The organism is Mucilaginibacter sp. (assembly GCF_965225845.1).
Lineage (GTDB): Bacteria > Bacteroidota > Bacteroidia > Sphingobacteriales > Sphingobacteriaceae > Mucilaginibacter.
In genome coordinates, this window is sequence record NZ_CBDDBL010000002.1 from 346,029 (window position 1) to 403,699 (window position 57,671).

The following is a 57,671-nucleotide window of genomic DNA, read 5'->3' on the forward strand; positions in this document are numbered from 1 at the left end:
TTAAGTTTTTTAGCCCTCTCTACCGGGGGAGGGTTGGGTGGGCTTAAATGCCTTTTAATGTTTGCGATGTAATATAATCAACTACATCAATAAAACTATTGTTTTGGTTATAAACAGCTAATTGCCTGTCGGCGCCGGTGCCATGTTCCAGTATTTTGTGAACGTATTGTAAATCCTCGCGGCAGCCAAGCTCATCAACCACATCATCAACAAAGTCCAGCAACTCCAGTACCAGTGCACGGGTATTTACTTCCATTTCCTTACCGAAATCGATCATTTTGCCGTCGATACCATAACGTGCGGCACGCCATTTATTTTCATTGATCAAAGCGCGGTTATAGGTAATGAAAGCCATGTTTTGCTGGCGAAGTTTATATAGCTTGGCGCACAATGCCTGGAACAGTGCCACAAAAGCCATGGTTTCATCAACAAGCATCGGGCAATCACAAATGCGGAACTCGATAGTCTCAAAAAATGGATGGACACGGATATCCCACCAGATCTTCTTGGCGTTATCAATACAATTCGTTTTTATCAGCAGTTTAATATAACGGTCGTATTCCTCTATACCGCTAAAATAATCGGGGATACCGGTCCTCGGAAATTTATCAAAAACCTTGGTGCGGAACGATTTGAAACCGGTGTTGCGGCCTTCCCAAAAAGGTGAGTTGGTCGATAAGGCAAACACGTGCGGTAAAAAGTAACGAACCTGGTTAGCAATATGCACCGCCAGGTCGCGCGATTGGATGCCTACATGTACGTGTAACCCGAAAATAAGGTTTGAGCGCGCAGCCTCCTGCATTTCATCTACGATCTCAAAATACCTTGGATGATCAGTGATCAACTGGTGCTGCCAATGTGAGAACGGGTGTGTACCGGCAGCGCCGATACGCAAACCCAGGTCGCCGGCTAATTGAGCTACGGTTGTGCGAAGTTTACTTACCTCGGCACGTGCTTCGGTAGTGTTACGGCAGATTTTGGTGCCGACTTCTACAACGGCCTGGTGCATTTCTGCCTTTACCTGGTCTTCGTGGATCTTTTGCGCGCCTTCCACAATTTTTTGCTCATGCGATTTCAGCTCCCGGCTTACAGGGTCAATCACCATAAATTCTTCTTCAACACCCAAGGTAAATTCGTTCATAATTTTAACCTTTTTGTTTTATTTACGTTATTGCGAGGAACTAAACAACCTCTAAACTTTACAGGTCGAACTGCGTAATTAGAGATTGCTTCGTTCCTTACAGCAATGACGATTATTTTATTTTTTTTCTACGGGCTTTTTTGTCGCAGGTTTCTTAGCTATTGGCTTTTTCACCACTTTCTTTTCATCCGCAATCTCATGGTTTATCTCGCCTGTAGTAACTTCCTTTTTTCCAGCCTTCTTTTCTATCTTTTTCTCCGATGACAGTAAATGCTCTTTCGCCGCACTTGTCTTTACAAACTCACCCCAGGTTAGGTTATCAATACCATCTTTTTGTTTTTTTGCCCGTTCAATGGCATAGTCGGCAGCGGTTTCAACTACCCAGTCAAAGTTGTCCTGGCCTACGCTGGTAACCTCGGCATCAGGTGCGGGATTACAGAAATCAATGGCATAAGGTATTCCATCGCGTACAGCAAACTCAACGGTATTAAAATCGTAACCTAAATATTTGTTGAGTTTGATCACATAATCTTTAACAGTCTCCAATAGTTTTTTAGCTGCCGGGGCTTTGCCGTGTTCATAACGCAGGTGATGCGGGTTGCGCGGCTCGTATTGCATAACGCGCACATGCTTGCCGCCAATGCAATAGCAGCGGAAGTAATCATCAAACTTAATTTCCTCCTGCAGCATCATTACATATTGCCTGGTTTGGTCATATTTATCCCAAAGGTCATCCAGGTTGTTGATCTGGTAAACTTCTTTCCATCCCCCACCGTCAAATGGTTTCATGTATGCCGGGAAACCTACGTATTTAAATATCCCGTCCCAATCCAAAGGATAGGCGAGGTTGCGGAATGAGCGGTCTGTAGTATCATCCGGCAGATCTTTTGATGGCAGGATAACCGTTTTGGGCACCGGAACGCCAAGTTTTACAGCAAGCGCGTTATTAAAGAATTTTTCATCGGCGCTCCACCAAAAAGGGTTATTGATCACTGCTGTGCCACATATTGCCGCGTTTTTTAAGGTTGCACGGTAGAATGGCACATCCTGCGAAATACGATCAATAATTACGGAATAATCCAACGGTTCGGCCTGCATTACTTTATCAATGCGCACAAACTCTGCACTTATGTTCTTTTCTGCTTTTTGATTAACACGGTCGACAAATGCCTGCGGGAAAGAATTTTCCTGACCGAATAAGATGCCTATTTTTTTCATGGTAGATGATTATTCTTGGTTCTTAATTCTTGGTTTTAGATAGTTGATAAATAATGCGGGAACATCGCCTTCCATACCGGCCAGTCGTGTGTGGCATTTGGGCGGATATCCACCAATGATTAATATGTTTTTCCTTTAAAATGTTTGACAGCCAGAGGTTATCGCCCAAACAAATATCGTGTTCGGCTGTGCCTAAAATAATGTTCATTTGCCAAAGCTCGTGCTGGTTGCTGCCGGGCAAAAAATCTACCGGGTTGTTAAAATATACATTATCGTCATAATATCCATTGGTAAACCGGCGCATATCAAATGCACCGCTCATGCTAAACAGGTTGCCGGTTTTTTCGGGATGCTTGAACGCGAAATTAGCTGCATGGTAACCACCAAAACTACAGCCCGCCATTGCCACCTTGCCAACGCCGGTTTCGTGCATGGTCCAGGGAACCAGCTCATCGTAAAGCATTTTATCGTACCATGCATAATTACGGGAGCGGTCTACCGGGTGGATACTTTTGTTGTACCAGGTTAGCCAATCCAAGCTATCCGGACAATAAATTTTAACTAATCCCTCATCAATAAACCAGCGCACGCTATCTATCAAACCCTCATCCTTATTTTGAAAATATCGCCCCTGGGAAGTTGGAAATAAAATAACAGGATAACCACGATCGCCGAAAACCAGCATCTCTACATCATGGTTCAAGTTGGGCGAGTACCAGCGGTGATATTGTTCAGTCAAAACGAGCTAAAGTTTATAGCTGTAAGTTAAAAATAAATTGCTGATAAATTCAAAATTAAGCGGTTGAAAAATAACAGAACAGTTTTGCCGCAATGGCCGTACAAGGTTGCTCAATCAAGTTAATCTTTACACCGGTTTGAATTTTAAATTGAGAAGATATTTTACTTTTGCGGCTGTTAAATTTGAAGAAAATGTATTTGGGTTGGAGCGAGATAGAAATGACTATAATCAAAGATACGATAACCATTAATTCGGCATTGCTTAACCGCGGGATTGTTTGCGATTTGCTGATGCCTGATGAGATGGATATGAATCAACCTGTACATTTATTATTATTAAATGACGGACAAGAGATAGAGGCCCTGCAGCTAAAACAAATTTTGCAAACCCTCTATGATAATAATGCTATTGCCCCGGTGGTTATAGTTGCTATACATTCAGGCGAGGAGCGTTTGCAGGAGTATGGCGTTGCTAACCGCCCTGATTTTAAAAAGCGTGGCGCAAAAGCGGATATCTATAGTCAATTTATTACTGCCGAATTATTGCCTGCAATTACTGAGTTGCTGCCTGCGCAAACTTTTGCAAGCACTGCATTTGCCGGTTTTTCCTTAGGTGGATTATCGGCATTGGATATTGCCTGGAACAATCCCGAATTGTTTGATAAGATTGGTGTTTTCTCAGGATCGTTATGGTGGAGGAGTAAGGAAATTGGGAAAGGTTATACAGATGCTGACCGGATTGCTCATGCAATGATAAGGGAAACAAGCAGTAAACCCGAATTAAAATTCTGGCTGCAAACCGGCACCCATGATGAAACAGCCGACCGTAACCAAAACGGTATTATTGATTCAATTGACGATACTATCGATCTGATCAAAGAACTGGAAGTTAAAGGTTACAGCCGCACTGATGATATTAGGTATCTAGAGATGGTCGGCGGTAAACATGATGCACCTACTTGGGCCAAAGCTATGCCTAAGTTTTTATGCTGGGCGTTTGGGAAATAGACTATCAAGTAATTTACTTTTTGTCATTATTACTCAATATGTTGTAAACGCTTGAAATTCTCATATATTAAGCGTACCTTTGCGCCAAATTTAGAGGCGCATTTCAATGCAAAAAATAAGAAACATAGCGATTATCGCACACGTTGACCACGGCAAGACCACCCTGGTTGATAAAATTCTACATGCTTGTTCAATCTTCAGGGACAACGAATCAACAGGCGAACTGATATTGGATAACAATGACCTGGAACGCGAACGTGGTATTACCATCGTTTCAAAAAACGTTTCAGTAATGTACAAGGATGTTAAGATCAACATTATTGATACTCCTGGTCACGCCGACTTTGGCGGCGAGGTTGAGCGTGTATTAAAAATGGCTGATGGCGTTTTGTTACTTTGCGATGCTTTTGAAGGTGCAATGCCTCAAACACGTTTCGTAACACAAAAGGCTTTGGCTTTAGGCTTAAAACCAATTGTGGTTGTAAACAAGGTTGATAAGGAAAACTGCCGCCCTGAAGAAGTTTACGAACAAATATTTGAATTATTCTTCAACCTTGAGGCTACTGAAGAGCAACTGGATTTCCCGGTTATCTACGGTTCATCAAAACAAGGGTGGATGAGCACAGATTACAAAAAACCTACTACTGATATATTCCCTTTAATGGATGCTATCCTGGAAAATATTCCACCGGCACCAATTAATGAAGGTACTTTGCAAATGCAGATTACCTCTTTGGATTATTCATCATTCGTAGGCCGTATCGCTATTGGCCGTGTGGCTCGTGGTACTATTAAAGAAGGTATGCCGGTATCGCTTGTAAAACGCGATGGCAAGATCCAAAAAACAAGAATTAAAGAATTATACACCTTTGAAGGCTTAGGTAAGGTTAAAGCTACCGAAGTTAGCGCTGGTGATATTTGTGCTGTTGTAGGTATTGAAGGTTTTGATATTGGCGATACCATTGCTGATTTTGAGAAACCGGAACAATTAGAAGTGATCCACATTGATGAACCAACAATGAATATGTTGTTCACCATCAATACTTCACCTTTCTTTGGTAAAGAAGGTAAATTTGTTACCTCACGCCACTTACGTGACCGTTTGTACAAAGAGATGGAAAAAAACCTGGCGCTTAAGGTTGTTGAAACCGAATCGCCTGACTCATACTTAGTATACGGCCGTGGTATCCTCCATTTATCAGTATTGATCGAGACCATGCGTCGCGAAGGATATGAGTTACAGGTAGGCCAGCCACAGGTTATCATCAAAGAAATTGATGGTGTTAAGTGTGAGCCGGTTGAAACCCTGATTGTAGACGTACCGGGCGAGGTTGCCGGTAAAGTAATTGAGCTGGTTACACAACGTAAAGGTGATTTATTAGTTATGGAGCCAAAAGGTGACTTACAACATTTAGAGTTTGATATTCCTGCACGTGGTATTATTGGTTTACGTAACAACGTATTAACCGCTACTGGTGGCGAGGCTATCATGGCTCACCGTTTCAAAGCTTACGAGCCTTGGAAAGGCCAGATCCCTGGTCGTTTAAACGGTGTATTGGTATCAATGGATACCGGTAAAACTACCGCTTTCGCAATTGATAAATTACAGGATCGTGGTCGTTTCCACATAGATCCGGGAGTTGATGTTTACGAAGGCCAGGTTTTAGGCGAGCACATCCGCGATAACGATTTGGTTATTAACTTAACCAAAGGGAAGCAGTTAACCAACATGCGTGCATCAGGCAGCGATACCAACGTACGTATTGCTCCGGCTATCAAATTCTCGTTAGAGGAATCAATGGAATATATCCAGGCTGATGAGTACATCGAGGTTACACCGCAAAGCATCCGTTTACGTAAGATCTATCTGAACGAAAACGAACGCAGAATTAACGCTAAAAAATTCCAATCTCAATAATTGGAGTTTGATACGATAATGAAAGGAGCAAATTTATTTGCTCCTTTTTTTGTTCTGGATGCTCAAACGATTATATTTGATCAACATTAAAAATTAACCTTATTACATGAAAAAACTATTACTTATAGCATTTTTATTTGTTGTCGCTTTTTACTCTTGTACCAAAAGTTTCACAAATCCTACCCATAAAGACAGGTTGCAATCAATTATATTAGGTAAAGATACCCTGCAACTTTATGTTGGCCAAAACAAACAATTGCCGGTTACTATTACACCATCAAACTATGGAGCAGATTCGATAAAATGGAAGTCTTCAGATTCAACCATTATATCAATTTCAAATACAGGTTTTTTATCGGCCAAGAAAGTTGGCTCGGCAATAGTTACCGTAAGTAACTTAACCGGAACAATTTCCCTTAATTGCCTGATCAATGTAATTGCTGCTCCAGTTCCGCCACCACCGGTAGATAGCTTAAAAGTGGGATTAATTGCCTATTACGCATTCAATAACAGCGGCGCAGATTCATCAGGTCACGGCCATAATGGTACACTTTATGACATTACTTCAGTGCCCGACAGGTTTGGTAATGCTAATGCGGCATATTATTTTAATGGCAGCAATAGCAGTTATATACAAGTGCCTGATGCACAGGACCTAAGATTAAATAATACTGATTTTACGATTACATTATGGGTGAAATTAGATACCTATAATTATTCTTTTGGTACTAACTTTATCTCGAAAAGAGATATGGGGGCTAATTTAGGTTATACATTCTCAACAAGCGGTTACGAAAATACAGCAGCATTACCCGGCCAATATGGATTTGGCCCTGGTGGCACATTGCCAAGCGGAACAAGCCAATCATCAATCAGTACAGGTCAATGGACCATGGTAACTGTGGTTTACAGCTTAGCTAAAAAACAATTAACATTCTATAAGAATGGTGTATTTGATGGGACTTCTGCAAATAATATTGCATCTCCAAACGGTGCCGCTACAGCTGTTTTATTTATAGGGAAGGATGATCCGGATAATAACACCTCATATTATTTGCAAGGTGCGCTTGATGACATCAGAATATATAGCAGGGCATTATCAGCAGCACAGTTGAAACAGTTGTATAATGTACCTTCATCAAATGTGTCTTACCAATCAAAAGCTAAATAAATGTATCTATTTTTTGTTTCAAAGTTGAAAAGATTAAGCCCTTTTCAACTTTGAAACAAAATTATCTACCACAATATTGATATCATCAGATAGCTTCAGAAAATAAACCGCACCTCCATAAATTATCGTTATGAATGCACTTCGTAAGATGATATCAACAATGTGATTACCCATCTGCGGAATAATAAATTTCGAAGCGAAATATACTGCAATGCCTATTGCCAATGCTATCGGGCTACTGATAGTGAATGGCTGTATTTTGCATGTTTTAAGTATAAAAAAGTACCGGAATACATTAAATATTAAAAGTGTAAGTGCCGTAGCAATTGCCGGGCCTGTAATTCCATAATAAGGGATGAGCAGCAAGTTAAAACCAACGGTTACAGGTATCAGCAATACATAAAAAGTACCATCATACCGGTAATATTTTGAGGTGCTGAGTATAACGCCGTTTATACCCGTAGCCGAGTCTATCAGGTTACCCAGGGCTATAAAAAGTACTACGTATTTACCTAATTGATATTTTTCGGGCAGATAAGTGAACAGATCATCAATACTGGCCCAAATGATAATGAATAAAAACAAGGTTGTTACCAACTGGTTAATACAGCTTTTTTCATAAACCGATTTGATGGTTTTCATGTCATTGGTTTTCCAGGCCTCGGCAATTACTGTGGTTGCAATACTGTAAAGTGACCGTGCCGGCATGGAAATTACTGCGGCAACATAAAATGTTATAGTGTAGATGCCCGCCGCAGCTAACCCAAACTTATTGTTAAGCATGTAATCATCGATACTTTCAAAAATTAACGGTGATGAGCCAACCATCAAGCCCCAAACACTAATGGTGATGAGATTGGTGCGCATTTCCTTATTAAGGAGTGAGAAATCAGGATTTAAAAAGAAATGTTTATCGCGAACAAGGCGAATAAGTAATAGTAACGTTGGGACAGCATTTGCAATAAGCCACAGTACCATAAAGGTTTCAAAGCTTACCCATTTTAAATAAATCAATATGAGGGTTATCAGTATAAATATACGTTTGGTGAACTCCCTCAAAATCTTGCCTGAAATGGCATTGTACATCATCCGTGCATACTGATCAAAAACGTTGAAGTACACCGTGAATATGATGAGTGGTACCAGGTACCAATAATATTTTTCGAACAGGTGCGCATTTTTTTGGTTACGCCCAATTATCTGATCTTTAAATAGGTATATCGCACCTACAAAAATCACAGTGCCAACCAGCGCTACAATGCATGACAGGAAAAGGTAACCATGATGTTTTTTCTCCTCGCTACGGAAATAAGGGAAATATCTTACTGTACCGCCAAAACCGAGTACAGAAAATTGGGAGAATAACAATGAAAATGATAGTAATATACCGATAAGCCCAACCTCATCAGGTGTTAATGCGTGGGGCTGTATAATGATCATAGAAATAAATCCGATGCCAATCCCAATATAAGAGTACAGGGTGCCTTTTATTGTTTGCTGCTTTATAACGCCCATTTAGCTTTGGCCCAAGGCCGGAATTAATAAATAAATGTATTTTTGAAAATCTATGCCAAAAATAGAAAATAAAACTTGTGCAATTACGGTAACTTATGGCAATAGGTGGCACCTGGTTAACCAAATAATTAACAGGTTGCTCCGCCTCGATCACATTAGTAATATAGTTGTTGTAAATAACGGATCGGGCTATAATGTTAAGGAAAAACTGAATGAATTAAATGACGATAGGGTTATTTTGGTTGATTGCGAAGAAAACCTTGGTTCGGCAGGTGGCTACAACAGGGGCATTGCCTATGCGCACCAAAACACGGATGCTGATTTTTTTTGGTTATTGGATGATGATAACCTACCCGAAGAAGATGCTTTGGCTGCTTTGCTAAATTCAAGGTCTGAAATAAACATGCCCAACGATCAATTAGCGTTGTTGAGTTTAAGGACCGACAGGGAGCTCGATCATAAGTTTGCGCATGGTGCCGATCCGTACAAATACTATTTGATCCCGGATGATTTTTTAGGGTTTTCGTTTCTGCGGATAGGGCGTAATAAATTGATGAAACTCGTTCAAAAAAGAAAGCAGCAAAGCACGGTGGTTAACCAAATGCTCGATAAGGTTAAAATGCCCTACGCCCCTTACGGCGGTTTCTTTTTTCACAGGGAGATGGCCGATAAGATCGGTTACCCGGACGAGCGTTTTTATTTATATGTTGATGACGAGGAATATACTTATCGCGTAACCGGGAACGGTGGCTCTATCTGGTTGATACCGGCATCAAAGATCAATGATATTGATACGACAGATGTTCGGGTTGAATATAAACTAAGCCAGTTCTCATCAAAATACCTCGATTTGTGGAATTTCAGGATGTATTACCGGGTGCGGAACAGCATCTATTTTCATAAAAAAACAACGCTGAAGAACCCGGTTATATTTAATATCAACAAAATGCTTTTTTTGGGCAAGTTGAAGGCCTTGAGCATTATCTCATCAAAGCAAAAAGAATACAGTGAATTTGTAGCTGCGGTAACTGACGGGCTACAAGGCAAGTTAGGCAAAGCAACCTGGAAGAATTTTAAATGAGCAAGATCAGCGTATTAACAGTTACTTATGGCGACCGCTGGCAATTTCTGAGTCGGGTTATTGAGCTGATGCTTGGCTACGGGCAGGTGGGTAATATTATTGTTGTTAATAATGCTTCAACTTATAATGTAAGCCAAAAAGTTGCGGAGTTAAACGACAGCCGCATAACTGTAATAAACAGCGAAGAAAACTTAGGCTCGGCAGGCGGTTATAAGGCTGCTATTAAATATGCGTTTGAGCATACAAACAGTGATTTATTTTTTCTGCTGGATGATGATAACCTGCCCCGCGAAAACGTGATCCCTGACCTGCTAAAGAACTGGGAAATCATCGCAGGTGCAAACAATAAAAAGGCGTTTTTTTGCCTGCGCGAAGACAGGGCAAAGCATGTAAAGATCACACAAGGCGAAGATCCTTACCGGTATTATTTAGTGCCGAATAACTTTTTAGGCTTTAGCGTATTTAATATTTTAAAAAATCAGGTAAATAAGTTAAACGATAAATTAAATAAAAGTGATACTCCGCAACAGCCGGCTACAATTCCTTACGCGCCTTATGGCGGTATGTTTATGCACCGGGAGCTAATCGCTGATATCGGTTACCCTAACGAGGATATGTACTTATATGTTGATGATTCGGAATATACATATCGCATTACCCAAAATGGCGGCAAAATTTGGATCATCCCGCAATGCCGTATTGTGGACATTGATAAATCACAAGGCATCGGCTATAAAAAGAAACCTTTCCACTCGGCATTGCTGGATCAGTGGAACTTTAGGATCTATTACCACATTCGCAACCGCATGTACTTTTATTCGCAGGTTGCCGTTAAAAGCAAGTTGCTATTCAGCATTAATAAAGCTTTATATTTAGGTTACTTAAAAGCGGTAAGTTTGATCAGCTCAAAACAAAAGGAATATAAAAAGCTGCTTGGTGCCGTAAACGATGGCTTAAGCGGAAACCTGGGCAAAGCTGATGAAACAAAGTTTTGAAATGCTGCACATATAATTTTACTTTCGCCATAATCAATCTATAATTTCATATCAATGCAAAATCTTGCACCAATTGCATTATTTGTTTACAACCGCCCCGAGCATACCCGTCGCACATTAAATTCGCTACAAAAGAATTTGCTGGCAGATGAATCGCGCCTGTTTATCTATTCTGATGGTGCAAAAACCCCAGCCGACCAGGCCAGGGTTGATGAAGTAAGACAATTGATAAGCGATGTTAGCGGGTTTAAATCGGTAAAGGTGATTAAGGGCAAGGGGAATAAGGGGCTGGCGAATTCTATCATAGCTGGCGTAACCCAACTGGTAAATGAGTATGGCAAAGTGATCGTTTTTGAGGATGACATGCTCTCATCCAAATCCACCCTGCAATATTTTAATGAGGCGCTAACGCGATATGCTAACGAGGAACAAGTAATGCATATAGGTGCTTACATGTTCGAGCTGGATGATAAAAAACTGCCTGAAACTTTCTTTTACCGTATAGCTACAAGCTGGGGCTGGGCAACCTGGTCGCGTGCCTGGAAAGATTTTGAGCCGGATATTGATAAGCTGATTGGCCAATTCGACAAGCAAAAGATAAACCGCTTCTCCATCGACGGTACCATGAACTTTTGGAAACAGATGCAGGAATTTAAAACCGGTAGAAATAATTCCTGGGCCATTAGGTGGTATGCCTCTATATTTTTAAAAGGCGGTTTAACGTTGAACCCGTCGCACTCACTGGTGCACAATATCGGGCATGATGGTACGGGTGTACACTCTAATATTGAAGACACCTACAAAGTCAAGATCTCCCAAAAACAGATCAAAAAATTCCCTACAGAAATAAAAGAAAGTGAAGAAGCGCACATAGCCATCCGCAACTTCCTTAAAAACCGCAAGGGCAGTTTAGTTAAACGCGGAATTGTGTTTATCCGGCAGATCAGGATGAAATATTTTGCAAAAACTAAATAATTACATAGTCGCCTTGACTACAATATAAGGCGATAAAGCCTTACTCTCTATTGGAACAATCTTCGTAAAAACCTTTCCCGCAACCCATATCGCTTTTACGATTGATTTAGCAACAGCGCTTTGCTCCGATTTATTCTCCAGCCAAACAGTAAATTTGCCGTGGTAGTAAGATTCCACTTCTTTTAAACCTAATTGCTTGCAGGTTTCAGCCAGGAAAGCCGGGTTCATACAATCGATGTAATGTTTGTTGTAATTATCTTTGTCGAAACTTTTTTGTACCCAACCGTTAACGCCCGTAAAATTGGGGAGAGTGATAAACAAAGTGCCACCCGGTTTTAAAAATTGCAGGTGTGTTTTGATGATGGAAGCGGTATCGCTAAAATGCTCTATCAAGCCGAAGGAAGTTACGAGGTCGTATTTCTCTTTTGGAATGTAGTTGAACAGATCAGATTCAATGATGTTGATATCGCCCTCCTTTAAGCCATTTTTAACTAACAGTTCCTTGATCAGGCCATCGTGGATGTAATAATCAAAAAGGGTGGTATGCAGCCCCTGGTATTTTTTTAGGTAGATGGAATAATAACCCGGGAAACCGCCCAGTTCAATGGCATTTTTAATGCCTTTTTCTTTAATCAATCCGGCTAAAATATCGCCGAAAACATAATCAGGTTTTATATAAAATAGCAGGTTTTTTCTTGATTCCCAAAACGATTTCCAAAACCCGCGGTCGGTTAAATTTTGCTCCATTAATTGTTATTAGCTATCTCCTGTTTCTTTTCCAATATTCTTGCCGGGTTGCCCACAGCTATACTATTTGCCGGTATGCTTTTAACCACTACCGAACCTGCACCAATCACCACATTATCGCCGATCTCCACATCGCCTATAATGCAAACGTTGGCACCAATATCCACATTATTCCCAATCCGCGGACAAGCGCTGAACGAACCATCCGCCAATTGTTTGTGGCCGATTGTAGTAGAATTACGCAGCGCGCAATTATCGCCAATAACAACCCCCTGATTTATTACCAAAGCATGCCCGTGATACAATGATAAGCCTTTACCTACGGTTAATTTGCGTGGCAGCTCAATCCCCCAAACCCAATCCACCAAATAGCGGTAAAGCAGCAGGTAAGGGTAAAGTATCACTTTGAATATCATCGAGCGGTTGATGAGCTGCGCCAGCCTGAACATAAAAAGAACGAGTTGCGCTTTAAAATTCTGCCGGTTTGCCTGCCGGTCCTGGAATAAGTAAGCGAATGCGTTCATTTTTAAGTGGTCGTTTTTGATATTGCAATCAAAAGTAAAATTTTTCGGCATAAATTGGCTAATGGTTGATAGGCAATCTATATATTAAATAGCCCCCTCTAAATCTTCCCCGGTAGGGGAGACTTTATTTTATTCTATTAAGCCTCCCTTCAGGGAAGGGTTGGGTGGGGCTGTTAGGCGAATAACTTAAATAGTATTATACTTGCGTAGATGAAAGTTACCTTGATCAATACTGCCGATTCGGGTGGCGGGGCTCCCGCGGCTTGCCTGCGCCTCTTAAAGGCATTGCAGGGGCAACCGATTGATGCACAGTTGCTGGTACAATACAAAAAGACCAGCGAACCGGGGGTAACCGGCATTACAACCAATGCCTGGCAAAAATTTAAGGCGAAGCTTAATTTTTTTTATGAGCGCCTGCCTTTCATGTTTTTTCATGAGCGGGATAAATCAGTGCGCTTTGCCTTTTCAACTGCTAACGCGGGGGTAAGCATAAAGGATGAGCCCTTGATCAGGGACGCAGATATTTTGCACCTGCACTGGATAAATTCCGGCTTTTTATCCATCAATGATTTGAAGGAACTCGTCGACCTGGGCAAACCCATAGTTTGGACCATGCATGATATGTGGGCCTTTACCGGTGGTTGCCATTATTCAGGTGCCTGTAACCACTTCATCAACAAATGCGGAGATTGTTATTTTTTGAAGGATGAAAATCCGGATGATATTTCGTACGAGGGCTGGTTGCGTAAAGCGGACATGTTTGCCGGTAATAAAAATATAACCTTTGTGGCTTGCAGCAGCTGGCTTGCCGGAGTTGCGAAGAAAAGTTCTTTGTTGGAGAATTTTAACATTAAATCTATTCCCAACCCTATTGATACCAAAGTTTATTTGCCGAAAGGTAAACTGGAGATGCGGCAAAACTGGGGCATTAACCCATTTGCCAAAGTGATATTATTTGGTGCTGCCAATATAAATGACAGGCGCAAGGGGATTTCTTTTTTAGTGGAAGCTTTGAATCATTTGGTGGTAAGCTGCCCGGATAAAGGTTTGGTTGAGGTAGTGATCTTCGGAAAGAATAATCACTTCGATATACATACTTTACCTTTTAAAGTGGTTCAGCTTAATTTAATCAAGTCGCAAACTGAATTGGCAGAGGTATACAGCCTTGCGGATGTATTTGTGACACCATCTATTGAAGATAACCTGCCCAATACCGTGATGGAAGCTCTATCCTGCGGAACGCCGGTGGTGGCCTTTAACGTAGGCGGCATTCCTGAAATGGTTGACCATTTGCAGAACGGTTATTTGGCGGAATTTGAATCTTCGGATGATATGGCTAAAGGTATTTTCACCATGCTTTATGCCGATAATAAAGTCGAACTTTCAGCCAATGCACGCGCGAAGGTGTTAGCCACCTTTAATAACGAAAAGGTGTCAGCGCAATATCTTGAAATCTATCAATCCATTTTAAAATAATGGCTGCTGCAAAACCCATATTGTCGGTTATTACAATTGTTTACAATAATGTAAGAGATATTGAGCGCACTATGCTTTCGGTGTTAAATCAAACTTATCCGGTTATTGAATATATTGTTGTTGATGGCTTGTCGAACGACGGCACGCTGGATATCATTAAAAAATATGAAACCCCTATAGCCAAATTTACCAGTGAAAAGGATGAGGGTATTTATGATGCCATGAACAAAGGCTTGGCTTTAGCTACCGGAGATTATGTGATCTTTATGAACTCCGGTGATGAGTTTTATGATGCCGAGACGGTGACCGCTGTATTCGCTAGTGCCGATGATGCTGATATCTACTACGGCGAAACAGAAATGATCAGCGATGCCGGTGAAAGCCTTGGCCAGCGCAGGCATAAAGCGCCTAAGCAATTTACCTGGAAAGGTTTTAATTTGGGTATGAGCATCAGTCACCAGGCTATTTATATCAAACGCTCACTCATTGAGCCCTACGATCGCCACTACCAGTTAAGCGCCGATATCGACTGGATCATCCGCGCAGCGAAAAAAGCAAAAAAAATTGTGAATGTGAACCGTTATGTAGCCAAATATTTAGTAGGCGGCATGTCCAAAACCAAGCACCGCCAAAGCTTGCTTGAGCGTTTTGATATTATGAAGCGCCATTATGGTTTGGTGCCAACGGTGTTAAATCACGTTGTTATCGCGTTTAACTTGGGCTGGTATTGGTTGAGGAATAGAAGGACTAATGATTGATTCTCTACTGCTGCAACACGGTTCCGAGATCGAAAACTCGAAATCCCAGATATAATATTCCCACTACTGACATACCCTTGTCACTCCCCTTTATTTACTTTGTTTCAATCAAACGGAACATTCCAATTTCCAAATCGTTATCGTAATGTAAACTAATACCGATTGGCTGTTTAACTAAGCAGTATTTCGTATCTTTATAAGTCTATGGATTTCAATTTAACGTCGATATATAAACCCACCGGCGACCAGCCCGAAGCAATTCGCCAACTGGTTGAGGGTGTAAATAATAACGAAACATACCAAACCTTGCTGGGTGTTACCGGCTCAGGAAAAACTTTTTCCATTGCCAATGTTATCCAGCAAACGCAACGGCCTACGCTGATACTAAGCCATAATAAAACCCTGGCGGCACAGCTTTATGGCGAGTTTAAGCAGTTCTTCCCGGAGAACGCCGTAAACTACTTCGTATCTTATTACGATTACTACCAGCCGGAGGCTTTTATACCATCATCCAATACGTACATCGAGAAGGACCTGCAAATAAACGAGGAGATCGAAAAATTACGTTTGCGCACTACCTCGGCATTGATGTCGGGCAGGAGGGATGTGATCGTGGTATCGTCTATTTCCTGCATTTATGGTATGGGTAACCCCCAGGATTTTGCCAATTCGGTATTCAAATTTGCGGTGGGTACGCGAATAAGCCGTAATGCATTCCTGCATCGGATGGTGGAGATCTTATATTCCCGTACCACTGCCGATTTTAAACGAGGGACATTCCGGGTTAAGGGCGATGTGGTTGATATTTTCCCTGCTTATATGGATCATGCCTACCGGGTATCTTTCTTTGGTGATGATATTGAAGAATTGAGCACATTTGATGTCACCACCGGTAAAACCATCGAAAAAATGACGCACATGGTGGTTTATCCCGCCAATTTATATGTTGCCCCGCGCGAGCGTTTTACCCAATCCATCTGGGCTATACAAGCCGAGCTGGAAACGCGTAAGAAACAATTTATTGACGATGGGCGCTTTTTAGAAGCTAAGCGTTTGGAAGAAAGGGTTAATTACGATCTGGAAATGATCCGCGAATTGGGTTATTGTTCAGGGATCGAGAATTATTCCCGCTTTTTTGATGGACGCGAACCGGGGGCAAGGCCTTTCTGTTTACTGGATTATTTCCCGGATGATTACCTGATGGTGATCGACGAGAGCCACGTAACCGTACCGCAGATCAGGGCAATGTATGGCGGCGACAGGTCGCGCAAGATCTCTTTGGTTGATTATGGTTTCCGCTTGCCGGCAGCTTTGGATAACCGCCCGCTCAATTTTCAGGAGTTTGAACGCCTGGCACCGCAAACCATTTATGTGAGCGCTACGCCCGGAGATTTCGAACTGGAAAAGTCAGGTGGCGTGGTAGTTGAACAAGTGATCCGCCCGACAGGCTTGCTTGACCCGATGATCGAGGTTCGTCCGGTAATTAACCAGGTGGATGATCTTTTGGATGAGGTAGATAAAACCGTTAAAATGGGAGATAGGGTGCTGGTTACTACATTAACCAAACGCATGTCCGAAGAATTAGCGAAATACATGGACCGTTTGGGCATCAAATGCCGCTACATCCACTCCGAAGTAAAAACATTACAGCGAGTAGAGATTTTGCGTGGGCTGCGTTTAGGCGAGTTTGATGTGTTGATCGGTATCAACTTACTGCGTGAGGGATTGGATCTGCCCGAAGTATCGTTGGTAGCCATTTTAGATGCTGATAAGGAAGGTTTCCTGCGTTCGGAACGCTCATTGATACAAACCATAGGTCGTGCGGCACGTAACGACCGCGGGCGTGTAATTATGTATGCAGATAAAATAACCGACTCGATGCAGGTAACAATGGACGAAACCGACCGCCGCCGTGATAAGCAGATCGCTTATAATTTGGAGCATGGCATTACGCCGACAACGGTAGGCAAATCCCGCGAGGAAATTATTGAGCAAACATCCGTAATGGACTTTAAGGGCGGCGTACAAAAAGCTTATGTAGAAGACGAAATGGTTACCCTGGCTGCAGACCCTATCGTTCAATATATGACCAAGCCTGATTTGAAGAAATCTATCGACAATACCAAAAAGGATATGCTCGCGGCAGCCAAAAATATGGACTTCCTGCTTGCAGCCAAGCTGCGTGATGAAATGTTCGCGCTTGAAAAAATGATGGAGGAAAAATTTAGTTAGCATTAAAATGAAAAAGATAAAACCTTTACATGTTATGCAAATAGGCCTTGGTGTTGATATGCTGATGCACGGATTAGTTCGCATACCTAACTTGCCGGCATTTGTTGCGCATAGTACCGCAAGCTTTAAAACTTCGTTTTTGCCTGATTCGCTGGTAACTACTTTTTTATATGTACTGCCATTTATTGAGTTTATTATTGGCATATTAATATTGGTTGGCGGTAAAACAAGGCGTTTAGGTTTTGTTGCAGGCGGCTTTATTATTACTGTATTATTGTTTGGTACAGCAACACACCAGGCATGGGATCTGGCAAGCCAGCAATTAATTTACCTGGTGGCATTCTCGGTAGCTTTAATGTTTCATGATAGTGAAAGTACCGGCAATACCAGCTTGCCTGCGCAACTGTAACAATAACATCAATCTAACGTCATATAAACAACGTAGATCATAACAAAACAATTGTTGCGTTATAATCTTATATTTGTAAGCTTAATATTAACATAATGGAATTTTTAGATTTCATATTCGCCGTAATTTTTATACTATGGATCGTCAGGATGATTATCCGTATAGTAATGCCGATGCTTTTGCAAAAAGTAATGAACAAAGCGCAACAACATCAGCAAAATTACCAGCAGAATTATAACCGCACTAACCAGCGCGCCGAAGGTGTAAAGGTTGACTATATACCGCAAACTCCAAAAAGTAAGATCCCGGACTCTGAAGGTGATTTTATTGACTACGAAGAGATAAAATAACATGCTGCCCGAAGAGGTTTATAAACGCAGGCATTACGGTACCCCGCAATCTGTTCAGCTTATCATTGCCAATTTTACCGTATTGACCGTTGCCATATCTATTTTCGCGGGCGGAAAACATGTTAACTGGTTTTTTTGGGTGTTGATGGGCCTGTTAGTGATATACAATGTTTTAAATATTAGAAAGGACCGCGAAGAATATAACCGCGCCCGTATCATTGCTTACGTCTTCAGTGTTTTATTGATGATCGCATTGTTTTTAGCCATCCGTTTAAAGGTATAAAGCAACGCATTCATGATAATGGATATACTGAGTGCGCTATTGTATTAAATCGTTACCACCAAACGTTTCCCGCCGGGAATCTTCATGTTCCATAATTCGGCAATGTCTTCAATTTTAACAATAATGGTTTCAACTTTAAGCTTGCCCTCTGCCGCCAGCTGAAACATTTCAGGCAATATTTCCGATATTAATATCCCAACCTGCTCTCGTGACCAAGCTCCAAGTCCGGAGCCGGTTAACTGTAAATCAGCGCTTCGCATATTTGCGGCGGATAACTGAATTGTGTCGCCGGTTATGCTTCCTACAGAAACATATCTTATCCTGTTGGTAAAATTGCCTTTTCCCTTCAAACAACCTAATATCATTTCCGCGGTATGTCCCCACAAATAATCTATGATCACATCTATCGGTCCTTCGGCGTGGATGGCTTTTAACTGCGCGATAAAATGCTCATCATCCTGCACTACCGAAATAATTTCATCCGCTCCCAGATCCAATAATTCTTTAAGAGACTCCTCGTTCCTGCCGGTTACGATCACTTTTTTAGCGCCATAATGCTTGGCGATCTGCACGGCAACACGCCCTGTAAAGCTTGTAGCGCCATTTACCAGCACCACATCCCCGGCTTGAATATCAGCTTTAAAACGTAAACCCATTGCCGCGCCGATAATTGCATTCGGCAGGGCTGCCGCCGATACATCATCTAACCCATCAGGTATTTTTACTATGCGGTCTTTACTTATCAATGCTTTTTCAGATAGCATACCGGTAACCGCCATGCCATATACCCTTGTGCCGTCCTCAAGCAGGCAAACCCCATCGCCGCCTACAACCCGGCCGCCCTCTTTTGGCGCATCGCTTGAGTAGTGTGTGCCGCTGGCGCGGCCTTTGTCTAAGTTTTTAATAGCTACCGCCTTTACGGTTACTAATATTTCATCATCATTTTGCGCTATCGGTTCAGGAAAATCAACATATTCAGGTAATTCTCCTTTTTTATACATTACTGCTGCTTTCATCATCATTTGTTTTTGTTGGAACAAAGTTAGGCCGACTGCTATCCATGTAACGATAACATATGTTATCAAGTGAAAACGGCGTATATTGTTAAAATCATATTAGAATCTAAAACTTAACTTAACCCACCATCTTTTATAATTCCTTTTCTCATTCAAATTTCTATTTTTGAAGAATATATCATTTTAACAATTTCAAATGAATAACTGGTTCAAGCGCAATAGTGTACACTTCATTATTGTAATAATTTTAATTATCATTTCTTTCGCCTACGTGTTTACGCCCATTATGCAGGGCAAAACGTTATTTCAAAGCGATGTAACGCAAGCACAGGGCACCCAAAAAGAAATAATGGATGTACGCGCCAAAACCGGCCATGCACCGCTTTGGACCAATAGTATGTTTGGCGGTATGCCAACCTACCAGATCTGGACATCGTACCCTAACAGTGTTGCATCTTATGTGATAGAAGGGATGAAGGGATTGTTCCCAAACCCGGTTGATACCATTTTGCTTTGCTTATTAGGTGCTTACATATTATTTTGTGTATTAAAACTTAACCCATGGCTTGCCTTGGCCGGCGCTATTGCTTTTACATTTTCATCCTATAATTTTATTTTGATAGATGCCGGGCACGCCAACCAGGTTTACGCCATCGCGTTTTTTTGCCCGATAGTTGCCGGTGTGATCCTGACCTTCCGGGGTAAGTATTTGTTAGGCGCGTCATTAACTGCGCTTGCTCTGGCAATGGAAATACGTTCTAACCACGTACAAATGACCTATTACCTGTTAATAGCCTTATTAATATATGGTATTGTTGAATTGGTTAATGCAATTAAAACCAAGCAATACAAGCCTTTTGGTTTATCAGTTTTATATGTTGCCATCGCGGTGATGTTAGGTGTTGCAGTAAATGCATCCATGCTTTGGACCACTGCTGAATATGCAAAAGAGTCCACCCGCGGGCAATCAAACTTAACACAGCATACTACCGAGGCAAGCAATGGTTTAACCAAAGAATATGCCTATGGCTGGAGCCAGGGTGTTGGTGAATCCATTACTTTTCTTATTCCTAATGCTTATGGCGGCCCGTCAGGAATGGAAGCTTTGAATATACCAAACTCAAACCTCGTCAAAGCCTTTGAAGCCAAAGGCGCTTCGGAAGAGCAGGCCGAAGGTACTGTACAACAGTTAGGAAGCATGGGCGTATCTACTTATTGGGGAGATAAACCAGGCACCAGTGGTCCGTTTTACTTTGGCGCCACAATTTGCTTCCTGTTTGTATTAGGCTTATTGATTATACGCAGCAGGTTAAAATGGTGGTTATTAGCTACAGTAATATTGGTAATGCTGCTGTCATTTGGCGGTAATTGGCCGGTAGTATCCGACTTGTTCTTTAATTACTTCCCAATGTACAACAAGTTCCGTACGGTGGAGTCTATTTTGGCTATTGCAGGATTATGCTTCCCGATCATGGCTTTCTTAGCTATCAGCGAAGTGATAACATCAACGGATAAAGCGTACATTTTAAAGAAAACGTTTCTTGCATTATACATTACAGGTGGTATTGTTTTAGTGTTACTTGCTATACCTGATGTATTCTTTAGCTTTAAAAACAGTCAGCACCAAAATTTAATTAACGGTTTAACACAAGCTCTGCAAGGCGACTCCGGTTACGCTAACAGTATTGTAAACGCGTTAGTGCAGGACCGTATCTCCTTGTTCCGTGCTGATGCCTTACGTTCATTAATCTTTATTTTAATTACGTTTGGTATACTTTGGGCTTTCCTGAAAGAGAAGATCAGTGTTACCATTACCTCAATAGCATTTATAGCCCTTGTGCTGATCGATCTTTGGGGAGTTGATAAACGTTACCTGAATGATGGTAAATTTGTTGACAAGGAAGAGGCTGCGCAGGAAATTCAACCAAGGCAGATAGATCAAATCATATTACGCGATCCGGACCCGGATTACAGGGTGTTGGATATGAGTGACAGGAGCCAGGATCCATTTGCTAACGCAAAACCATCATTCTTTTACAAAAGCATCGGTGGCTATCATGCAGCTAAGTTAAAACGTTATGAAGAATTGGTTGATAACCAATTGCGAAAAACGCTAAACCCAGATGTTTTGGATATGCTGAATACCAAATACATTATTACCGCTGACCCAAAAACACAGCAACCAAGCATGCAAGCCAATAATACAGCTTGCGGCCATGCCTGGTTTGTAAAGAGTGTTAAATATGTTGATAATGCCGACCAGGAAATGCAGGCGATAAGCTCATTTGACCCTAAAGGTGAAGCTATTGTTGATAAGCAATATAAACCATTGATGGATGGTAAAAACCTGGCTACAGATCCTGCATCAACCATCACCTTGACCAGTTATGAACCGGAACATTTGGTTTATCAAACAGGTTCTACAACTTCTCAAATCGCAGTTTTCTCTGAGATCTACTATAAAGAAGGCTGGAAAATGCTGATCGACGGGCAGGAGCAACCTTATTTCCGCGCTGATTACTTGTTGCGTGCCGCAGTTATCCCGGTAGGTAACCATAAGGTTGAATTTATATTCCACCCGGCATCTTATTATGTGGGTGAGGATATTTCTTTAGCCGGATCAATATTATTGATAGCTGCATTGGGCGGAGCCGCTTATGTAGAGAACAAAAAAAGAAAGCCCGAAGTAAAAGGCGATAAAAAGAAAAAGGCTTAGCTCAAATAATTTCTTAAATCCTAATTGCGAGTAACGAAGCAATCTCTATGCTATACAGGTCAATCTTGTAAAACTAAAGATCGCTTCGTTTCTTTTTTATAAATATTTTATCTGCCCGTTTATGAAACAATACAAGCACATTTTTTTCGACCTTGACCATACCATTTGGGATTTTGATAAGAACGCCGAAGAAACGCTGAATGAATTATATGCCATTCATCAATTGGCAGATTTGGGCCTGCCATCTGCTGAATTGTTCATTGAAACTTATACGCGCAATAATCATAAACTTTGGGCGCAGTACCATGTTGGGGCTATAACCAAAGATTACCTGCGCGAGGCACGGTTCAGGACCACGTTTTTAGAGTTAGGTATGCAGCCCGAACTGATACCGGTTAGCTTTGAAGATGAGTATGTTAAATTATGCCCAACTAAAACCAACCTCTTTCCGGATGCGCATGAAGTGCTTACTTATTTAAAATCGAAATATATTTTACACCTTATATCAAACGGGTTTAAAGAATCTACCGAAATTAAAATAGCAGGCAGCAATATCAGCCATTATTTTGATCAGATCATCATATCAGAAACAGTAGGCGTAAACAAGCCCGACAAGGCTATATTTGAGCATGCGCTGAATTTGGCCGGGGCTGTAAAAGACGAAAGTATCATGATTGGCGATAGCATTGAAGCCGATATCAGAGGGGCGTTAAATTTTGGTATAGACGCTATTTATTTTAATCCCATGCAATTAGCAAAGCCCGAAGACGTGCCGGCACAAATTACCACATTAAAAGAATTAACAGGAATATTATAGGCAATTACATAGCCACCATATATTGGTTTAAGTCGATTTGTAATTTATCGGCCCTGTTTATTAATGGTTTGTTCGCAATAAAAGAATCTGCACTAATGTGGTTACTGATCAGTGCATCTTTAAATACATCCTTAAATTTAAAATAATTAAGCGACAGGTTCCATTTATCTCTTAGAAACGAACAAATACGATCATCGCTATCATTCAATAAAGAATAGTTGATCATTACGTAAGTATTCTCAGGCAGTGTTTTAACGTTTTTCAGGATTTCCTCATTATAGGCTATCCATACCTTTAAATAATCTTCGGCTTTCTCGTTATAAAATCTTTGTAACCTGCGTGTTCTGCGGAACGTTTTCCAGATAAACCTATCGAAAGGCCCCCTGGCAAGGTATTTATTTTCTATAGATTTAAAATCCCGTTGTAATAACGAGCTCACTACAGCATTGTAGTCGCGAACTACGATAAGGTAGCGGGCATCAGGGATCAATTCTTTATAAGTATCTAAGAATAAGCAGGTACGCGGGTCTTTCCAACCCCATTGTGGGTACAATTTATTTTTAACCCGGATCACACTTTTTAATTTTTCACGATGGTATAATGAAACCGGGATATTATGTTCATCCGTAAGTCCTGTTTCGGGCAAATGATTATCATGCAATATTTCTTCATGTAATTTTAGGAACTCAATATCTTCGTAATGACCATCAGTATTACCGATGCTGGCCGGTAAAAAATTTTCACCCAATTGTAAACCACATTCGTTTAACCAATGGGTAATTAACGATGTACCTGAACGATGCATTCCTGCGATAATTAAAGTTCTGTTTTGCATAGGTTAAAATTGAAAACGTTAAATAAATTTTTACAGGCCTGGGATAAATGTCATTTTTTTGACATATTAAAATCTGAATAGTTTAAATCAAATTTTAAAATATTATCAAATAATAATGTTAAATCAAAACTAACTTATATAATACAATAGCAGTGTAACGTGTTGATTACAAATTGGTTTGTAACTCTTTCATTACAATTTAGAAGTGGCTTAGTGTATCCGGAGTGAAATTAATTGGAGGGAATGCACTGATTATCAATTAAAAAAGCCAACCTCATGAATTAATCATGGTGGTTGGCTTTTTTAATTTAAAGATACTAAAGCGAGTTTCTAATTTTGTTCTAATTCTCCTCTAATCCTGTTCTAATCAAATTTAATTTATAGTTTATTTTTTTCTTATTTTTTAAGGCCGATCTCGCGTAAACGCTCATCTAAATATTCTCCGGCAGTTATATCATCATATTTTTTAGGGTGTTGTTCGTCAATACATGATGGCAAGCAAGCCAGGTCCATATCAGGTACCGGATGCAAAAAGAATGGTACCGAGTAACGTGAATTTTTCATTTGCTCACGAGGTGGGTTTACAACCCTGTGCGTGGTTGATTTTAATTTATTATTGGTTAAACGTTGCAGCATATCGCCAACATTCACAACCAGGTCTTCGCCATAAGCTTTAACAGGGAACCACGTATTGTCGCGGGTTAACAATTCCAGTCCATCCGCGCTGGCGCCAATAAGTAAAGTGATCAGGTTAATATCTTCATGCGCCCCTGCACGTACCGCATCATCAGGCAATACATCCGGGTTGGTTATCGGGAAGTAGTGCAATGTGCGTAATATGGAGTTGCCATCGGTAACCTTTCCATCAAAATAATCTTCAGGTAAGTCTAAATAAACAGCTATCGCGCGTAACAGGTATTTGCCGGCTTGTTCCAATTTCTGGTAAACTTCTTTTGTGGTTGGGTTAAAATCAGGTAGCTCATTTACAATTATGTTATCCGGATAGTCCGCTTTTAATGGCGAGCCTTCCGAAATAAACTGTCCTATCTGCCAAAACTCCTTTAAATCAGGTGTTGTAAATCCTTTAGCGGTTTCTTTATTTTTGCCGGTATACCCGCGCTGGCCTGCAAGTTCAGGTATTTCATAGCTTTGTTTTACTTCCTCTGGTAAAGCAAATAACTCTTTAACATCTGTATAAAGCTTATCAATTAAGGTCTTGCTCAATCCATGGTTTGTTATAGTTACAAATCCGGTTTCGTTAAAAGCTTTACCTATTTGATCCGAGAATTCTTTGCGGTCTTGTTCAGTACCGTTAATATATTTATTAAGGTCGAGCCTTGGGATGTTTACTGTATTCATAACTACAAATATTGTGTGTGTTATTGTTATTTGATGAGGTTAATTAAGTGCAATTATAGAGAATATTGGCTTAAAAGAGGATAAATATGCCAACATTTAAAACAATTTAAAATTTTAGCGTTTAGTATTCATTAATCAATATAACAATATTGTTACAATTTATATTTCTATGAGAACCTTAAAAAATGCCATTACAATAAGCTTATTCGCATTGTCACTCGTGCTGGTTATGCCCAATAAAAGCAAAGCACAGGACGGCTATATTTCAGACCAGGAATTTTACGATCAGTTAGCGCCATACGGTACCTGGGTACAGGATAATTATTATGGAGATGTATGGGTGCCAAACGTTGACGAAGACTTTAGGCCCTACGCAACTAACGGTTACTGGGCACAAACCGATTATGGTACCACATGGGTATCTGATTACCCATGGGGATGGGCAACTTTCCACTATGGCAGATGGCATTATGATGATTATTATGGATGGGAATGGATCCCGGGGCATGAGTGGTCTCCTGCATGGGTAAGCTGGCGACATGGCGGCGGTTACTACGGCTGGGCGCCTTTAGATGCAGGCATAAGCATTAGTATTTCCTTTGGCGGTGGTTACCACGTACCCGATAATTACTGGGTTTGCGCACCGGAGCGTTATATGAACAGCCCGCGTATATATAACTATTATGCGCCGCATACCCGGGTAATCAACATTATACATAATACCACAATAATTAATAACACCTATGTACATAATAATCATACGTACATTGCCGGCCCGCGCCCTGCAGATATACAGCGAGCTACGCATGAAAGGGTTAACGTATATAAAATAAATAATGCCGGCAGGCCGGGTGCGCCAAGTATTGCCCATAATGCTATAAATATTTATAGGCCCGCGGTAAAAGTAGTTCCTAATGCCCGCCCGGCAAGAGTAGTTAATGCCCAGGCATATAGGCAGGCCAATCCAAATGCCGGGATAGGCAGGAGCGGCGGCGTAGCGAATAACCATACTAATGCCCAAAGGCTGGCAGCAGTTGTACATAGTGCCAGGCCAAATACGCATTTTGTAAATGTGCACCCAACAGCTGCGCCGGGCAGGGTAGCGCCAGCTAACCATGCAAGCGGTGCAAGGCCATTGTTACCAACTAATACCAGTGCCCCGGGCAGGCCGCAGGCAGAAGGCCACACGCCGGTTCAGCCGCAAGTTCGGGAACAAAAACAGCAACAACCGGTTCATCCACAGGCTCAACAACATGCGGTTCAGCAACAGCCGCAAGTTCGGGAACAAAAACAGCAACAACCGGTTCATCCACAGGCTCAACAACATGCGGTTCAGCAACAGCCGCAAGTTCGGGAACAAAAACAGCAACAACCGGTTCATCCACAGGCTCAACAACATGCGGTTCAGCAACAGCCGCAAGTTCGTGAACAACAACAGCAACAACCGGTTCATCCGCAAGCTCAACAACATGCGGTTCAGCAACAGCCGCAAAAGGTTCAGCAGCAGCAAGCCCAGTCTCACCAACGCGATCAGCAGGCTCACCAGCAGCAAAGGGCTCAGCAGCAAGAAGCCCAGGCGCAACAACATCAGCAGCAGGCACAGCAACAGCAGCAAAGGGCTCAACAGCAACAACAGCAGGCGCAACAACGCCAGCAGCAGGCACAGCAGCAGCAGCAAAGGGCTCAACAACAGCAACAGCAGGCGCAACAACGCCAGCAGCAGGCACAGCAGCAGCAGCAAAGGGCTCAACAACAGCAACAGCAGGCGCAACAACGCCAGCAGCAGGCACAGCAGCAGCAGCAAAGGGCTCAACAGCAGCAACAGCAGCGTGCTCAACAACAGCATCCGCAGCCAAGGCCAAGACCTCAGCCACAACCTCAACCGGAGCAGCATTAAGCACTGCCTAAAATAAATGATCCCAAACCTGTACATTATTTATAGGTTTGGGTTTTTTATTGATATGAAGCGGATCAATTTTTATAAATGGCTTTTAATTTTCGGGCTGATCATGCCAGTGTTTTGTAACGCGCAAAGCGTTAAGGATGCAGATAGCAAAAACGCCAAGGGAATTGTTTTTATTGAAAACTCCTGGAGCGAAGCACTGCACCAGGCACATATAAAAAATAAATACATTTTTGTGGATTGTTATGCTACCTGGTGCGGCCCGTGCACTTTGTTAAGGAATGCTACATTTAAAAATAATAAGGCAGCTGATTTTTATAACCAAAATTTTATTAATGTATCTATTGATATGGAGCGCGGAGAAGGGCCTGCACTTGCCCAACAGTGGGGAATAACGGCTTACCCCACTTTAATTGTGTTTGATTCAAACGGCAAACCGGTGTTTGGTACTTTGGGCTATATAGGAGCGAAGGATTTAATTAAATTTGGTAAGCAGGCACTGGAGAAAACGGCGGATTAGGTTTGTTAGGAGCGAAGTACTTAGAACAAGGGGGGAATTGGTTGCGATATGTAAAATTTTGGGCATAAAAAAAGACCGAAACACTCTCGCAGTTTTTCGGCCTTACATCTACCTATGAAAACAACCCTTTTTTGGGAAGGGTATTAACATTAATTCAAAAGCAATGCCAATTGCTAAGTAGCTGTATTTTAGCTTTAAAAACTTGTTTAAAAGTAAAGTTTAATATTGTTGTGGAAATTACGCCTACGCAAAATGGGGAATATTTACACAAAATGGGAATGTGCTTACAGCAGGATCAAGTTAAATATACCGCATCTTCATGGTCGTTTTCTGTTAAAAAAACGTCAACACGCTCTTTTAATACAGTTGATAAAGCCATCCCCGCGTAATCGGTAGTGATCGGGAAGTTTTTGTGGTTTCGGTCAATCAAAACCGCTGTACGCAATTTTTTAAGGCGAACATCAATAAATACCCCAAAGCCATAAGCCAGTGTTTTACCCGAGTTAAGTACATCATCTACCAAAATAACAGCCTTATCCTCGCAATCCTCAACCTTAAAATTAATATTCGATTTTAGGCTGCTGCTTTGTTTTTCCAGTTCAATGGTGAGCAGTTTGCTTTTAAACGGGGCAATTTTATCCAGTATTTTTTTAAGGCGCTCTGCTATATGGTTACCACGGGGTAAGATGCCGGCTATCAGTATTTCTTCCTCGTCAAAATTATCTTCCAGTATCTGGTAAGCAATGCGGTCAATCTTTTGCTGCATTTGCTGCTGGTTGAGTATAAGGAGTTTTTTATCTGACATAGCACTTAGTTATAAGTTTAATGTTAAAAGTTGAAAGTGCATTACGCATTTAATACAATTATTTACGGCTAAGGTAGAAATTAAGTTTTAAAGCGAAAAGATTGAATTTATGGATTGGCGTAATTGTTGCAAATGTATTTAATGAATCAATATCTATTAAATATCATCAACATGGAATATGTACTTTTTTTTGCTGGAATCGCGTTAATTTTCCTTGCTTACCTGATCTATAAAGTGTTTAAATGGTCCAATTTGGCACCTAATGATCAATATTTAAAAACTGCTTTAAGACTAAACAGCCTTGCTATGGTAATGATGAGTGTAAGCGCAGGAATGTTTTTTTTAGTTGAAGGTTTAGTGGCATAACAAATTTCCACATTAATTGGGGTATTAACCGCCCATGGTGGGGAATTAAGAATAGTAGCTTAATCCTTTACGTAAGGGAAAAATACAAAGTTGGCACCTTCGGGTGTTACCACAAATACACACATAAAATCCTCGGGTTTTTTGTAGGTATCAATAAAGCGCTGCTTTAATTCTTTTTTGACGATACCACGCTCGATAAATTCTTCGAGTGTTGAAGCATTTATACTCCAATCGCTGTTTACATCTTCTTTATCCAATATCATTTCGCCAACGGCAACCTCGTGCTGGTGGGCAATGAAGATAGGGTACAGCGACAAGCCCTCTACCATTATTTCGATTGCTATCTCACGTATCGACTCGTTAAAAAGTTTCAAATCAACCTCAAGGCTTAGTAATGGGCTTTCTTTATCTTTTCCGTTATTTTCGTTTAGCAGTTCTTCGGGTTCCATAGTATTTTGTCTGAACCATGATTTATGGGATTCATGGATTTTCTTGATTATAAATCTAACTTATTTGAGTTTAAGCAACACCACATTCTCCACGTGCTGCGTATGAGGAAACATATCAACCGGTTGAATTTTAACAGTATCGTATTTTTCTTTCAGTACAAGTAAGTCGCGGGCCTGAGTGGCGGCATTGCAGCTTACATATACAATTTTTGGTGCTTCAATGTCCATCAGGCGGGCAATTACATCGGGGTGCATGCCTGCACGCGGCGGATCGGTAATAATCACATCCGGTTTACCATGTTCGGCGATGAAATCGGGCACCAAAACATCCTTCATATCACCCGCGTAAAATTTAGTGTTGATAATGTTGTTTATCGCGGAGTTTATCTTCGCGTCTTCTATCGCCGTAGGCACATACTCAACCCCAACAACCTGCTTTACCTGCCCGGCTATAAAGTTGGCAATGGTTCCGGCACCGGTATATAAGTCATAAACCAGCTCATCGCCGGTAAAGCCTGCAAAATCACGTGTTATCTCATACAGCTTTTTCGCTTGAATTGAATTTGTTTGATAGAACGACTTAGCACCGATCCTGAACCTGATTCCGTCCATCTCCTCATGAATATACTCCGGCCCTCGGAAGGCTACAACATGCTGGTCGAAAATAGTATCATTTTTCTTTTGGTTGACGATGTACAGCAGCGATGTGATCTGCAAGAAAGTATCAGCAACAAAATTCATCAGTTTGCTGATCTCTTCTTCTGTAGGGTAGGCAAACACTACGATCACCATCAGCTCCCCGGTTGACGAGGTGCGGATGATCAGGTTACGCAGTGCTCCTGAATGGCCTTTTAAATCATAGTAAGAATATCCCTCGCGTTTAGCAAACTCATCAATACTGTTTCGTATCGCGTTTGACGGATCGGCCTGTAGGTAGCAATGCTGCACATCCAAAATTTTATCAAACCTGCCGGGGATGTGAAAGCCTAAGGCATCCATATTGATGTTATCCTCTGGTTTAGCCTCGCCATCCATCAGCCAGCGTTTGTTGCTGAAAGTAAATTCCAGCTTGTTACGGTAATACTTATCCTCCGGCGAAGCCACAATAGGCAGTATTCCGCTAATATCAACTTTTCCTAAACGGGTAAGCGCGTTCTCAACCGATTTTTGCTTGAACGTGAGCTGGGCGTCATAAGTCATGTGTTGCCATTTGCAGCCGCCACAGGTGCCAAAATGCTCGCAGAAAGCCTGTACACGGTGTTCCGAAGCTTTTTTAAGGTTCATGATACGGCCTTCGCCAAAATTCTTTTTGCTGCGGTAAACCAGTACATCGGCAATATCGCCGGGGATGGCTTTTTCTACAAAAAGCACAAAATCATCGGATTTGCCAACGCCCTTGCCTTCTTCGGCAATGTCGATTATTTCAACGCCCTCAAAAATCTTATCCGGTTTGTTTTTGTTGCCTCTGCCCATAAAGTTTGCAAAGGTAATAATTTCAGCTTGCAGATTGTATGCTTTATCGACGGGGCTTAACTTGATATTCTGGCGAACTTATTATAGGGAAGTGACAAATAAGTGAATTAAAGGTTTTATTTAATCAAAAAGCTCTGCTACCTGTATATCTAAAATATCAGCTATTGCAAATAGTGCATTCAGTGTAATTTTTGTTTGCCCTAATTCTACTTTGCTATATGCATTTTGAGATACATCCAGCTTAGCTGCAATCTGCCCCTGCGTTAACCCTTTTAATTCCCTTTGAGCTCTTAACTTCTCGATGATTGGGTTGGTCCTATCATGTTTTACGCTGTATTTCATTAGTATTTAAAAGCAATTTTTACGGTTTTTGCTGCTTTTAAGTTTCATTTTTGAGTATAGGAGGCGTTTACATGGTTATTCGCCTGGTAAAAATTGTTTATTAACTCATAAGGCAATATGCGAACTACAAATAATCATCATCGTAAACAAAATATATTCTTTCACGTTTTATTTCTATTTTCTGCTTTGTTTCTAGTGAAATATGACGCCAGCCGACAACTCAAGCTTAAATGAACAAAAAATTGCTGCCAGCGACGAGCGTTTTCGGGCTCTGGTAACAGCCACATCCGATGTGATTTATAGCCTAAGTGCCGACTGGAGTGTGATGTATGAATTGGATGGACGCGGATTTTTAAAAGATACCCATGAGCCTATAACAGGCTGGCGGTCCCAAAATATTTATCCGGAAGATCTTGAAAAAGTAAATATAGCTATTGAAGAAGCTATAAAAGAAAAAAAAATATTTCAGATGGAACACCGGGTATTACGGGCTGATGGTACCCCCGGATGGACGTTTTCGCGTGCGGTTCCCATTTTGGATGATAATGGAGAGATAGTGGAGTGGTTTGGTGCTGCCAGCGATATTACAGAACGCAAACAGGCCGAAGAAGCATTGCAGGAAACCAGGGATCGCTCTGAAAAACAAAAACGTTTATATGAAACCATCACATCAGGTACCCCGGATCTGATGTATGTATTTGACCTTAAATATCGCTTTACTTATGCAAACAGCGCCCTGCTTGCCATGTGGGGCAAAACCTGGGATAATGCCATAGGAAAAGGTTTATTGGAGAATGGATACGAACCCTGGCATGCCGAAATGCACGAAAGGGAGATAGACCAGGTTAAAACAACCAAACAACCTATCCGTGGTGAAGTATCATTTCCGCATGCTACCTTAGGCAAGCGGGTTTATGATTATATTTTTACACCGGTTTTTAATGATGAGGGTGAAGTTGAAGCAATAGCAGGTACAACCCGTGATATCACTGAGCGCAAGCATTGGGAGCAAACATTAAAACGAAGCTCGGATGAATTACAAGCCATCAACGAGGAAATGACCGCCTCGAACGAAGAACTGGCTTCTACCAATGAAGAGCTAATCTCAACAAATGATGAGCTGGCCTATGTTAACCAGCAATTAAAGGAGGCTCAGCAGAAAATTGAAGAGGGTGAGACAGCGCTTCGCCTGGCACTCGATGCCGCCAATTTCGGTACCTGGTTTATCCACTCGGTTACGCGGGAATTTATTACTGACGCCCGTTTGAAAGAACTGTTTGGCTATTATCCTGATGAAGACCTTTCCATTGAGCAGGCTATAGCACAAATTACCGACGAATATAGGGACTATGTATCAGCTAAATTGGAAGATGCGATTTATAATGATGGTGATTACGACGTCACCTATCCGGTTATCGGTTTGCATGATAACCAGTTGCGCTGGCTACGTGCCATCGGGAATTTGAAAGCAGACCCTTCGGGCGCTTTTTCGGCATTTACAGGAGTAGTTATGGATATTACCGACCAGTACCTCGCTACCCAGAAAGTTGAAAGGGCCGAAGAAAGCTTGCGTATGGCCGTCGACGCCGCCGGCCTGGGCACTTATTTTATTAACGCTACCGATAGGATATTTTATCCTTCACCACAATTAAAAGAGTTTTTTGGTTTTAAGCCCGACGAAACAGTTCCATATGAGGCTGCTATCAATCAGATACATCCCGATTACAGACAAAAGGCTGCCGATATGGTTGAAGCCGCTTTTACAAAGGGTGAACGGTTTGATATGGAATATCCGGTAATTGGTTTTCATGATGGAAAAATACGATGGGTACGTGGAGTAGGTACAATGCAACGTTATGATGGCAAAGACTTTTTTACCGGTGTATTGCATGATATTACAGAAAGTAAGCAAGACGAAATACGTAAAAGTGATTTCATCGGGATGGTAAGCCATGAGCTTAAAACACCGCTCACCTCTTTAAACGCTATTATACAAGTTGCAAATACCAAACTTAAAAATAGCGAAGACCAATTTTTAGTAACAGCAATGGAAAAAGCCAACCTGCAGGTAAGAAAGATGAGCAATATGATCAACGGCTTCCTGAACATTTCCCGACTCGAATCGGGCAAAATACTGATCGAAAAAAGCCATTTTAATATAGAAGAACTGGTGAGGGAAATTACAGAGGAGCAGCAATTAAGCGTAACCAGCCATCACATCAGCACAGCGCAATGCTCGGCTATAAATGTTTATGCAGACCGGGACAAGATCAACTCGGTTATTTCAAACCTGATCAGCAACGCGGTTAAATACTCACCCAAGGATACAACCATATATATCGATTGCAAAACAAGTGGTAACGAGGTTATCATAAGTGTAAAAGACGAAGGGATTGGTATTAAAGCGTCTGACGCAGACAAGATATTTGATCGTTATTACCGTGTGGAGAGCAGTAACACCCGCCATATTTCCGGCTTTGGAATAGGGTTGTATTTAAGTGCTGAAATTATCCAGCGCCATGGCGGCCGTATCTGGCTCCAAAGCGAACCAGGCAAAGGAAGCACGTTTTATTTTACATTGCCGCTGGCAGATCACTAAATTTTTTTTTAATTCAATTGTAATTCCAGCTTCCCGGCATCTTCCATAGGTATGGTAAAGTAAAAAGTTGTGCCTTCTCCCTGGGTGCTGTCTACCCAAATTTTTCCATTGCTTTTTTCAACCAGGTCTTTACAAAATAAAAGACCCATGCCTGTGCCCGATTCATTTCGGGTTCCTGTGGCACTGTCAACACGGTTTTTAAACAGTTTAGCTTGTTGTTCGGCAGTCATACCTGTACCGGTATCGCTTATCGATATCAGCACATCGTTATCTTGTCTCACGGCCGAAATGGTAATACTGTCGCCATGTCCTGAAAATTTTATGGCATTTGTAACCAAATTTCTAACCACAATCCTAACTGAATTGGGGTCAGCCAGCGCCGTTAAAATGGTCGCTTATATCATCAATCATAGTAAATACCTTTTAATGCTGCCTGTTCCTTATAATTAACGTACTCTATATCAATAATATCGTTGATAGAAAACTTTTTTGTAGCGCCTGTGATAGTTTTCCATTTGGCTGTTGATCCAGAATAGCAGGGTATCCAAAAAAATCGGAGGTGTAATCCAGTTTACTAACTACCGACCGGTATCATCGCTAATAATTCATCATGCGAAATGCTGTCATCCTCCAACAATTTAAACAAACCACGTAAAGTGCTTAATGGCGAACGCAGGTCATGTGCCAATATGGATATTAAACGATCCTTTAATTTGTTCAGTTCATTCAATTCTTCTGCCTGCACATTCAAATCTACCTTTTGCTGTGATACTTCCTGGTTTTTTTCACTAAGCTTGGCATTAATCTTCATCTGGTTATGCTTTTGGGTATAATACAAACCGATGATAAATACCATAGCTACTGAAGCGATCAAAAATATGATGTTCAACAACCGCTGGTCGCGTATTTTTTGCTGGTAGAGCAAGGCGCTTGCTTTTTGCTGCAATAACTGCTGCTGCTCCTTGTTAGCATAGTTATATTCAGTATTATATAAAGTAAATTTCTGTACGCTTTCATCCTTGCGGGCGCTGAACTTCATTTGATCGAGGGCCTGCTGTGCAAAAAAAGGCTTCCTTGTACCATCTGCAGGCCGCCCAATGCCTGTATCCATTGCACATAGGCAGGTGTGCGCATCAAAATACTACCAATATGGTCCGACCATGATTTGGCCTGTAAGGGCATAATTGTAAGCCTGTTTATAATCTTTGTTAATATTATAAATACTGTGCAATTGCTGTAAGTGCTTCTGCACGGTCACCATCCAATTGATTGGCAATGCCTAAGTTTAATGCTTGTTGCAGATAATTTAAAGCGGTAACGTTATGCTTTTTATAAAGATAGCACAAGCCAAGGTCGCTGTAAATCTGGCTGATACCGTCTTTATTATCCTGCTTCAGGTTTATAATTAAAGCTTCGTTTAAATACTTTATCGCTTCATCATATTTACCTTCAGGTAAAAGCACCTCGCCAATGTTTTCTTCAACAATAGAAATACCGCCAATAAGCGCGTGCCTGCGTAAACATAACCAACGCTTTGGCATAATACTCCAGTGCTTTAGGATAAATATCCATGTTCTGCAGCAGGTAGCCAATGTCGTTATAATCGTTAGCTATTCATTTTTTTTATCGTGCAGCTTGTTATCTATATTTAATGACTTAAAGTAATAATCAAGCGCTCTTGAATACGACCCCATGCCGTTATATAACATTACCAAAATCCAGGTAAAGGCGAGAGAATACCCGACAATTGCTTTAGTTTTAAGTTTTGCAGTAAGCGACCTGTTGTAGTAGAATAAAGCTTTTTGGAAATCACTGTTTTTGGCAATAGAGGTCACCAAATATCTTATCACAAACACTTAGGCCCGAAATGTCAATTACCGCTTGTGTAAATAGCTGTACTTTGGTTTAAATTTGATATCGCTAACTGGTATTTCCCCTGTGTTATATAAATAGCCGCGGATGCCGCCAAACCATCGGCAATACCTTTGTTGTAGTTCATTTTGCGGGAAATACGTACGGCCATATCGCCATAATAAACGCTGCTATCCGGGTAGCTGCTCTGGTACGCATTGGCCAGCCTGTTCAGATCGTTAATTTTACTGGTATCGTTATCCTTTTTTTTGTTGGCGATGGATTTTAACAGCTCGTTACGCAAACTATCTGTTTTGCTATGGAAGTGAGCAAAGCATATATTGCCCGAAAAAATCAGTAAAAAAATTAACAGTAATTTAACTTTCATTTTAATAAAAAAAACAGCGTTACGAGGTCAATTGAGCACATTTTAGCAGTGATCTTAAATTTTCGAGTGTTTTAAATTGCTATATGTAAGTGATTTATACGTAAAACAGACAGTTTAAGTTGTAAATTAAATTAAGACAAAAAATAGTTTCCGTAATTGAAAGTGCAATAAAAAAGCCCCTTAAAATTTAAGAGGCCTTGTATTATTGTGTTGTAAACTTCTTTATATTAACATATTCAATAAAATTGATTACCATATCCACTTTTAGCCAAAAACAAATGAAAGTCTTTTATTTTCAGAATATCATATATAGCTTGGTTTTTGTTTTTGCTTTGCTTGTAATATGCCTGCGTGATTTTATAACCGATATAGTAACCTAAATCTTTGGGACGAGCAATGGTAGCCCGGTTGTAGAGCCAATTGCTCATATCGCTCCCATTCATTTCTTTTTCAAACTGCAACCATAATTCCCTTTGGTGCTCTTCGCCATATTTAAAAGCTACCGGGTTAGTATTCGCACCCGATATTAGTTCGCCAATAAAATCCGCGCTGCCCTCTCTAATAGCTGCACCCAAAAGATTAAGACTACTATCCACATAAATTTGCTGGTAATGAATAAGCTCATGTGATACTATAACTGGTAACGCTTTTATTCCATGAGATAAAAGCGCTATTTTAAACGGTGGGTAAACACTATCAAAGTTGCTATTGGAATCAGCAGTCATTACTTCAGTGCCGATTAGCAAGCCTGTTGTGTCAGATTTTCCTCCTGAACTCAAATCGCCCATTAGGAAATAAACATCCGGAAATTGCACTGCAGGGTAAATCTCTTTAAGTTTTTCCATTGATGCGCGCATCTGTGGTTCAAAGGTATTTACTTTATAAGTATTAGCTCGAACGGATGCATAGTATAACTGGTATTTTTTTACCGAATGGGCCAAATTTTGTGCACCATTAATACTTAGTTCATTTAGCTTTTTTAAACCCGGTGTGCCATTATCAATATAGCGTTTTAATATAGCAACCCGGTCAGCAGTATCTAGGTTACAAGAATCAAAAGCCATCCAAAACCTTGGGATGTCATCAGTTATCAACCTTACCTTAGCGGGATTTGTTGTACGCAAAGGTTTTTGAGCAAACAATACAACAGGAAAAATAGTAAAGATAAGGAGCAGGTAATTGTGTTTCATCTCAGTTCCAAATATTTCTATTACGACTGTTTCTGCTTCGAATTGTTACAGCACAATAAAAAAGCCCCTTAGAAAATTAAGGGGCTTTTTAAAATGAATATAGTTACTGCTTATGCCAGCGAAGCCATGTCAATAACAAAGCGGTAATGTACATCACCGGCAAGGGTACGTTCATAGGCTTCGTTGATCTGATCTATATTGATCATTTCTACATCCGAAGTAATGCCATGCTCGGCACAGTAATCCAGCATTTCCTGGGTTTCTTTAATGCCGCCTACTAATGAACCTACAACGCTGCGACGGTTACCAATTAAAGCAAAAGCATGCACAGTTGATGGCTCCGGCGGAACGCCTAATAATACCATCACGCCGTCGGTGCCTAATAAGCTTAAATACTCATTATAATCATGCGGGGCCGATACGGTATCAATAATAAAATCGAAGCTGTTGACCAGCCTTTTCATATTTTCAGGATCGGTTGTTAGCTCAAAATTGGTAGCACCAAGTTCTGTAGCATCCTTAGCTTTGCTTTTTGAGCGGCTTAAAACGGTTACAATCGCACCCATTGAGGCTGCCAGTTTAACTGCCATGTGGCCTAAGCCGCCTAAACCTAAAACAGCTACTTTATCACCGGCTTTAACATTCCACTTTTTTAACGGAGAATACGTAGTGATACCCGCGCATAACAAAGGCGCAACTTTTTCTAAAGGTAATTTATCCGACACGTGCAGCACAAAACCTTCGGTAACTACAATATGGCTTGAGTAACCACCATAAGTAATGGTTTTTTTATCCTGTGAGTAGGAGTTGTAAGTTTGGGTATGGCCATTTTCGCAATATTGCTCCTTGTGGTTTTTGCAATTGTTGCAATGCCCGCATGAGTCAACAAAACAACCCACGCCAACTGTATCGCCAACTTTAAATTTACTTACCGAGTCGCCTACACGGGTAACTTTACCCACAATTTCGTGCCCGGGCACTACCGGGTACATTGATCCCTGCCATTCATTACGGGCGGTATGAATATCGGAGTGGCAAACGCCACAATATAAGATCTTGATTTCCACGTCGGTTGATCCGGGTTCGCGGCGGTCGATCTGGAATGGGCCTAATGGTTTTTCGGCGCTTTGCGCCGCGTACGCTTTTACTGCTTTCATAGTGTATTTATTTATGTTTGATGTTCTTTTTTAGTTGTAAAATTAAGTTTTACTATACTTTTACTATCATTTTGCCTTCATTTCTACCCTCAAAAAGACCAATAAAAGCTTCGGGCAGTTGATCAAATCCTTCCATCACCGTTTCTGAATAGGTGAGCTTACCATCTTTTAACCATGCGGTTAACTGTGATACGCCTTCAGTAAATTTATCGGCATAATCCGCTATTAAAAACCCGCGGATTGACAATCGTTTATATACAACTAACGGTAAAAGTCTTGGGCCAATCTGGGTTTCGGTATCATTATAATTTGATATAGATCCGCAAACGGCAATACGGGCATTGTTATTCAAATTGTTTATCACTGCATCAGATATTTCTCCGCCTACGTTATCAAAATAAACATCTACACCATTGGGGCAAACAGCTTTTATAGCAGCGTTGATATCCGGAGTTGTTTTGTAATTGATAGCATCATCAAACCCGAATTTACTTTTTAAGAGTTCAGTTTTCTCATCTGTTCCTGCAATACCTATTACCCTGCATCCCGATATTTTACCTATTTGCCCGGCAATGCTACCCACAGCGCCGGCGGCTCCGGATACAACTAAGGTATCGCCGGGTTTGGGTTTGCCAATATCCAGCAAAGCAAAATATGCCGACAAGCCTGTTGTGCCAAGCACACCTAAATAAGCGCTAAGCGATGCATCGTGGTTATCGATCTTTGATAACCCTGTTCCATTTGATAACTGGTATTCTGCCCAATTAAGGTAGCCGATCACATAATCGCCTGCCGTAAAGCTTTCGTTTTTTGAATCGATAACCCTGGCTACAACCTTTGATGCCACGGGTTCATTTAACTCAAACGGCGGACTGTAAGTTTTAGACATTTTGCCGCGCAGATAGGGGTCTACCGAAATGTAAATGGACTTTAACAATAATTCACCCAAGTTATTTACAGGTATTTGTTGCTCAATAATTTCAAAGTCAGTTGCTTTAGGTAAACCATTCGGCCTGCTTTTTAAATGTAATACCTTATTCATTTTTTTTTATTTTTTCCATGGGGTTATAATCCATGGATCATAAATTATTAAATTTTTAATCTCTTACTTTGTTCAATAAGCTATTTAACAGCTCAGCATCAACATCACTCATATCAAAACCTATCTGGTCGAAAAGCTCGCGACCTTTTTGCTTTACCTCGGCGCCTTTTTGTGTTAGTTTAATATACACAATCCGCTGATCGGTTAGGTTGCGTTCTTTGGTGATGAGCCCTTTTTCCATCAGCTTATTTAACAGGCGTGACACATTGGGCATACGGTCTATCAAACGTTCGCGTATTAAGTTCACGGTAGCGGTTTTTTCCGGCTGCCCGTCCAAAATACTTAGCGCGTTTAGTTGCTGCAGCGAGAGGCCAACTGGTTTTAAAGCAATGGCAATTTCATTCAGCAACCAATTTGCAGTGAAAATAATGTTAATGCCCGCTTTATGATGCGGAGTTAAGAAATGCTGCTGCTTTATTTCATTCTCTATTTTCACATGGCAAAAATATATAATCCATGGAATATATTTCCCATGATATTAATATTTTATTTTTACCAGTAAATTTTAGATTGTTGTATTGTAAAAACCAATTAGTGTATGCACAGCCTTAAATAAGCTTAGCTTTTTTTTTATTTAACTGTAGCGAAAACGGGGAGCGATTATTGCCATACATAACATATGGAAGACCGAACGCGACAAAAGAAGCTGCTGATAATTGAAGATGATGTTGATATACTTGAAATACTTGATTGTATTTTTTGTGAAGAAGGATATCAGGTAGTATTATCTGAAACCGGATTTGAAAGCGAAGATTTGTCGATGATAAACCCGGATCTGATCCTGCTTGATCTGAGGCTTTCAAGTACAGGCAGAGAAGGTGCCACAATCTGTATGCGTTTAAAATCTAAGGCCGAAACTTGCCATATTCCAATTATTTTATTATCAGCTGAACGCGACATCAAACAAGTTTGTACGGATTGCGGCGCTGACAATTACCTCAGTAAGCCTTTTGACATTGATCAGCTTACGGTGATGGTTAACAGTATGGTGAAAAATTAAAAGGTTTAGTTATCTTTATAAAATCCCCTAATTATTTATTTCGATGATAGATACTCTGAGTTCGAAGCGCAATAACGTCAAGATAATTGGTGAAGCAAAGCAAGTCATGCTTTTTGCTCATGGATTTGGTTGCGATCAGCGTGCCTGGAATTTTATTAAGGACGCGTTTGTCGCAGATTACAAATTAGTTTTGTTTGACTATACAGGTTCGGGGCAATCCGATATCAGCCAGTATAGCCACGAAAAATATAACAGTCTGGATGGTTATGTTCAGGATGTACTCGATATCTGCGAAGCGCTTGAATTGACAGATATCATATTTATAGGGCATTCAGTTAGCAGTATGATTGGCCTGTTAGCCGCGATCCGCAAACCAGAATACTTTTCGAGGTTGATTTTTATCGGCCCGTCTCCACGCTACATTAATACTGCTGATTATAAGGGTGGCTTTGAAAAACAGGACCTTGAAAATCTGTTTGACTTTATGGATAATAATTACCTGGGTTGGTCAAGCGCTATGGCACCTACTATAATGGGTAATCCCGACAGGCCCGAATTGGGTGAATTCCTGACGGATAGTTTCTGTTCCACCAATCCGGATATTGCCAGGGATTTCGCGAGGGTAACCTTCTTTTCAGATAACCGCGCGGATTTGTCAAAATTGAAAATAAAAAGTTTAACCTTACAATGTTCCGAAGATATTATTGCACCGCTTGCGGTTGGGAATTATGTACACGAAAATATTTCAGGCAATGAATTTGTATTGCTAAACGCAACAGGCCACTGTCCGCACATCAGCGAACCGGCCGAAACCATAGCGGCTATAAAAAAATTTTTAAACAATAACGGTTAATGGAGAGTGAAATGTTACGTTCGCTCATTGATGCCGAACAATTATATCAAAACGCTCGTGCGGTTACTTTTCACTTTCTACAGAAGGTAAAATTGTAAAAATTAACAACACGTTGCTTAATTGGCTGGGTTACACCGAGGCAGAATTAATTGATGAAAAGTTTGCTAAGTTACTATCTAAAGGTGGCCAGATGCACTATGAGATGTTCTTTTTGCCGGTAGTAAGCATGAGCAAAGCTGCAAAAGAATTTAGTTATGAACTGATCCATAAGGATGGCTCATTAATGGCTGTTCTTTTAAACGCCTCGGCTATACTTGATAAAGAAAATAAAGTAATAGCTATAAATGCAGTTGCTACCGACACAACTGAGCGAAAAAATTACGAAAAGGAATTACTACGGTCAAAACGGATTGCGGAACAGGAAAAAAAACGACTGGAGTTTATGGCAGATCTGGTTCCCGAGATAATCTGGAGCGCGACTGCCAAAGGTAATATCGATTATGTGAACGCCCGTTTTTGCCAGTATTTCAATTGTAACGGCAGCGATACCCGCGCTTCTTTTATTTTGTCAAAAGTTCATCGTGATGACCTGAAAAGCTTATTGCAGATTTGGTATAAATGCCTTTCAACAGGTGACCATTTGCAAAAGGAGATCAGGCTAATTAACCGCGATGGTATGTATGAATGGCACTTGTTAAAAGCTGCTTTATTTTTGGATGAGGACGGGAACATGACCAACTGGTTTGGCTCATGCGCCAACATTAATGAACATTTAAAGGCCTTGAAAAAAAAGGATGAGTTTATCAGCATTGCCAGTCATGAATTAAAAACACCCATCACCAGTTTAAAGGCCGTGCTGCAATTGTTGGATAGAATGAAGAATGACCCGTCACATAAAATGCTGCCCTCGCTTATCGAAAAGGCCAACCGTAATATTGATAAGGTTAATTCATTAGTTGAAGATCTGCTGAATGCCAGCCAGCTAAACCAGGGTTCTTTACATCTGAATAAATCATTGCTAAACCTTGCGGAACTGATAGGCGATTGCGTACATCATATTCGTATTGAACAGCGTTATGAGATAATTACTGAAGGCGATAAAAGTTTACAGGTATTTGCAGATGAAGGCAGGATTGAGCAGGTAGTGACCAATTTTATTACCAATGCCATTAAATATGCTCCGGAAAGCAATCAAATAATTATACGTTTAAAAACCGCAGGTTCCGATATAATAGTTGAGGTAAGCGATAAGGGCACGGGTATTTCCGCCGAAAAGATCCCGCATTTGTTCGACCGTTATTACCAGGTTGAAAATAATGGTAGCAAGTACTCAGGTTTGGGTTTGGGGCTATTTATTTGTGCTGAGATTATAAAAAGGCACGGCGGCGAGATAGGTGCCAAAAGCATACTTGGCGAAGGCAGTACCTTTTGGTTCAGCCTGCCGGGATAGTCATTCATTTAAGCAGTTTTTTTTGTGACGGCGAAAAAAAAATTTTCTTTTTCGCCGGCGCACGCGTGCCCTTGTCAATTTCACCGCGTTAGTGATTGCAGCGGATACCAGACCTGCGGCTAAGGCTTGCAGGCGTATGAGCGGAAAGCACGACCCGTCTCTACCGGCGGGAATGCCCGAAGCTTCTGTCAAAATTAATAGATTCTGTTACAAATTCCATGGATTCAGTTATTTTTATTTAGGCGTCCCGGCCACATCTTTGTTATATAAAAATAAACACCATGAAAATAATAGTAACAGGCTCATTGGGTTATGTTGGCAAACCGGTGACCGAACAATTGGTCGCAAAAGGACATGCGGTTACCGTGATAACCAGTAATGCCGCTAAACAAAAAGATATTGAGGCACTGGGCGCCAAAGCAGCCATCGGTAGTATGGACGACGCTGACTTTTTAACGCAAACTTTCGCCGGTGCTGATGCCGTTTATTGTATGCTTGCGATAACAGGCGATTTTGCCGATCCCGCTAACACTGTTCACACAATAATTGAAACCGCCGGCAAGGTAGCCAATAATTATGTACAGGCGATTGAGCAGTCAGGTGTAAAACACGTGGTATACCTGAGTACCGTTGGCGCAGATATGATTAAGGGCAGTGGCTTGCTGATTATGCATCACAATGCGGAAAATACCTTAAACAAGCTGCCTGCGCATATCAGCATTTCGTTTATGCGTCCGGTTGGATTTTACAAAAACCTGTTTGCGCAGATCAGCGCTATTAAAACCCGTGGCGTAATCGCTTCAAATTACGGCGGGGATGACTGTGCGATCATTGTTGCGGCTGAGGATATCGCATCGGCAATTGTAGAAGAACTGGAATCAACCACCCCCGGCAGAAAAGTGCGTTACATAGCAAGCGAAGAACTTACCTGTAACGAAGTAGCAAGTATTTTGGGAGAAGCCATAGGCAAGCCTGACCTGCAATGGATAACTATTAGCAACGAACAGCTATTAGGCGGGATGAAAGCCTTTATGAATGAGAGTATTGCCAAAAGTTTTGTTGAAATGAACGCCAGCATCCATAATGGCAAAATTTACGAGGACTATAACAAGCACAAACCAGTATTAGGAAAAGTAAAGCTGAAAGAATTCGCTAAAGAATTTGCGGCGGTTTATAACAACCAATAATTGTATCTTTAATCATGGCCGCTACAGAACCAGCAAGAATCAAATCCATTACCGAGCTTCACTGCCTGATGGGCTTGCCGCGACCTGAGCATCCGCTTATCAGCTTGATCAACCTGGAAGAGGTTAAACGCGCGGCGGGTAAAGGGTCGGGAAATATGGTGTTTGATTTTTATTGTATTTCGTTAAAGCGGCATTGCCAAGGCGCAATGAAATATGGTCAGCACAAATATAATTTCCGGGATGGTATCATGTACTTTATGGCACCGGCGCAGGTATTTGGGCGAATAGTAAAGGACGAAACTAAAGTGTCAAGAATGTCGGGGTGGGTATTGTACATCCACCCTGATTTTTTTTGGAACACACCCCTTGCCAAAGGCATTAAAAAGTATGCGTATTTTGATTATTCGGTAAACGAGGCCTTGTCGTTAACAGAAAAAGAGGAAGCCATCATTATCGGTATAATGCAAAATATCCAAACGGAATATTTAGCCAATACCGATAAATTCAGCCAGGATATCATCATTTCGCTGATCGAAGTTTTGCTCAATTATGCCGACCGCTTTTACCACCGCCAATTTCTGACTCGCAAAATCGAGCATCACCAAATCCTCGATCGTTTGGAAAATATTTTGGCAGATCACTTTAATAACGATCAATCGCTAAGTAACGGTTTACCCAGCGTTCAATTTGTTGCCGATAAACTGAATATATCGGCCAATTATTTAAGCAGCCTGCTCAAAGTGCTGACAGGCCGCAACACTCAGCAACACATCCAGGATAAGATGATCGACAAAGCCAAACAGATCATTTCCACCACCGAGCTTTCGGTAAGCGAGATCTCCTACGAGCTGGGCTTTGAACACCCGCAATCGTTCAGTCGCTTGTTTAAGGCTAAAACCGGGTTGTCGCCTTTGGCGTTTCGGCAGGCGTTTAATTAATCTATCCGGTCGAATGCTGGTAATTGATCGATGCTTGCGGTGATCTCCGCCTTTAATGGCCCTTTAAATATTTTACCATCCTGCGCCTTCCATTTTCCTTTTGGGAAGATGACAGTGCGGGTGGTAGTTTTATCAAGGATAGGCGCAACCATCAGTTTATCGCCCATCATAAACTGGTCCTTTACTTCGGCAAGCCCTTGTGCGGGGAAAACGTATTCCAAATTTCGCACAACCGGTTCGCCGCTTTGGGCGGATGCTTTTACGGTTTGCATAATGTAGGCGGTGTATTTTTTACGTATAGCCACCGCGCTTTTTACTGCCGATAGATGTTGCTGGTCAAGTATCCGCCACGGCGCTACGGAAAATTGCATCATAGGCATCAAGGCGCTGCATTCAGCAGAGCGTACAACCAGGTCCTGGTCGTATTTGGCAAGGCCGATGAACGAGCCATACTCGCCGCCGCCTATCATATCCGGACAGGTGAACTGGTAGCCCAGCAAGCCCGCGGCAGTAACATTGGGGATGAGTTTTTTAAGATCGTTCCAGTTATGTTTTTTATCGCGCAGGCGTTCGGCTAAAGGCTGGCCGCCGCGTTTCCACATAGCACGATACTCGTTCAGCCTAAAATAATTACCGAATGTGCCCCACAGTTCGCACATTTCGTTGGCGTTCTTTTTTTGATAGGTGAGGATGTTGCCAGTGTAAAACTCAATATCTCCGGCATCAAACTTAAAGCCGTCCACGCCGTAAGCTGAACGCATGCCATCCAATTGCTTTTTATACCATTCCTGCGCGGCGGGATTGGTAAAATCAAGGCAGGTGCTATAGCCGTTCCACCAGCTGATGATGGCAGGTTTGCTGGCATCGGCCCATTTAAGGTTAGGGTTGCCGTTGCTATCCATGATCAGGAGTTTCTGGTCATTCAAATCACGGAAGATCTGGGTATCCGATGAAATAAACGGACTAACCCATACCATCACCTTAAAACCTAAACGGTGCAGCTCGTCAATCATCGCTTTGGCATCCGCAAAACGGTCTTTCCTGAAAGCGAATTTGCCATAATAATCGGCCCAGTTATCATCTATCATCAAAACTCCCGGCGGAAAACCGTTGTCGATTATCGCATGCGCATATTTTAAAATATCGGTTTGGTTCTGGTTATACACTAATTCTATCCAGGTATTATACTGCGGGCGGGCGAACAAAAGGCTATCCGGCATCAAGCCGCTGGCCTTAAACTCAGCACGGCTTGCAGCTTTGAACGCATCCGCCAAAGTTTTACCGGAAGTGTGCAAGCTTACGCTATCACTGCTACCCGAGATCACCACCTCATTAGCCGAAATCGTAAACTTAAACGGCTGGTCGCTCCAGATATACCTGCCCATGCTCGACAGCAACAACGGCGCCGACTGGTTATCATTGTTATATCCCGCCAAATTATAGCTGTATCCCGGTTGGTAGGGTGCCTGGCTGCCTTCATCAACCGTGCCGCCATACCATTGTTCGCCTTTTAATAGCTTGAAATGTTGTTCATGCTGTGCCGAAACAATAAGCGGTATCAGCATAAAAAAAGCGGAAATAATTTGACTGGTGAGTTTTTTGATGCACATGGTTTTATTTGTCGTTTATACAGTTATTTAAAAAAGACTAATATAAAGAATAAATTGCGTGCGCGCACACATTTAGAACAAATATTTTTTATTTCCCTTCGAAAGTTAGGTATAATTCTGGCTGGCGAAAGAACTGAGATATTGCTATTAGTATACTTTGTACAATAAACTTCAGACAGCGGGGGAAACGCCCAGAAATCAAAGTTAGGCGCAGGATACACACCCCTAACTCCTTTTATGCGGTTATACCTAATATTAAAATATAATGCTTGGTTTACAATTCATTAGCTATATTTGTTAGTTGAAAAAACTGGCCGCCCTTTAATTAAATCCTAATTTTTTTACGTTGATAGATATTCAAGCATATATAGATAGTGGTACCCTTGAACAGTACTGCCTGGATTTGTTCAACACCGGCCTTGAACAGGAGGTTATGGCTTTACGTGCGGCTTATCCGGAAATTGCGAAAGAACTAAATGCCATTGAGCTGGCCCTCGAAAATTTTGCTGAAAGCCAGGCTGTTGAGCCAAAACCACAGCTAAGAGATAAGATATTTGCCACCCTAAACTTTCCCGGTGAGGTTATCGATCTGGAAAATTTGCCGCTTACCAGTAAATATTCCAACTATCAAAGCTGGTTAGCTGCTGTGGAGCACCTTATCCCATCCGGGCCTTTTGAAGATTTTTTCGCAGAGCTATTACAGCAAAACGACAAAATAGCGCAAACGCTGGTTATCACAAAGCTAAACGTACCCGAAGAGCTACACGAAGTGGTTGAAGAAAGTTTTTTTATTTTAAAAGGGACCTGTACCTGCACTGTAGGGAAAGAAATATTTACCCTTAATGCCGGTGATTACCTGAATATACCGCTCTTCACCAATCACGATATTCGGATAGACTCTCCTTATGTTATCGCGATATTGCAGCATAAGTTCAGTTAATTATAACAATAAAGTTTTAGCTTATAGCCTGCCAATTTACAACCTGATTATAATGACTTACTAATATAATATACACCTGGTATCAATCCGTTTTTATCTAATCCGAATGCAGTTAAATCACAGCTCCAATCCCGAATTATTAAAGCTTATTTGCTGCAAATCCAATGCCGGTGCAGAGGCGTTGTATGATCAATATGCAAGTGTAATAGGTTTAGTGATATTCAGGATCGTACAGCAAAAGAAAACGACTGATATTTTGCTGGAGAAAACCATTTGCCAGATATGGAACACCGCCGAAGACTATAATGAGCATGAAATGCCTTTATTGGCCTGGATGTTGAAAATCGCTAAAAACCTGGCGAATCAGCATATGGCTAACGGGGTTATTAGCGCTTAAAGAACTTACTGTTCCGCTTTCAGGCGACGAAACACACCCCTAACCCCTCTCCGGAGGGGAATTTAACCTTCAACGGTATTTTTTCCATTACAACTCTATTTTAAAAGTTTTAAATGTTAATTTAACAGCTTGTTTAATGACCTGTTAAATTAACTGACTATATGAATTATAAATTTTACCGATCGACACCCGCGTTGGTGTGCTTTTTATTGCTGGTATTTTGCACCATAACGGCAAGCGCGCAACGCCAAAAAACACATTGGGCAACCGATGGCTACCAATATTACCGCAACATGGGCGGCTCCATTGTTGAGCTGGATACCCGCGATTCCGCCAAAAAAACTGTGATCCTTAGTGCCGAAGCGCTTACGCCGCCGGGGCAAAAGCAACTCAGCGTTTCTAATTTCGTGTTTTCGGAGGATGGCAAAAAGGTGCTCATCTTCACCAATACCAAAAGGGTGTGGCGCTACAACACCAAGGGCGATTACTGGATCTATGATATTACAGCCAAAACCTTAACCCAACTGGGTAAGGGCAGGCCGGCATCTTCGCTGATGTTTGCCAAACTATCGCCGGATGGCACCAAAGCCGCCTATGTAAGCGAGCATAACCTGTTTACCGAGGACCTTGGCACAGGCGCCATCAAACAATTAACCTTCGACGGTTCAACCAAGCTCATCAACGGCACTTTCGACTGGGCGTACGAGGAAGAGTTCGGTTGCAGGGACGGCTTCAGGTGGTCGCCTGATAGCAGGGCATTGGCCTACTGGCAGATCGACGCCAGCAAGATCAAGAATTACCTGATGCTGAATACTACTGATTCAATATATCCTTTCGTGGTGCCGGTGGAGTACCCGGTAGCAGGCGAAAACCCAAGCTCGTGCAAAATTGGCGTGGTTGATGTAAACACCGCCAAAACTACCTGGATGAACATCCCCGGCGACCCGATCCAGCATTATATCCCCCGCATGGAGTGGACAACCGACCCTAACGAGCTGATCGTAGAGCAGGAAAACCGCGCGCAAAACGAAAGCCACATCATCGTGGCCAATGTATCCAACGGTACGGCACACATCATCCACCAGGAAACCGACAAAGCCTGGATCGATGGCAAAGAACGCTGGAACGGCGGCGACCCGATGGGCTGGGAGTGGATAGATAAAGGCAAGGCTTTCCTTTGGCTGAGCGAAAAGGACGGCTGGCGACACATTTACAAAATTGACCGCGACGGCAAGGAAACCCTGCTGACCAAAGGAAATTATGATGTGATCACCCTAAGCCTGATTGATGAGGCTAACGGCGTGCTTTATTTTATGGCTTCGCCGGATAATGCTACCCAAAAGTATCTGTATAAAATAAGCATCAACGGTGGCAAAGCCGAGCGTGTTACCCCGGTTGATGAGCAGGGCACCAACGGCTACGAAATTTCGCCGAACGGTAAGATCGCGCTGCATAACTTCAGCAATATTTATACTGCTCCGCTAAGCGAGGTGATCAGTTTGCCGAACCATGCGCACGTTAGCGGTAAGATCATCAAACTAAACACCACCGCTAAAAATAAACCGGAATTCTTCAAAGTAAAAACCGCCGACGGTGTTGAAATGGACGGCTGGATGGTTAAACCCACCAACTTTGACCCAACCAAAAAATACCCGGTTGTATTTTATGTATACAGCGAACCTGCGGGCGCAACCGTAACCGACTCTTACGGCACAGGCCGCAACGGAGAGTATGTAGGCAACATGGCTGATGACGGATACATCTACATTTCGCTGGACAACCGTGGCACGCCGGCACCAAAAGGCAGGGAGTGGCGCAAGTCCATCTACAAAAACGTAGGTATCGTAAACATTGAGGACCAGGCCATGGGAGCCAGGGAAATTTTAAAATGGCCTTATGTAGACAGCAGCCGCGTAGCGGTTTGGGGCTGGAGCGGTGGCGGATCATGTACGCTTAACCTGATGTTCCAGCACCCGGAGATCTATAAAACGGGGATAGCCATTGCCGCGGTGGGCTGGCAGCTAACCTATGATAACATTTACCAGGAACGCTACATGGGCGTACCGATAGACAGCGCGAGCCGCCAGGTTTTCATCAACGGATCGCCGATTACCTATGCTAAAAACCTGCGTGGTAATTTGCTGTACGTACACGGCACCGGTGATGATAACGTACACTACAAAAATGCCGAAATGCTGATCAACGAGCTGGTTAAATACAACAGGCAGTTCCAGCTGATGTCGTACCCTAACCGTACGCATGGTATTTTTGAAGGCCCGGGTACTACGGAACACCTGCGCACTTTGTATACCCAATATTTGAAGGAACATTGTCCTCCGGGAGGGAGATAGGCTTTAATATCATATCAAAAGCGGATGATCGAAAGGTTATCCGCTTTTTTTTTGTGCGATAATTTGATCTATTAATGGGTATCCCGCCGCGCTACCGCAAGCGTCTCGCTTGTGGGTTGATGTAGTTCCAAATCGATGTTTTAACCTTGCATTTTTACCACAAGCGGGACGCTTGCGGTAGCCAAGAGAAAGATGGCCATCGCGCTTATGCTTCGGGTGCCTGATCATGACAGCCCGCGGAATGGTGGAGATGACCCCCACTGGTTTAAGAGTTAGCGCAGCACTCTTAATTCCATGATAAAAAGCAAAGACTCCGTCTGGCTTATGAAACGAAAAGGTTTTTCAGTTTAAACGAACATAATTTCAAAGAACAAATCCCCCGCTTTCACAAGCAGGGATCAACCGGTTACCTACAAATTTCGACAAATGGTTTGGGATAAGTACTGACACTGTTTTGTCAGTAGGCAGCATAACCTGCCTTTATTTACTTATTATTTACTCCTGAAAGGTGTAATCAAATACTTGATTTACAAGTCTGTTGCGTTAAATTTTGCGTATTATGTGAAAGTTTATAAAAGATATAGTTAACCCCACTTAGCCCCGTTAAAAATTTGAACCCGCTGCTGATAAAACACATTATTGTTTATTTAGATCATAAATACCAGAATTTTTTTGAGCCTGCCCAAAAGTCTACTATAGATTATATCAACATTAATGAGCACGGCCTGGTAACCTTTAAGCACGACATCGTGCTGGACAAAAAAATATACGAAGAAATGAAAAGGCTTTTTGAGGTTATAAGCTGAAGTTACGGGGTTTAGTTTCGTTGATAAATTTGTTACAATTCAAGCAGCGTTCAGAGTTAAAAAGCGATAAAATAAACAGCATATACCCTAACCCCCTCGAGAGGGAAATTTACTTAATAACTTTTACCGGTTTCTTATGCTCGTCAATAGCCACCAGGGTAAAGTTGCCATGCACTGCCAGCTCGCGTCCCTCGGCGTACATTTGCTCTATGTAAATTTCCACACTCACACCTAAACTGGTATTGCCTACGTGGCTCACACGGGCTATCAGCTCCACAAAGGTGCCTGCGGGTATCGGTTTTTTAAAGTCGATCTTGTCGCTGCTTACGGTCACCATCAACTGCCTGCTAAAGCGGGTTGCGGCTATAAAGGCCACCTCATCCATCATACGCATGGCTTCGCCGCCAAACAGGGTATCGTAGTGATTGGTAGTATTGGGGAACACGGTTTTAAACACGTGGGTTTGCGAGGCGTTGATTCTTTCTTCTAAAGTCATGTTGCAAGTTTAATAAACAGGCAGGATAATTCCTGCCTGTTTATATTATTTAGCTAACGGATTCAGTAACCGCGGCACGCATTTCTTTGGCGGCGGCTACCATTTCTATCAGGGCGCGTTTGGTTTCGTCCCAGCCGCGGGTCTTGAGGCCGCAGTCCGGATTTACCCATAGCTGTTGCTCAGGAATAACCGCTTTGGCTTTCTTAAGCAGGTTAACCATTTCTGCCGAGTTAGGCACGCGGGGCGAGTGGATATCATATACACCCGGGCCGATCTCATTAGGGTATTTAAAGTCGGCAAATACGTCCAGCAATTCCATTTGTGAGCGGGAGGTTTCGATGGTGATCACATCCGCGTCCATATCGGCAATGTTCTGGATGATGTCGTTAAATTCGGAGTAGCACATATGCGTGTGAATCTGGGTGTCATCCTGCACACCGCTGGCAGATATGCGGAATGCCTTAACCGCCCAGTCGAGGTAAGTTGCCCAATCCTGTTTGCGCAAAGGCAGGCCCTCGCGGATAGCAGGTTCGTCTATCTGTATGATCTTAATGCCAGCCGACTCTAAATTAACCACTTCATCGCGGATAGCCAAAGCGATCTGCGTGCAGGTTTCCGAACGCGGCTGATCATTCCTAACAAACGACCACTGCAGTATGGTTACCGGGCCGGTTAACATACCCTTCATCCATTTATCAGTCAGCGATTGCGCGTAGGCCGACCATTTAACGGTCATAGCTTCCGGGCGCGACACATCGCCGTAGATTATAGGTGGCTTAACGCAGCGGCTGCCGTAGCTTTGTACCCAACCGTTAGCGGTAAAGGTAAACCCGGCTAATTGCTCGCCGAAGTATTCCACCATGTCGTTACGCTCAAATTCGCCGTGTACAAGAACGTCAAGATCAATTTCTTCCTGCCATTTAACTGCTTTTTGAGTTTCTTCCTCTACCAGGGTATTGTATTCTGCTTCGGTGATGGCACCTTTCTTCAAATTGGCACGCCAGCTGCGAACTTCTTTAGTCTGCGGGAATGAGCCGATAGTTGTTGTAGCGAACAAAGGCAAATTCAATAACTGGTTTTGCAATTGCTTACGAAACGGGAACTCATGCAGGCGATTTGCATCAGCATCAGTTATTTTGCTCACACGATCTTTTACTGCCGGGTTGTGTATCAGCGTTGAATTACGGCGGGTAGCGTTTACATGCTGGTTTTCGGCTAACTGGTATTGGTAACTTACCCCCGGTTTGTCCGACGCCAGGTTTTTCAGGGTTACTGTCTCGCTTACTTTTTGTTTGGCAAAGGCAAGCCATTGTTTGATCTCGGGAGTAAGAATTGCTTCATTGGTTTCATTTTTTAAATCGCATGGCGAGTGGATCAATGAACACGAAGGCGCTATCCAAACACGGTCGTCACCCAACTTTTCTTTTGCTTTTTTGATGATAGCCAATGATGCGTCGAAATCGTTCTTCCAGATGTTGCGGCCATCTACCAAACCTAAGGATAGTATAGTGTCGCTGTGTAAATGCGTAATCACTTCATCCAGTTGCTGCGGTGCACGCACTAAATCAATGTGTAGGGCATCAACCGGCAGCGAGGTTGCCAACTCGGTATTGTCACCCAAACGTTCGAAGTAGGTAGATAGGGCAAATTTTAAATTCGGGAATGTTTTTCGCAGGTATTTGTAGGTGTCGCGGTAAACTTGTTGGGTTTTCTCATCCAGGTCTAAAGCCAGGCAGGGCTCATCAAACTGGATCCATTCGGCTTTAAGGTCCTGTAGTTTTTTCAGGATATCCACATAAACCGGCAGCAGGTTTTTTATCAGGCTTATCTTATCAAAACCAGCCTCTTTTTCCTTGCCTAATAACAGGTAGGTTATCGGGCCTATTAAAACCGGTTTTGTGATGATACCTAATTGCTTGGCTTCATAAAACTCATCTATTATCTTCGTACTGAACAGCTTAAACTGCTGGTCTTTATAAAATTCAGGCACAATATAATGGTAGTTGGTATCAAACCACTTGGTCATTTCCATGGCCGTAATATCCAAACCATCCTTTTGATAGCCTCGGGCCATGGCAAAGTACAGGTCAAGCTCGGTATTGCCTTTGGTGCGGATCACATCATAATAACGCTGCGGAATGGCGCTAAACATCAGCGAATGATCCAATACCTGGTCATAAAACGAGAAATCGTTTGATGGTATCAGGTCGATGCCTGCATCTTTTTGTATCTGCCAGTTCTCATGGCGAATGTTTTTTCCCACCTGCAATACATTGCTGTACGCGGTTTTGCCTGCCCAATAGCTTTCGCAGACTTTTTTTAGCTCACGCTGACTACCAATGCGCGGGTAGCCCAAATTTTGTGTTAGCATTTCTTTTAATTGATTAAATAAATTAAACCTGTTAAAAGCCCTTTAGCTAAACTTCAATATAATGCCTGCGAATAAAGTAGCGGAGAGAAAATGGAGCGGGAGCGGGGGGCATAGTTTGCCCAACAACTCAAAAAAATACCATAACCTGACCAAAAGCTTCATACCGCGAAAGCATTGTCAATTCAGTACATGGCAGGTCTCCTGACTTGTAACATTTTTGCCGCCCTTCCCATCCGCCATTGGCGAACAGTGGGCATAACCCTGGCAAAAACCTTTTTTGTTACTTACAGTTGCGCGACAGCTCGTGATTTACACACGATTCCCTATTAATCTACAATTAAGTAAAACCTATACCGGTTGATGAAGAAATAAAGTAAAGAACTTATATTGGTGTAAAGATAGGGAATAGGAATGAGTTTTTATGAGAACAGTTTTTTACCTACCAATAGGTTGTAAGCGGGAGTGACGATGGTTTTGTGTGAATAAAGTGAACGGAATAGTTACAAAAGTTTTGGAACATTAATGTTTGCTTTTACGTTAATACGCACATGGCACAATAAATGCTCCAAAAATCAGTATTATTAATTAAAGATTAATTGAATGATAAAAAAGACGGTGCTGATCATTGAGGATGATCCGGATATATTAGAAACAATTGAACTGGTACTTTCCGGAATGAATATTCATGTAATGAGTGCGCCTGAGGCTCTGCTCACTACAGAGATTTATACGCTTTCGCCCGACTTAATACTATTGGACCATTGGTTACATAACAAGTTAGGCGGTGACCTATGCCTTGCCCTTAAAACAGATCCCTTCACTAAGAAGATCCCCATCATTATGATGTCTGCGGATTTAAACATCGCCAACGTTGCCCGTTACAGCCTTGCCGATGCCTATTTGGCAAAGCCCTTTGACGTAGATACCCTGATCAATCTTACCCAACAATTTTTGGGTGAAGAGGTCGGTAGTTGGGGTAACTAGGTAAGATATTTAAAAAACAACTAAGGTTGTAAGTTATCAATTAGTTGATCAATATTATCAGCTGTTCACGCCCGGAATGATGATGGCGTAGCTTTGGTTTGCCGCTTAAAAAAATGGTTAAAATGCGCCGGCTCATCAAAACCTAAGCAAAAGCTTATTTCGGCAATGTTCCAGTTGGTATGTATAAGAAGCGCTTTCGCTTCGCTTAAAATGCGGCTTGATATTAAACTGGTAGTGGTTTTGCCAGTTGTGGTACGGATAGCGCGGTTTAAATGGTTTACATGCACGCAAAGCAACTCTGCATAATCTTTAGCCGAACGCATGGTAAGCTTTTGCGACGTTGATTCTATCGGGAATTGGCGCTCCAGCAGGTCGTTAAATATGGCGGTTATCCGCGAATTGGCGTCGGTGTATTGATGCAGGGTTTCGGACGGTTGCATTTTTAGCGCGAAATGCACCATCTCCATAATATAACTGCGGATGAGGTCGTACTTAAAAGGGTAATCTGAAGCTATTTCTGCTGTGATCTTTTTAAAGATCTCCTCTATCTGCCCGTCCTGAAGATCGTTTAATACATAGCCGGTTTTAGCGCCCGACAAATACATGGGCAGGTTTTTGATCTGGCTACGAATATGGTCACTAAAAAAGCCTTCCGTAAAAATGCAAAAGTAGCCCGTGGCATTTGCCGTTATGCGTTCAAACTTGTACGGCACCTGCGGGTTGAAAAACAATAGCGTTGAACCCGACACTTCCATGCTCTTCTCTGCATAATGGAAAATATGGTTCCCGCGGATCAGCATAACCTTATAAAAATCCCTGCGGGTATACCTAACCGGGGTAGTTGAATGCAGGGTTTGTTCAAGGTTAAACACGTTGAAGTGCCCCGTATCCGTATTTAGCACAGCGGGCACTTCACCATGTTTCTGCTTATAAAATTCTTCGAGTGTTTCCGGGGCAGCCATCTTACTAAATTAAAACATTTACACTTTATAATCAGTACTGAAAGAAAGTTCTTTCCATTGCTCCAGTTCTGCCTTTATTAATTCTAATTTAGCATTAGCCCGGTTATAGGCATCGGTACCCATAAACAAACGAACCGGAGGATTAGGGTTTTCAGCTAAAGCGATAAAAACCTCGGCCGCCTTATCCGGGTCGCCTGCCTGTGCACCATTCATCGTTTGATAGCGTACATGGGAATCACGAACAGCTTGGTAGGCATCGATCTTGTTTTTAGATACCACCAACGATTCCTGGCTTAAAAACCTGGTGCGGAAAGCACCCGGCTCAGCAACAGTTACTTTGATGCCAAAGTCGCGCACATCCTCAGCCAAAACCTCGCTAAAACCAACAACGGCAAACTTGGTAGCGGCATACATGCTCCAGCCTGTAGCGGCAGCAAAACCGGCTATAGATGCGATGTTAATAATGCTACCCGAACGCTGTGCACGCATAAGCGGTAACACATGCTGAACCACGTTAATGGTAGCGAAAATGTTGATGTCAAAGCTATCCTTTATTTCTTGTTCGGTTAACTCTTCTGCTGCCCCGCCGATGCCGTAACCCGCGTTATTCACTACCACATCAATACTGCCAAAATGCTTTTTTGTCCTCTGGATGGATTCCCAGATGCAATCTGTATCAGCCAGGTTAACTTCCAGGGCTAAAAAATCAGGATGATCACCCACAGCTTCCTGCAATTGCGCTGCCGACCGTGATGTTGCCGCAACACGGTAATCATTAGCCAATAATTTTTTCACCAGTGATAAACCTAATCCTTTGGACGCGCCGGTAACATACCATACTTTTTTTGTACTCATATTTTTTATTGCGATTTGATGGTACAAAGGTGGTGATAAACTGTAGCATTCAGTTTGCTCGTATCAAACCAATGCTTGTATAATTCAAACAATTTATGATTTTCGCTTTTTGATAAAGGGAAGAAGATTACCGCATTAATTAGCAAGTTGTAATTAAATTAACTACTAATTAAAACAAACAAATATTTTTCCTGTAATTACAGCAATGGAAAATAATTACTAATTTATACCAATATCACTTTGTATGAAAAGAAGAAGAGAACTCTCGCTGTTTGGGGCACTGGCTTTTTGTGTAGTAGCCATCGCTGTACATCAATTATTAAAGTTGCCCTGGGGAGAAGGTGAACCTATTAAATAGTGATTGCCGCTTTAACTAAATAAGGCAATATCTCTTTTTGAAAGGATACGAAGTTTTTGCGAATGTCGGAATCGCTTACTGAGGTAAACGCGAAGCTAAACACAATGCTCTTGCTGCATTTAACCAGGAAACGTAATTTTTGGAGGTAAGCTTCATGCTTACGGATGCCGTTTAGTTGTGAAAAAGCGTGGATCAACAGATCCTCAAGCTCATTTGACAGGCGTTTAAGGAATTCCTGCGAATTTGTAGATTCGCGAATGAAATCCCAGCCTATAAACTCGTTGCAGATGGTGTAGGATAGCCGGCAAGTCTTCATGATCAGGTTGTTAAGCTGCTCTTCTTCACCCATATCAGCATTGTTAACATGTATCAGGTCATCAACGCTAACCTTGATGTAGTCCATGAGCAAGGCATGCAGAACAGCCTCTTTACTATCAAAATATTTGTAAATAGTAGCTTTGGCAATTTTTGCTTTTTTTGCTATTTCGTTAACGCTGGTTTTATGGTACCCAAATTTACGAAACAGTTCCTGCGCGCCCCGCTTAATGCTCTCCTTTATTTTGTCAGCTTCCATGCACTAATTTGTAACAAATATCTCATAATTAGCGACAGTTACATAATAAGATTTTAAAGCATACGTTGCTGGTGCCTTAACCGGGCCTCCATCTGATAAAGAAAATATTGAT

At 41.9% G+C, this 57,671-nt stretch carries 57 protein-coding genes and 1 riboswitch (1 of these 58 only partly in view); of the genes, 28 read left to right on the top strand and 29 right to left on the bottom strand.

Features of this window, described 5'->3' with window-relative positions:
• Positions 1–43: 43 nt before the first annotated feature.
• The 3 genes from ACYZ0U_RS05340 to ACYZ0U_RS05350 form a co-directional block, all read right to left on the bottom strand.
• Entirely contained in the window at positions 44–1,141 is a 1,098-nt protein-coding gene (locus tag ACYZ0U_RS05340) for a carboxylate-amine ligase (protein WP_461450599.1), read from the bottom strand.
• A gap of 117 nt (positions 1,142–1,258) precedes the next feature.
• A complete protein-coding gene (locus tag ACYZ0U_RS05345; protein WP_461450601.1) occupies positions 1,259–2,359 on the bottom strand; it encodes an ATP-grasp domain-containing protein in 1,101 nt (366 codons plus the stop codon).
• A 22-nt stretch (positions 2,360–2,381) separates the two neighbouring features.
• Positions 2,382–3,098 carry an alpha/beta hydrolase family protein gene (locus ACYZ0U_RS05350; protein WP_461450603.1) on the bottom strand — a complete coding sequence of 239 codons (717 nt, stop codon included), beginning with the start codon at positions 3,096–3,098 and terminating at the stop codon, positions 2,382–2,384.
• A gap of 218 nt (positions 3,099–3,316) precedes the next feature.
• Between ACYZ0U_RS05350 and ACYZ0U_RS05355 the strand changes: the two genes are divergently transcribed.
• From ACYZ0U_RS05355 to ACYZ0U_RS05365, 3 genes are all read left to right on the top strand, one after another.
• Entirely contained in the window at positions 3,317–4,105 is a 789-nt protein-coding gene (locus ACYZ0U_RS05355; RefSeq protein ID WP_461450605.1) for an alpha/beta hydrolase, read from the top strand.
• Positions 4,106–4,211: 106 nt separating this feature from the next.
• Positions 4,212–6,023, top strand: a complete 1,812-nt coding sequence (gene typA, locus ACYZ0U_RS05360) for a translational GTPase TypA (RefSeq protein ID WP_461450607.1) — start codon at positions 4,212–4,214, stop codon at positions 6,021–6,023.
• 106 nt (positions 6,024–6,129) lie between these two features.
• Positions 6,130–7,194, top strand: coding sequence for a LamG-like jellyroll fold domain-containing protein (locus ACYZ0U_RS05365; protein WP_461450609.1), 1,065 nt, complete (start codon positions 6,130–6,132; stop codon positions 7,192–7,194).
• A gap of 33 nt (positions 7,195–7,227) precedes the next feature.
• Here the strand turns inward: ACYZ0U_RS05365 and ACYZ0U_RS05370 are convergent, their stop codons facing one another.
• Positions 7,228–8,709: a polysaccharide biosynthesis protein gene (locus ACYZ0U_RS05370; RefSeq protein ID WP_461450611.1), complete on the bottom strand. Its 1,482-nt coding sequence runs from the start codon at positions 8,707–8,709 to the stop codon at positions 7,228–7,230.
• Positions 8,710–8,761: 52 nt separating this feature from the next.
• On the opposite strand from ACYZ0U_RS05370, the gene ACYZ0U_RS05375 reads away from it, so the two are divergent.
• Genes ACYZ0U_RS05375 through ACYZ0U_RS05385 form a run of 3 tightly spaced genes read left to right on the top strand, consistent with a single transcriptional unit; the run spans position 8,762 to position 11,760 of the window.
• Positions 8,762–9,790 (top strand): glycosyltransferase, encoded by a 1,029-nt coding sequence (locus tag ACYZ0U_RS05375; RefSeq protein WP_461450613.1) that lies wholly within the window; start codon positions 8,762–8,764, stop codon positions 9,788–9,790.
• Entirely contained in the window at positions 9,787–10,785 is a 999-nt protein-coding gene (locus tag ACYZ0U_RS05380; protein ID WP_461450615.1) for a glycosyltransferase family 2 protein, read from the top strand. The genes ACYZ0U_RS05375 and ACYZ0U_RS05380 overlap by 4 nt, the downstream gene beginning before the upstream one ends.
• Positions 10,786–10,839: 54 nt before the next feature.
• Complete coding sequence (locus ACYZ0U_RS05385; protein ID WP_461450617.1) at positions 10,840–11,760, top strand: glycosyltransferase; 921 nt, start codon at positions 10,840–10,842, stop codon at positions 11,758–11,760.
• Here ACYZ0U_RS05385 and ACYZ0U_RS05390 read toward each other — a convergent pair whose 3' ends face one another.
• Positions 11,761–12,507: a class I SAM-dependent methyltransferase gene (locus tag ACYZ0U_RS05390; protein ID WP_461450619.1), complete on the bottom strand. Its 747-nt coding sequence runs from the start codon at positions 12,505–12,507 to the stop codon at positions 11,761–11,763.
• Complete coding sequence (locus tag ACYZ0U_RS05395; protein WP_461450621.1) at positions 12,507–13,082, bottom strand: serine acetyltransferase; 576 nt, start codon at positions 13,080–13,082, stop codon at positions 12,507–12,509. The genes ACYZ0U_RS05390 and ACYZ0U_RS05395 overlap by 1 nt, the downstream gene beginning before the upstream one ends.
• Before the next feature lie 159 nt (positions 13,083–13,241).
• On the opposite strand from ACYZ0U_RS05395, the gene ACYZ0U_RS05400 reads away from it, so the two are divergent.
• The 6 genes from ACYZ0U_RS05400 to ACYZ0U_RS05425 all read left to right on the top strand — a co-directional run bounded on the left by ACYZ0U_RS05400 (position 13,242) and on the right by ACYZ0U_RS05425 (position 18,539).
• Complete coding sequence (locus ACYZ0U_RS05400) at positions 13,242–14,507, top strand: glycosyltransferase (RefSeq protein ID WP_461450623.1); 1,266 nt, start codon at positions 13,242–13,244, stop codon at positions 14,505–14,507.
• Positions 14,507–15,265 (top strand): glycosyltransferase family 2 protein, encoded by a 759-nt coding sequence (locus ACYZ0U_RS05405; protein WP_461450625.1) that lies wholly within the window; start codon positions 14,507–14,509, stop codon positions 15,263–15,265. The genes ACYZ0U_RS05400 and ACYZ0U_RS05405 overlap by 1 nt, the downstream gene beginning before the upstream one ends.
• A gap of 204 nt (positions 15,266–15,469) precedes the next feature.
• Positions 15,470–17,497 (top strand): excinuclease ABC subunit UvrB, encoded by a 2,028-nt coding sequence (gene uvrB / locus ACYZ0U_RS05410; protein ID WP_461450627.1) that lies wholly within the window; start codon positions 15,470–15,472, stop codon positions 17,495–17,497.
• A 7-nt stretch (positions 17,498–17,504) separates the two neighbouring features.
• Complete coding sequence (locus ACYZ0U_RS05415; protein ID WP_461450629.1) at positions 17,505–17,906, top strand: DoxX family protein; 402 nt, start codon at positions 17,505–17,507, stop codon at positions 17,904–17,906.
• A 95-nt stretch (positions 17,907–18,001) separates the two neighbouring features.
• Positions 18,002–18,256, top strand: a complete 255-nt coding sequence (locus ACYZ0U_RS05420; RefSeq protein WP_461450631.1) for a DUF4834 family protein — start codon at positions 18,002–18,004, stop codon at positions 18,254–18,256.
• 1 nt (position 18,257) lies between these two features.
• A complete protein-coding gene (locus ACYZ0U_RS05425) occupies positions 18,258–18,539 on the top strand; it encodes a hypothetical protein (RefSeq protein ID WP_461450633.1) in 282 nt (93 codons plus the stop codon).
• 44 nt (positions 18,540–18,583) lie between these two features.
• Here the strand turns inward: ACYZ0U_RS05425 and ACYZ0U_RS05430 are convergent, their stop codons facing one another.
• Positions 18,584–19,555, bottom strand: coding sequence for a quinone oxidoreductase family protein (locus tag ACYZ0U_RS05430; protein ID WP_461450635.1), 972 nt, complete (start codon positions 19,553–19,555; stop codon positions 18,584–18,586).
• A 196-nt stretch (positions 19,556–19,751) separates the two neighbouring features.
• Between ACYZ0U_RS05430 and ACYZ0U_RS05435 the strand changes: the two genes are divergently transcribed.
• Positions 19,752–22,271: a YfhO family protein gene (locus ACYZ0U_RS05435; protein WP_461450636.1), complete on the top strand. Its 2,520-nt coding sequence runs from the start codon at positions 19,752–19,754 to the stop codon at positions 22,269–22,271.
• 121 nt (positions 22,272–22,392) lie between these two features.
• Positions 22,393–23,088: a YjjG family noncanonical pyrimidine nucleotidase gene (locus tag ACYZ0U_RS05440; RefSeq protein ID WP_461450638.1), complete on the top strand. Its 696-nt coding sequence runs from the start codon at positions 22,393–22,395 to the stop codon at positions 23,086–23,088.
• 4 nt (positions 23,089–23,092) lie between these two features.
• Here the strand turns inward: ACYZ0U_RS05440 and ACYZ0U_RS05445 are convergent, their stop codons facing one another.
• Together ACYZ0U_RS05445 and ACYZ0U_RS05450 are read right to left on the bottom strand one after the other, a co-directional pair.
• Positions 23,093–23,923, bottom strand: coding sequence for a sulfotransferase (locus tag ACYZ0U_RS05445; RefSeq protein WP_461450640.1), 831 nt, complete (start codon positions 23,921–23,923; stop codon positions 23,093–23,095).
• 396 nt (positions 23,924–24,319) lie between these two features.
• The gene (locus tag ACYZ0U_RS05450; protein WP_461450642.1) at positions 24,320–25,282 is read right to left on the bottom strand and encodes an isopenicillin N synthase family dioxygenase; all 963 of its coding nucleotides are present in this window, start codon (positions 25,280–25,282) and stop codon (positions 24,320–24,322) included.
• A gap of 169 nt (positions 25,283–25,451) precedes the next feature.
• On the opposite strand from ACYZ0U_RS05450, the gene ACYZ0U_RS05455 reads away from it, so the two are divergent.
• Positions 25,452–27,179, top strand: a complete 1,728-nt coding sequence (locus tag ACYZ0U_RS05455; protein WP_461450644.1) for a DUF6600 domain-containing protein — start codon at positions 25,452–25,454, stop codon at positions 27,177–27,179.
• 16 nt (positions 27,180–27,195) lie between these two features.
• The gene (locus ACYZ0U_RS05460; protein ID WP_461450646.1) at positions 27,196–27,705 is read left to right on the top strand and encodes a thioredoxin family protein; all 510 of its coding nucleotides are present in this window, start codon (positions 27,196–27,198) and stop codon (positions 27,703–27,705) included.
• A gap of 295 nt (positions 27,706–28,000) precedes the next feature.
• On the opposite strand, the gene ACYZ0U_RS05465 is transcribed toward ACYZ0U_RS05460, so the two are convergent.
• Positions 28,001–28,510, bottom strand: a complete 510-nt coding sequence (locus ACYZ0U_RS05465) for a phosphoribosyltransferase family protein (protein ID WP_461450648.1) — start codon at positions 28,508–28,510, stop codon at positions 28,001–28,003.
• A 141-nt stretch (positions 28,511–28,651) separates the two neighbouring features.
• On the opposite strand from ACYZ0U_RS05465, the gene ACYZ0U_RS05470 reads away from it, so the two are divergent.
• Positions 28,652–28,876, top strand: coding sequence for a hypothetical protein (locus tag ACYZ0U_RS05470; RefSeq protein ID WP_461450650.1), 225 nt, complete (start codon positions 28,652–28,654; stop codon positions 28,874–28,876).
• A 59-nt stretch (positions 28,877–28,935) separates the two neighbouring features.
• Here ACYZ0U_RS05470 and ACYZ0U_RS05475 read toward each other — a convergent pair whose 3' ends face one another.
• The 3 genes from ACYZ0U_RS05475 to ACYZ0U_RS05485 form a co-directional block, all read right to left on the bottom strand.
• Complete coding sequence (locus tag ACYZ0U_RS05475; RefSeq protein WP_461450652.1) at positions 28,936–29,325, bottom strand: hypothetical protein; 390 nt, start codon at positions 29,323–29,325, stop codon at positions 28,936–28,938.
• Between the two features lie 60 nt (positions 29,326–29,385).
• Positions 29,386–30,798 carry a 23S rRNA (uracil(1939)-C(5))-methyltransferase RlmD gene (gene rlmD / locus ACYZ0U_RS05480; RefSeq protein WP_461450654.1) on the bottom strand — a complete coding sequence of 471 codons (1,413 nt, stop codon included), beginning with the start codon at positions 30,796–30,798 and terminating at the stop codon, positions 29,386–29,388.
• A 120-nt stretch (positions 30,799–30,918) separates the two neighbouring features.
• Entirely contained in the window at positions 30,919–31,140 is a 222-nt protein-coding gene (locus ACYZ0U_RS05485) for a helix-turn-helix domain-containing protein (protein WP_461450656.1), read from the bottom strand.
• Between the two features lie 202 nt (positions 31,141–31,342).
• Here ACYZ0U_RS05485 and ACYZ0U_RS05490 point away from each other — a divergent pair, with 202 nt between their 5' ends.
• Entirely contained in the window at positions 31,343–33,739 is a 2,397-nt protein-coding gene (locus ACYZ0U_RS05490; protein WP_461450658.1) for a PAS domain S-box protein, read from the top strand.
• 8 nt (positions 33,740–33,747) lie between these two features.
• Here the strand turns inward: ACYZ0U_RS05490 and ACYZ0U_RS05495 are convergent, their stop codons facing one another.
• The 9 genes from ACYZ0U_RS05495 to ACYZ0U_RS05535 all read right to left on the bottom strand — a co-directional run bounded on the left by ACYZ0U_RS05495 (position 33,748) and on the right by ACYZ0U_RS05535 (position 39,863).
• Positions 33,748–34,128, bottom strand: a complete 381-nt coding sequence (locus ACYZ0U_RS05495) for a sensor histidine kinase (protein WP_461453687.1) — start codon at positions 34,126–34,128, stop codon at positions 33,748–33,750.
• A 185-nt stretch (positions 34,129–34,313) separates the two neighbouring features.
• Positions 34,314–34,850, bottom strand: a complete 537-nt coding sequence (locus ACYZ0U_RS05500) for a histidine kinase dimerization/phospho-acceptor domain-containing protein (RefSeq protein WP_461450660.1) — start codon at positions 34,848–34,850, stop codon at positions 34,314–34,316.
• A gap of 103 nt (positions 34,851–34,953) precedes the next feature.
• Entirely contained in the window at positions 34,954–35,280 is a 327-nt protein-coding gene (locus ACYZ0U_RS05505; protein WP_461450662.1) for a tetratricopeptide repeat protein, read from the bottom strand.
• A gap of 69 nt (positions 35,281–35,349) precedes the next feature.
• Positions 35,350–35,595, bottom strand: a complete 246-nt coding sequence (locus ACYZ0U_RS05510; protein WP_461450664.1) for a hypothetical protein — start codon at positions 35,593–35,595, stop codon at positions 35,350–35,352.
• A gap of 14 nt (positions 35,596–35,609) precedes the next feature.
• Positions 35,610–35,978: a hypothetical protein gene (locus tag ACYZ0U_RS05515; protein WP_461450666.1), complete on the bottom strand. Its 369-nt coding sequence runs from the start codon at positions 35,976–35,978 to the stop codon at positions 35,610–35,612.
• 236 nt (positions 35,979–36,214) lie between these two features.
• A complete protein-coding gene (locus ACYZ0U_RS05520) occupies positions 36,215–37,168 on the bottom strand; it encodes a DUF2268 domain-containing putative Zn-dependent protease (protein ID WP_461450668.1) in 954 nt (317 codons plus the stop codon).
• 110 nt (positions 37,169–37,278) lie between these two features.
• Complete coding sequence (locus tag ACYZ0U_RS05525) at positions 37,279–38,325, bottom strand: NAD(P)-dependent alcohol dehydrogenase (RefSeq protein WP_461450670.1); 1,047 nt, start codon at positions 38,323–38,325, stop codon at positions 37,279–37,281.
• Between the two features lie 52 nt (positions 38,326–38,377).
• Positions 38,378–39,367, bottom strand: coding sequence for an NADP-dependent oxidoreductase (locus tag ACYZ0U_RS05530; RefSeq protein ID WP_461450672.1), 990 nt, complete (start codon positions 39,365–39,367; stop codon positions 38,378–38,380).
• Between the two features lie 55 nt (positions 39,368–39,422).
• Positions 39,423–39,863 carry a MarR family winged helix-turn-helix transcriptional regulator gene (locus tag ACYZ0U_RS05535; RefSeq protein WP_461450674.1) on the bottom strand — a complete coding sequence of 147 codons (441 nt, stop codon included), beginning with the start codon at positions 39,861–39,863 and terminating at the stop codon, positions 39,423–39,425.
• A 183-nt stretch (positions 39,864–40,046) separates the two neighbouring features.
• Between ACYZ0U_RS05535 and ACYZ0U_RS05540 the strand changes: the two genes are divergently transcribed.
• From ACYZ0U_RS05540 to ACYZ0U_RS05560, 5 genes are all read left to right on the top strand, one after another.
• Positions 40,047–40,427 carry a response regulator transcription factor gene (locus ACYZ0U_RS05540; protein WP_461450676.1) on the top strand — a complete coding sequence of 127 codons (381 nt, stop codon included), beginning with the start codon at positions 40,047–40,049 and terminating at the stop codon, positions 40,425–40,427.
• A 43-nt stretch (positions 40,428–40,470) separates the two neighbouring features.
• Positions 40,471–41,280 (top strand): alpha/beta fold hydrolase, encoded by an 810-nt coding sequence (locus tag ACYZ0U_RS05545; RefSeq protein WP_461450678.1) that lies wholly within the window; start codon positions 40,471–40,473, stop codon positions 41,278–41,280.
• Between the two features lie 43 nt (positions 41,281–41,323).
• Positions 41,324–42,730, top strand: coding sequence for an ATP-binding protein (locus ACYZ0U_RS05550; protein WP_461453688.1), 1,407 nt, complete (start codon positions 41,324–41,326; stop codon positions 42,728–42,730).
• A gap of 281 nt (positions 42,731–43,011) precedes the next feature.
• Entirely contained in the window at positions 43,012–43,917 is a 906-nt protein-coding gene (locus ACYZ0U_RS05555) for an NmrA family NAD(P)-binding protein (RefSeq protein WP_461450680.1), read from the top strand.
• 14 nt (positions 43,918–43,931) lie between these two features.
• Positions 43,932–44,855: a helix-turn-helix domain-containing protein gene (locus ACYZ0U_RS05560; RefSeq protein WP_461450682.1), complete on the top strand. Its 924-nt coding sequence runs from the start codon at positions 43,932–43,934 to the stop codon at positions 44,853–44,855.
• On the opposite strand, the gene ACYZ0U_RS05565 is transcribed toward ACYZ0U_RS05560, so the two are convergent.
• Entirely contained in the window at positions 44,852–46,465 is a 1,614-nt protein-coding gene (locus tag ACYZ0U_RS05565; RefSeq protein ID WP_461450684.1) for a glycoside hydrolase family 31 protein, read from the bottom strand. The genes ACYZ0U_RS05560 and ACYZ0U_RS05565 overlap by 4 nt on opposite strands.
• Positions 46,466–46,811: 346 nt before the next feature.
• Here ACYZ0U_RS05565 and ACYZ0U_RS05570 point away from each other — a divergent pair, with 346 nt between their 5' ends.
• The 4 genes from ACYZ0U_RS05570 (at position 46,812) to ACYZ0U_RS05585 (ending at position 50,959) form a co-directional block, all read left to right on the top strand.
• Entirely contained in the window at positions 46,812–47,405 is a 594-nt protein-coding gene (locus tag ACYZ0U_RS05570) for a cupin domain-containing protein (RefSeq protein WP_461450686.1), read from the top strand.
• Positions 47,406–47,511: 106 nt separating this feature from the next.
• Positions 47,512–47,802: an RNA polymerase sigma factor gene (locus ACYZ0U_RS05575; RefSeq protein WP_461450688.1), complete on the top strand. Its 291-nt coding sequence runs from the start codon at positions 47,512–47,514 to the stop codon at positions 47,800–47,802.
• Positions 47,803–47,963: 161 nt separating this feature from the next.
• The gene (locus ACYZ0U_RS05580; protein WP_461450690.1) at positions 47,964–50,153 is read left to right on the top strand and encodes a S9 family peptidase; all 2,190 of its coding nucleotides are present in this window, start codon (positions 47,964–47,966) and stop codon (positions 50,151–50,153) included.
• A 611-nt stretch (positions 50,154–50,764) separates the two neighbouring features.
• Positions 50,765–50,959 (top strand): hypothetical protein, encoded by a 195-nt coding sequence (locus ACYZ0U_RS05585; protein WP_461450692.1) that lies wholly within the window; start codon positions 50,765–50,767, stop codon positions 50,957–50,959.
• 109 nt (positions 50,960–51,068) lie between these two features.
• Here ACYZ0U_RS05585 and ACYZ0U_RS05590 read toward each other — a convergent pair whose 3' ends face one another.
• Positions 51,069–51,455 (bottom strand): acyl-CoA thioesterase, encoded by a 387-nt coding sequence (locus tag ACYZ0U_RS05590; RefSeq protein WP_461450694.1) that lies wholly within the window; start codon positions 51,453–51,455, stop codon positions 51,069–51,071.
• Between the two features lie 49 nt (positions 51,456–51,504).
• On the bottom strand, positions 51,505–53,826 hold the full coding sequence (gene metE / locus ACYZ0U_RS05595) for a 5-methyltetrahydropteroyltriglutamate--homocysteine S-methyltransferase (RefSeq protein ID WP_461450696.1): 2,322 nt from the start codon (positions 53,824–53,826) through the stop codon (positions 51,505–51,507).
• A gap of 173 nt (positions 53,827–53,999) precedes the next feature.
• A riboswitch (cobalamin riboswitch) is annotated at positions 54,000–54,193 on the bottom strand.
• A gap of 233 nt (positions 54,194–54,426) precedes the next feature.
• On the opposite strand from metE, the gene ACYZ0U_RS05600 reads away from it, so the two are divergent.
• Positions 54,427–54,810 carry a response regulator gene (locus ACYZ0U_RS05600; RefSeq protein WP_461450698.1) on the top strand — a complete coding sequence of 128 codons (384 nt, stop codon included), beginning with the start codon at positions 54,427–54,429 and terminating at the stop codon, positions 54,808–54,810.
• 65 nt (positions 54,811–54,875) lie between these two features.
• Here ACYZ0U_RS05600 and ACYZ0U_RS05605 read toward each other — a convergent pair whose 3' ends face one another.
• The 4 genes from ACYZ0U_RS05605 to ACYZ0U_RS05620 all read right to left on the bottom strand — a co-directional run.
• On the bottom strand, positions 54,876–55,772 hold the full coding sequence (locus ACYZ0U_RS05605) for a helix-turn-helix domain-containing protein (RefSeq protein ID WP_461450700.1): 897 nt from the start codon (positions 55,770–55,772) through the stop codon (positions 54,876–54,878).
• Positions 55,773–55,790: 18 nt separating this feature from the next.
• On the bottom strand, positions 55,791–56,627 hold the full coding sequence (locus ACYZ0U_RS05610) for an SDR family NAD(P)-dependent oxidoreductase (protein ID WP_461450702.1): 837 nt from the start codon (positions 56,625–56,627) through the stop codon (positions 55,791–55,793).
• Positions 56,628–56,977: 350 nt separating this feature from the next.
• Positions 56,978–57,559, bottom strand: coding sequence for a TetR/AcrR family transcriptional regulator (locus ACYZ0U_RS05615; RefSeq protein WP_461450704.1), 582 nt, complete (start codon positions 57,557–57,559; stop codon positions 56,978–56,980).
• A 3-nt stretch (positions 57,560–57,562) separates the two neighbouring features.
• Positions 57,563–57,671, bottom strand: partial view of a Rieske (2Fe-2S) protein gene (locus ACYZ0U_RS05620; protein WP_461450706.1) — the 3' portion only. 305 nt of this gene lie beyond the right edge of the window; the window shows 109 of its 414 coding nt (coding positions 306–414); its start codon lies beyond the right edge, outside the window; its stop codon occupies positions 57,563–57,565.

What these genes read in the sequence shown, in the direction of transcription:
- ACYZ0U_RS05500 (WP_461450660.1), bottom strand. Translation starts at nt 34,850, where the DNA reads ATGGATACAGGCATTGGGCGGCCTGCAGATGGTACAAGGAAGCCTTTT.
- ACYZ0U_RS05615 (WP_461450704.1), bottom strand. Translation starts at nt 57,559, where the DNA reads ATGGAAGCTGACAAAATAAAGGAGAGCATTAAGCGGGGCGCGCAGGAA.
- ACYZ0U_RS05445 (WP_461450640.1), bottom strand. Translation starts at nt 23,923, where the DNA reads ATGCAAAACAGAACTTTAATTATCGCAGGAATGCATCGTTCAGGTACA.
- ACYZ0U_RS05545 (WP_461450678.1), top strand. Translation starts at nt 40,471, where the DNA reads ATGATAGATACTCTGAGTTCGAAGCGCAATAACGTCAAGATAATTGGT.
- ACYZ0U_RS05435 (WP_461450636.1), top strand. Translation starts at nt 19,752, where the DNA reads ATGAATAACTGGTTCAAGCGCAATAGTGTACACTTCATTATTGTAATA.
- ACYZ0U_RS05470 (WP_461450650.1), top strand. Translation starts at nt 28,652, where the DNA reads ATGAATCAATATCTATTAAATATCATCAACATGGAATATGTACTTTTT.
- ACYZ0U_RS05515 (WP_461450666.1), bottom strand. Translation starts at nt 35,978, where the DNA reads ATGAAAGTTAAATTACTGTTAATTTTTTTACTGATTTTTTCGGGCAAT.
- ACYZ0U_RS05385 (WP_461450617.1), top strand. Translation starts at nt 10,840, where the DNA reads ATGCAAAATCTTGCACCAATTGCATTATTTGTTTACAACCGCCCCGAG.
- ACYZ0U_RS05460 (WP_461450646.1), top strand. Translation starts at nt 27,196, where the DNA reads ATGATCCCAAACCTGTACATTATTTATAGGTTTGGGTTTTTTATTGAT.
- ACYZ0U_RS05525 (WP_461450670.1), bottom strand. Translation starts at nt 38,325, where the DNA reads ATGAAAGCAGTAAAAGCGTACGCGGCGCAAAGCGCCGAAAAACCATTA.
- ACYZ0U_RS05440 (WP_461450638.1), top strand. Translation starts at nt 22,393, where the DNA reads ATGAAACAATACAAGCACATTTTTTTCGACCTTGACCATACCATTTGG.
- ACYZ0U_RS05530 (WP_461450672.1), bottom strand. Translation starts at nt 39,367, where the DNA reads ATGAATAAGGTATTACATTTAAAAAGCAGGCCGAATGGTTTACCTAAA.
- ACYZ0U_RS05505 (WP_461450662.1), bottom strand. Translation starts at nt 35,280, where the DNA reads ATGCCAAAGCGTTGGTTATGTTTACGCAGGCACGCGCTTATTGGCGGT.
- ACYZ0U_RS05590 (WP_461450694.1), bottom strand. Translation starts at nt 51,455, where the DNA reads ATGACTTTAGAAGAAAGAATCAACGCCTCGCAAACCCACGTGTTTAAA.
- ACYZ0U_RS05465 (WP_461450648.1), bottom strand. Translation starts at nt 28,510, where the DNA reads ATGTCAGATAAAAAACTCCTTATACTCAACCAGCAGCAAATGCAGCAA.
- ACYZ0U_RS05380 (WP_461450615.1), top strand. Translation starts at nt 9,787, where the DNA reads ATGAGCAAGATCAGCGTATTAACAGTTACTTATGGCGACCGCTGGCAA.
- ACYZ0U_RS05575 (WP_461450688.1), top strand. Translation starts at nt 47,512, where the DNA reads ATGCAGTTAAATCACAGCTCCAATCCCGAATTATTAAAGCTTATTTGC.
- ACYZ0U_RS05420 (WP_461450631.1), top strand. Translation starts at nt 18,002, where the DNA reads ATGGAATTTTTAGATTTCATATTCGCCGTAATTTTTATACTATGGATC.
- ACYZ0U_RS05560 (WP_461450682.1), top strand. Translation starts at nt 43,932, where the DNA reads ATGGCCGCTACAGAACCAGCAAGAATCAAATCCATTACCGAGCTTCAC.
- ACYZ0U_RS05355 (WP_461450605.1), top strand. Translation starts at nt 3,317, where the DNA reads ATGACTATAATCAAAGATACGATAACCATTAATTCGGCATTGCTTAAC.
- ACYZ0U_RS05475 (WP_461450652.1), bottom strand. Translation starts at nt 29,325, where the DNA reads ATGGAACCCGAAGAACTGCTAAACGAAAATAACGGAAAAGATAAAGAA.
- ACYZ0U_RS05555 (WP_461450680.1), top strand. Translation starts at nt 43,012, where the DNA reads ATGAAAATAATAGTAACAGGCTCATTGGGTTATGTTGGCAAACCGGTG.
- ACYZ0U_RS05455 (WP_461450644.1), top strand. Translation starts at nt 25,452, where the DNA reads ATGAGAACCTTAAAAAATGCCATTACAATAAGCTTATTCGCATTGTCA.
- ACYZ0U_RS05450 (WP_461450642.1), bottom strand. Translation starts at nt 25,282, where the DNA reads ATGAATACAGTAAACATCCCAAGGCTCGACCTTAATAAATATATTAAC.
- ACYZ0U_RS05600 (WP_461450698.1), top strand. Translation starts at nt 54,427, where the DNA reads ATGATAAAAAAGACGGTGCTGATCATTGAGGATGATCCGGATATATTA.
- ACYZ0U_RS05400 (WP_461450623.1), top strand. Translation starts at nt 13,242, where the DNA reads ATGAAAGTTACCTTGATCAATACTGCCGATTCGGGTGGCGGGGCTCCC.
- ACYZ0U_RS05375 (WP_461450613.1), top strand. Translation starts at nt 8,762, where the DNA reads ATGCCAAAAATAGAAAATAAAACTTGTGCAATTACGGTAACTTATGGC.
- ACYZ0U_RS05540 (WP_461450676.1), top strand. Translation starts at nt 40,047, where the DNA reads ATGGAAGACCGAACGCGACAAAAGAAGCTGCTGATAATTGAAGATGAT.
- ACYZ0U_RS05580 (WP_461450690.1), top strand. Translation starts at nt 47,964, where the DNA reads ATGAATTATAAATTTTACCGATCGACACCCGCGTTGGTGTGCTTTTTA.
- ACYZ0U_RS05395 (WP_461450621.1), bottom strand. Translation starts at nt 13,082, where the DNA reads ATGCCGAAAAATTTTACTTTTGATTGCAATATCAAAAACGACCACTTA.
- uvrB (WP_461450627.1), top strand. Translation starts at nt 15,470, where the DNA reads ATGGATTTCAATTTAACGTCGATATATAAACCCACCGGCGACCAGCCC.
- ACYZ0U_RS05485 (WP_461450656.1), bottom strand. Translation starts at nt 31,140, where the DNA reads ATGAAATACAGCGTAAAACATGATAGGACCAACCCAATCATCGAGAAG.
- ACYZ0U_RS05610 (WP_461450702.1), bottom strand. Translation starts at nt 56,627, where the DNA reads ATGAGTACAAAAAAAGTATGGTATGTTACCGGCGCGTCCAAAGGATTA.
- ACYZ0U_RS05490 (WP_461450658.1), top strand. Translation starts at nt 31,343, where the DNA reads ATGACGCCAGCCGACAACTCAAGCTTAAATGAACAAAAAATTGCTGCC.
- metE (WP_461450696.1), bottom strand. Translation starts at nt 53,826, where the DNA reads ATGCTAACACAAAATTTGGGCTACCCGCGCATTGGTAGTCAGCGTGAG.
- ACYZ0U_RS05405 (WP_461450625.1), top strand. Translation starts at nt 14,507, where the DNA reads ATGGCTGCTGCAAAACCCATATTGTCGGTTATTACAATTGTTTACAAT.
- ACYZ0U_RS05605 (WP_461450700.1), bottom strand. Translation starts at nt 55,772, where the DNA reads ATGGCTGCCCCGGAAACACTCGAAGAATTTTATAAGCAGAAACATGGT.
- ACYZ0U_RS05390 (WP_461450619.1), bottom strand. Translation starts at nt 12,507, where the DNA reads ATGGAGCAAAATTTAACCGACCGCGGGTTTTGGAAATCGTTTTGGGAA.
- ACYZ0U_RS05340 (WP_461450599.1), bottom strand. Translation starts at nt 1,141, where the DNA reads ATGAACGAATTTACCTTGGGTGTTGAAGAAGAATTTATGGTGATTGAC.
- typA (WP_461450607.1), top strand. Translation starts at nt 4,212, where the DNA reads ATGCAAAAAATAAGAAACATAGCGATTATCGCACACGTTGACCACGGC.
- ACYZ0U_RS05345 (WP_461450601.1), bottom strand. Translation starts at nt 2,359, where the DNA reads ATGAAAAAAATAGGCATCTTATTCGGTCAGGAAAATTCTTTCCCGCAG.
- ACYZ0U_RS05415 (WP_461450629.1), top strand. Translation starts at nt 17,505, where the DNA reads ATGAAAAAGATAAAACCTTTACATGTTATGCAAATAGGCCTTGGTGTT.
- ACYZ0U_RS05425 (WP_461450633.1), top strand. Translation starts at nt 18,258, where the DNA reads ATGCTGCCCGAAGAGGTTTATAAACGCAGGCATTACGGTACCCCGCAA.
- ACYZ0U_RS05365 (WP_461450609.1), top strand. Translation starts at nt 6,130, where the DNA reads ATGAAAAAACTATTACTTATAGCATTTTTATTTGTTGTCGCTTTTTAC.
- ACYZ0U_RS05430 (WP_461450635.1), bottom strand. Translation starts at nt 19,555, where the DNA reads ATGAAAGCAGCAGTAATGTATAAAAAAGGAGAATTACCTGAATATGTT.
- ACYZ0U_RS05520 (WP_461450668.1), bottom strand. Translation starts at nt 37,168, where the DNA reads ATGAAACACAATTACCTGCTCCTTATCTTTACTATTTTTCCTGTTGTA.
- ACYZ0U_RS05370 (WP_461450611.1), bottom strand. Translation starts at nt 8,709, where the DNA reads ATGGGCGTTATAAAGCAGCAAACAATAAAAGGCACCCTGTACTCTTAT.
- rlmD (WP_461450654.1), bottom strand. Translation starts at nt 30,798, where the DNA reads ATGGGCAGAGGCAACAAAAACAAACCGGATAAGATTTTTGAGGGCGTT.
- ACYZ0U_RS05565 (WP_461450684.1), bottom strand. Translation starts at nt 46,465, where the DNA reads ATGTGCATCAAAAAACTCACCAGTCAAATTATTTCCGCTTTTTTTATG.